This is a genomic window from Bosea sp. (in: a-proteobacteria), from assembly GCF_023953965.1.
Taxonomy (GTDB): domain Bacteria; phylum Pseudomonadota; class Alphaproteobacteria; order Rhizobiales; family Beijerinckiaceae; genus Allobosea.
In genome coordinates this window covers 1,242,970-1,295,000 of sequence record NZ_JAMLIX010000001.1, presented here as the reverse complement: position 1 = coordinate 1,295,000, position 52,031 = coordinate 1,242,970, and the positions used below count along the sequence as shown (strand labels likewise).

The 52,031-nt window shown below is 69.4% G+C and carries 56 protein-coding genes (2 of these 56 only partly in view); 35 read left to right on the top strand and 21 right to left on the bottom strand.

Annotated elements, in window-relative coordinates; translation table 11 throughout:
• Together M9917_RS06135 and M9917_RS06130 are read left to right on the top strand one after the other, a co-directional pair.
• Positions 1-1,734, top strand: partial view of a M23 family metallopeptidase gene (locus tag M9917_RS06135; RefSeq protein ID WP_297251839.1) — the 3' portion only. Its footprint begins 294 nt before the window's first position; 1,734 of the gene's 2,028 nt are visible here — the last part of the coding sequence; its start codon lies beyond the left edge, outside the window; its stop codon occupies positions 1,732-1,734.
• A gap of 115 nt (positions 1,735-1,849) precedes the next feature.
• Positions 1,850-2,767 carry an AEC family transporter gene (locus M9917_RS06130; protein WP_297251831.1) on the top strand — a complete coding sequence of 306 codons (918 nt, stop codon included), beginning with the start codon at positions 1,850-1,852 and terminating at the stop codon, positions 2,765-2,767.
• Here the strand turns inward: M9917_RS06130 and gluQRS are convergent.
• A complete protein-coding gene (gene gluQRS / locus M9917_RS06125) occupies positions 2,764-3,660 on the bottom strand; it encodes a tRNA glutamyl-Q(34) synthetase GluQRS (RefSeq protein WP_465246332.1) in 897 nt (298 codons plus the stop codon). The genes M9917_RS06130 and gluQRS overlap by 4 nt on opposite strands.
• Positions 3,661-3,794: 134 nt before the next feature.
• Between gluQRS and M9917_RS06120 the strand changes: the two genes are divergently transcribed.
• Positions 3,795-4,436, top strand: a complete 642-nt coding sequence (locus M9917_RS06120) for a DNA-3-methyladenine glycosylase family protein (protein ID WP_465246367.1) — start codon at positions 3,795-3,797, stop codon at positions 4,434-4,436.
• A 6-nt stretch (positions 4,437-4,442) separates the two neighbouring features.
• On the opposite strand, the gene M9917_RS06115 is transcribed toward M9917_RS06120, so the two are convergent.
• Together M9917_RS06115 and M9917_RS06110 are read right to left on the bottom strand one after the other, a co-directional pair.
• Positions 4,443-5,222 carry an HpcH/HpaI aldolase family protein gene (locus M9917_RS06115; RefSeq protein WP_297251826.1) on the bottom strand — a complete coding sequence of 260 codons (780 nt, stop codon included), beginning with the start codon at positions 5,220-5,222 and terminating at the stop codon, positions 4,443-4,445.
• 9 nt (positions 5,223-5,231) lie between these two features.
• Positions 5,232-5,555, bottom strand: a complete 324-nt coding sequence (locus M9917_RS06110) for a DUF1476 domain-containing protein (protein WP_297251824.1) — start codon at positions 5,553-5,555, stop codon at positions 5,232-5,234.
• Between the two features lie 262 nt (positions 5,556-5,817).
• Here M9917_RS06110 and purC point away from each other — a divergent pair, with 262 nt between their 5' ends.
• The 4 genes from purC to purQ all read left to right on the top strand — a co-directional run bounded on the left by purC (position 5,818) and on the right by purQ (position 8,259).
• Positions 5,818-6,612, top strand: a complete 795-nt coding sequence (gene purC / locus M9917_RS06105; RefSeq protein WP_297251822.1) for a phosphoribosylaminoimidazolesuccinocarboxamide synthase — start codon at positions 5,818-5,820, stop codon at positions 6,610-6,612.
• A gap of 41 nt (positions 6,613-6,653) precedes the next feature.
• Positions 6,654-7,238 carry a hypothetical protein gene (locus M9917_RS06100; protein WP_297251820.1) on the top strand — a complete coding sequence of 195 codons (585 nt, stop codon included), beginning with the start codon at positions 6,654-6,656 and terminating at the stop codon, positions 7,236-7,238.
• 82 nt (positions 7,239-7,320) lie between these two features.
• Positions 7,321-7,563 carry a phosphoribosylformylglycinamidine synthase subunit PurS gene (purS, locus tag M9917_RS06095; protein WP_297251818.1) on the top strand — a complete coding sequence of 81 codons (243 nt, stop codon included), beginning with the start codon at positions 7,321-7,323 and terminating at the stop codon, positions 7,561-7,563.
• Between the two features lie 3 nt (positions 7,564-7,566).
• Positions 7,567-8,259, top strand: coding sequence for a phosphoribosylformylglycinamidine synthase subunit PurQ (purQ, locus tag M9917_RS06090; protein WP_297251817.1), 693 nt, complete (start codon positions 7,567-7,569; stop codon positions 8,257-8,259).
• A gap of 7 nt (positions 8,260-8,266) precedes the next feature.
• Here purQ and M9917_RS06085 read toward each other — a convergent pair whose 3' ends face one another.
• From M9917_RS06085 to ccmA, 5 genes are all read right to left on the bottom strand, one after another.
• Positions 8,267-8,860: a DsbE family thiol:disulfide interchange protein gene (locus M9917_RS06085; protein ID WP_297251815.1), complete on the bottom strand. Its 594-nt coding sequence runs from the start codon at positions 8,858-8,860 to the stop codon at positions 8,267-8,269.
• Complete coding sequence (ccmD, locus tag M9917_RS06080) at positions 8,857-9,030, bottom strand: heme exporter protein CcmD (RefSeq protein ID WP_297251813.1); 174 nt, start codon at positions 9,028-9,030, stop codon at positions 8,857-8,859. The genes M9917_RS06085 and ccmD overlap by 4 nt, the downstream gene beginning before the upstream one ends.
• Positions 9,027-9,788, bottom strand: a complete 762-nt coding sequence (locus tag M9917_RS06075) for a heme ABC transporter permease (RefSeq protein WP_297251811.1) — start codon at positions 9,786-9,788, stop codon at positions 9,027-9,029. Before M9917_RS06075 ends, ccmD begins: the two co-directional genes overlap by 4 nt.
• A gap of 114 nt (positions 9,789-9,902) precedes the next feature.
• Positions 9,903-10,571 (bottom strand): heme exporter protein CcmB, encoded by a 669-nt coding sequence (ccmB, locus tag M9917_RS06070; RefSeq protein WP_297251809.1) that lies wholly within the window; start codon positions 10,569-10,571, stop codon positions 9,903-9,905.
• The gene (ccmA, locus tag M9917_RS06065) at positions 10,568-11,182 is read right to left on the bottom strand and encodes a heme ABC exporter ATP-binding protein CcmA (RefSeq protein WP_297254743.1); all 615 of its coding nucleotides are present in this window, start codon (positions 11,180-11,182) and stop codon (positions 10,568-10,570) included. The genes ccmB and ccmA overlap by 4 nt, the downstream gene beginning before the upstream one ends.
• A 225-nt stretch (positions 11,183-11,407) precedes the next feature.
• Here ccmA and acnA point away from each other — a divergent pair, with 225 nt between their 5' ends.
• The 11 genes from acnA to M9917_RS06010 all read left to right on the top strand — a co-directional run bounded on the left by acnA (position 11,408) and on the right by M9917_RS06010 (position 21,924).
• Positions 11,408-14,107, top strand: a complete 2,700-nt coding sequence (gene acnA, locus M9917_RS06060) for an aconitate hydratase AcnA (protein ID WP_297251807.1) — start codon at positions 11,408-11,410, stop codon at positions 14,105-14,107.
• Positions 14,108-14,312: 205 nt separating this feature from the next.
• A complete protein-coding gene (locus tag M9917_RS06055; protein WP_114831854.1) occupies positions 14,313-14,594 on the top strand; it encodes an acyl carrier protein in 282 nt (93 codons plus the stop codon).
• A gap of 126 nt (positions 14,595-14,720) precedes the next feature.
• On the top strand, positions 14,721-15,185 hold the full coding sequence (locus M9917_RS06050) for a 3-hydroxyacyl-ACP dehydratase FabZ family protein (protein WP_297251803.1): 465 nt from the start codon (positions 14,721-14,723) through the stop codon (positions 15,183-15,185).
• Positions 15,182-16,330, top strand: a complete 1,149-nt coding sequence (locus M9917_RS06045) for a beta-ketoacyl-ACP synthase (RefSeq protein WP_465246331.1) — start codon at positions 15,182-15,184, stop codon at positions 16,328-16,330. The genes M9917_RS06050 and M9917_RS06045 overlap by 4 nt, the downstream gene beginning before the upstream one ends.
• Before the next feature lie 11 nt (positions 16,331-16,341).
• Complete coding sequence (locus M9917_RS06040) at positions 16,342-17,622, top strand: beta-ketoacyl-ACP synthase (RefSeq protein ID WP_297251802.1); 1,281 nt, start codon at positions 16,342-16,344, stop codon at positions 17,620-17,622.
• Positions 17,619-18,365, top strand: coding sequence for an SDR family oxidoreductase (locus M9917_RS06035; RefSeq protein ID WP_297251799.1), 747 nt, complete (start codon positions 17,619-17,621; stop codon positions 18,363-18,365). The genes M9917_RS06040 and M9917_RS06035 overlap by 4 nt, the downstream gene beginning before the upstream one ends.
• Positions 18,366-18,420: 55 nt before the next feature.
• Entirely contained in the window at positions 18,421-18,663 is a 243-nt protein-coding gene (locus M9917_RS06030) for a CopG family ribbon-helix-helix protein (RefSeq protein WP_297251797.1), read from the top strand.
• Positions 18,660-18,944, top strand: coding sequence for a type II toxin-antitoxin system RelE/ParE family toxin (locus M9917_RS06025; protein ID WP_297251796.1), 285 nt, complete (start codon positions 18,660-18,662; stop codon positions 18,942-18,944). Before M9917_RS06030 ends, M9917_RS06025 begins: the two co-directional genes overlap by 4 nt.
• Before the next feature lie 16 nt (positions 18,945-18,960).
• Entirely contained in the window at positions 18,961-19,983 is a 1,023-nt protein-coding gene (locus M9917_RS06020) for a zinc-binding dehydrogenase (protein WP_297251795.1), read from the top strand.
• A gap of 157 nt (positions 19,984-20,140) precedes the next feature.
• A complete protein-coding gene (locus M9917_RS06015; protein WP_297254739.1) occupies positions 20,141-21,076 on the top strand; it encodes a lipid A biosynthesis lauroyl acyltransferase in 936 nt (311 codons plus the stop codon).
• Positions 21,077-21,144: 68 nt separating this feature from the next.
• The gene (locus M9917_RS06010; RefSeq protein WP_297251794.1) at positions 21,145-21,924 is read left to right on the top strand and encodes a DUF1223 domain-containing protein; all 780 of its coding nucleotides are present in this window, start codon (positions 21,145-21,147) and stop codon (positions 21,922-21,924) included.
• Between the two features lie 13 nt (positions 21,925-21,937).
• Here M9917_RS06010 and M9917_RS06005 read toward each other — a convergent pair whose 3' ends face one another.
• The 3 genes from M9917_RS06005 to M9917_RS05995 are packed head-to-tail and all read right to left on the bottom strand — an operon-like array spanning position 21,938 to position 23,991.
• Positions 21,938-22,543 (bottom strand): TPM domain-containing protein, encoded by a 606-nt coding sequence (locus M9917_RS06005; RefSeq protein WP_297251793.1) that lies wholly within the window; start codon positions 22,541-22,543, stop codon positions 21,938-21,940.
• Positions 22,543-23,367: a TPM domain-containing protein gene (locus M9917_RS06000; protein ID WP_465246330.1), complete on the bottom strand. Its 825-nt coding sequence runs from the start codon at positions 23,365-23,367 to the stop codon at positions 22,543-22,545. Before M9917_RS06000 ends, M9917_RS06005 begins: the two co-directional genes overlap by 1 nt.
• A gap of 21 nt (positions 23,368-23,388) precedes the next feature.
• Complete coding sequence (locus tag M9917_RS05995) at positions 23,389-23,991, bottom strand: LemA family protein (protein WP_297251792.1); 603 nt, start codon at positions 23,989-23,991, stop codon at positions 23,389-23,391.
• A gap of 124 nt (positions 23,992-24,115) precedes the next feature.
• On the opposite strand from M9917_RS05995, the gene ggt reads away from it, so the two are divergent.
• Positions 24,116-25,849 carry a gamma-glutamyltransferase gene (ggt, locus tag M9917_RS05990; protein WP_297251791.1) on the top strand — a complete coding sequence of 578 codons (1,734 nt, stop codon included), beginning with the start codon at positions 24,116-24,118 and terminating at the stop codon, positions 25,847-25,849.
• A 9-nt stretch (positions 25,850-25,858) separates the two neighbouring features.
• On the opposite strand, the gene M9917_RS05985 is transcribed toward ggt, so the two are convergent.
• From M9917_RS05985 to rlmN, 3 genes are all read right to left on the bottom strand, one after another.
• Complete coding sequence (locus tag M9917_RS05985; protein ID WP_297251790.1) at positions 25,859-26,494, bottom strand: hypothetical protein; 636 nt, start codon at positions 26,492-26,494, stop codon at positions 25,859-25,861.
• 73 nt (positions 26,495-26,567) lie between these two features.
• Positions 26,568-27,065 carry a hypothetical protein gene (locus tag M9917_RS05980; RefSeq protein WP_297251788.1) on the bottom strand — a complete coding sequence of 166 codons (498 nt, stop codon included), beginning with the start codon at positions 27,063-27,065 and terminating at the stop codon, positions 26,568-26,570.
• 3 nt (positions 27,066-27,068) lie between these two features.
• Positions 27,069-28,295 (bottom strand): dual-specificity RNA methyltransferase RlmN, encoded by a 1,227-nt coding sequence (gene rlmN / locus M9917_RS05975; protein ID WP_297251786.1) that lies wholly within the window; start codon positions 28,293-28,295, stop codon positions 27,069-27,071.
• Positions 28,296-28,440: 145 nt separating this feature from the next.
• On the opposite strand from rlmN, the gene thpR reads away from it, so the two are divergent.
• Positions 28,441-29,013 (top strand): RNA 2',3'-cyclic phosphodiesterase, encoded by a 573-nt coding sequence (gene thpR, locus M9917_RS05970; protein ID WP_297251784.1) that lies wholly within the window; start codon positions 28,441-28,443, stop codon positions 29,011-29,013.
• Entirely contained in the window at positions 29,010-29,306 is a 297-nt protein-coding gene (locus M9917_RS05965) for a 4a-hydroxytetrahydrobiopterin dehydratase (protein WP_297251782.1), read from the top strand. Before thpR ends, M9917_RS05965 begins: the two co-directional genes overlap by 4 nt.
• Positions 29,307-29,311: 5 nt before the next feature.
• On the opposite strand, the gene M9917_RS05960 is transcribed toward M9917_RS05965, so the two are convergent.
• Positions 29,312-29,971: an RluA family pseudouridine synthase gene (locus M9917_RS05960; RefSeq protein WP_297254735.1), complete on the bottom strand. Its 660-nt coding sequence runs from the start codon at positions 29,969-29,971 to the stop codon at positions 29,312-29,314.
• 157 nt (positions 29,972-30,128) lie between these two features.
• On the opposite strand from M9917_RS05960, the gene ftsY reads away from it, so the two are divergent.
• The 4 genes from ftsY to M9917_RS05940 are packed head-to-tail and all read left to right on the top strand — an operon-like array spanning position 30,129 to position 33,066.
• Positions 30,129-31,250, top strand: a complete 1,122-nt coding sequence (ftsY, locus tag M9917_RS05955; RefSeq protein WP_297251781.1) for a signal recognition particle-docking protein FtsY — start codon at positions 30,129-30,131, stop codon at positions 31,248-31,250.
• 8 nt (positions 31,251-31,258) lie between these two features.
• Positions 31,259-31,885, top strand: a complete 627-nt coding sequence (locus M9917_RS05950) for a septation protein A (RefSeq protein ID WP_297254732.1) — start codon at positions 31,259-31,261, stop codon at positions 31,883-31,885.
• Between the two features lie 57 nt (positions 31,886-31,942).
• On the top strand, positions 31,943-32,356 hold the full coding sequence (locus M9917_RS05945; protein ID WP_297251779.1) for an MbcA/ParS/Xre antitoxin family protein: 414 nt from the start codon (positions 31,943-31,945) through the stop codon (positions 32,354-32,356).
• Positions 32,353-33,066: an RES family NAD+ phosphorylase gene (locus M9917_RS05940; RefSeq protein WP_297251777.1), complete on the top strand. Its 714-nt coding sequence runs from the start codon at positions 32,353-32,355 to the stop codon at positions 33,064-33,066. Before M9917_RS05945 ends, M9917_RS05940 begins: the two co-directional genes overlap by 4 nt.
• Before the next feature lie 3 nt (positions 33,067-33,069).
• On the opposite strand, the gene M9917_RS05935 is transcribed toward M9917_RS05940, so the two are convergent.
• On the bottom strand, positions 33,070-33,855 hold the full coding sequence (locus M9917_RS05935; RefSeq protein ID WP_297251775.1) for an SDR family NAD(P)-dependent oxidoreductase: 786 nt from the start codon (positions 33,853-33,855) through the stop codon (positions 33,070-33,072).
• 179 nt (positions 33,856-34,034) lie between these two features.
• On the opposite strand from M9917_RS05935, the gene M9917_RS05930 reads away from it, so the two are divergent.
• Together M9917_RS05930 and M9917_RS05925 are read left to right on the top strand one after the other, a co-directional pair.
• Positions 34,035-34,409, top strand: a complete 375-nt coding sequence (locus M9917_RS05930; RefSeq protein WP_465246329.1) for a YkvA family protein — start codon at positions 34,035-34,037, stop codon at positions 34,407-34,409.
• Positions 34,410-34,568: 159 nt separating this feature from the next.
• Entirely contained in the window at positions 34,569-35,168 is a 600-nt protein-coding gene (locus tag M9917_RS05925; protein ID WP_297251773.1) for a hypothetical protein, read from the top strand.
• Positions 35,169-35,195: 27 nt separating this feature from the next.
• Here the strand turns inward: M9917_RS05925 and M9917_RS05920 are convergent, their stop codons facing one another.
• Together M9917_RS05920 and M9917_RS05915 are read right to left on the bottom strand one after the other, a co-directional pair.
• The gene (locus tag M9917_RS05920) at positions 35,196-36,251 is read right to left on the bottom strand and encodes an NADP(H)-dependent aldo-keto reductase (protein WP_297251770.1); all 1,056 of its coding nucleotides are present in this window, start codon (positions 36,249-36,251) and stop codon (positions 35,196-35,198) included.
• A gap of 77 nt (positions 36,252-36,328) precedes the next feature.
• The gene (locus M9917_RS05915) at positions 36,329-36,916 is read right to left on the bottom strand and encodes an arylesterase (protein ID WP_297251768.1); all 588 of its coding nucleotides are present in this window, start codon (positions 36,914-36,916) and stop codon (positions 36,329-36,331) included.
• A 168-nt stretch (positions 36,917-37,084) separates the two neighbouring features.
• Between M9917_RS05915 and M9917_RS05910 the strand changes: the two genes are divergently transcribed.
• The 3 genes from M9917_RS05910 (at position 37,085) to M9917_RS05900 (ending at position 41,360) form a co-directional block, all read left to right on the top strand.
• Positions 37,085-37,786, top strand: coding sequence for an ABC transporter ATP-binding protein (locus M9917_RS05910; RefSeq protein WP_297251766.1), 702 nt, complete (start codon positions 37,085-37,087; stop codon positions 37,784-37,786).
• Between the two features lie 2 nt (positions 37,787-37,788).
• Positions 37,789-40,365: an ABC transporter permease gene (locus M9917_RS05905; protein ID WP_297251765.1), complete on the top strand. Its 2,577-nt coding sequence runs from the start codon at positions 37,789-37,791 to the stop codon at positions 40,363-40,365.
• Between the two features lie 221 nt (positions 40,366-40,586).
• Complete coding sequence (locus M9917_RS05900) at positions 40,587-41,360, top strand: Bax inhibitor-1/YccA family protein (protein WP_297251763.1); 774 nt, start codon at positions 40,587-40,589, stop codon at positions 41,358-41,360.
• Positions 41,361-41,428: 68 nt separating this feature from the next.
• Here the strand turns inward: M9917_RS05900 and M9917_RS05895 are convergent, their stop codons facing one another.
• Together M9917_RS05895 and M9917_RS05890 are read right to left on the bottom strand one after the other, a co-directional pair.
• Positions 41,429-41,797, bottom strand: coding sequence for a DUF2794 domain-containing protein (locus tag M9917_RS05895; RefSeq protein ID WP_297251761.1), 369 nt, complete (start codon positions 41,795-41,797; stop codon positions 41,429-41,431).
• A gap of 317 nt (positions 41,798-42,114) precedes the next feature.
• Positions 42,115-42,741 (bottom strand): peroxidase-related enzyme, encoded by a 627-nt coding sequence (locus M9917_RS05890; RefSeq protein WP_297251759.1) that lies wholly within the window; start codon positions 42,739-42,741, stop codon positions 42,115-42,117.
• A gap of 112 nt (positions 42,742-42,853) precedes the next feature.
• Here M9917_RS05890 and M9917_RS05885 point away from each other — a divergent pair, with 112 nt between their 5' ends.
• The gene (locus M9917_RS05885) at positions 42,854-47,686 is read left to right on the top strand and encodes an NAD-glutamate dehydrogenase (protein WP_465246328.1); all 4,833 of its coding nucleotides are present in this window, start codon (positions 42,854-42,856) and stop codon (positions 47,684-47,686) included.
• 12 nt (positions 47,687-47,698) lie between these two features.
• Entirely contained in the window at positions 47,699-47,896 is a 198-nt protein-coding gene (locus tag M9917_RS05880) for a Trm112 family protein (RefSeq protein ID WP_297251755.1), read from the top strand.
• An 87-nt stretch (positions 47,897-47,983) separates the two neighbouring features.
• On the opposite strand, the gene M9917_RS05875 is transcribed toward M9917_RS05880, so the two are convergent.
• Positions 47,984-49,237 carry a ubiquinone biosynthesis hydroxylase gene (locus M9917_RS05875; protein ID WP_297251753.1) on the bottom strand — a complete coding sequence of 418 codons (1,254 nt, stop codon included), beginning with the start codon at positions 49,235-49,237 and terminating at the stop codon, positions 47,984-47,986.
• Positions 49,238-49,360: 123 nt separating this feature from the next.
• Here M9917_RS05875 and M9917_RS05870 point away from each other — a divergent pair, with 123 nt between their 5' ends.
• The 3 genes from M9917_RS05870 to M9917_RS05860 form a co-directional block, all read left to right on the top strand.
• A complete protein-coding gene (locus M9917_RS05870) occupies positions 49,361-50,227 on the top strand; it encodes an acyl-CoA thioesterase (RefSeq protein ID WP_297251751.1) in 867 nt (288 codons plus the stop codon).
• A gap of 253 nt (positions 50,228-50,480) precedes the next feature.
• A complete protein-coding gene (locus M9917_RS05865; RefSeq protein ID WP_297251749.1) occupies positions 50,481-50,819 on the top strand; it encodes a P-II family nitrogen regulator in 339 nt (112 codons plus the stop codon).
• 28 nt (positions 50,820-50,847) lie between these two features.
• Positions 50,848-52,031, top strand: partial view of an ammonium transporter gene (locus tag M9917_RS05860; protein WP_297251747.1) — the 5' portion only. The gene runs 148 nt beyond the window's last position; the window shows 1,184 of its 1,332 coding nt (coding positions 1-1,184); it begins with the start codon at positions 50,848-50,850; its stop codon lies off the right edge, out of view.

Here is a 52,031-nt window from a genome sequence, read left to right as displayed (position 1 = left end):
GGCGCGCGCAAGGCCGACAAGCTGGTGAGCGACCAGCCTGTCATGGCGGCGCGCCACACCCTGCGCGCGCCGATGTCGCAGCGCAGCGGCGAGCGCGAGGTCATCCGCGTGCGCCCCTTCGTGCGCCTGGCCTCCAACCTGTCGCTGACCACCGGCGTCTATGCCTCAAACATTCCGCCCTTCAACCCGCTGCGCCTTTTCGCCGAGGGCGGGCAGCCCGACGAGCGCTATGCCGAGCCGGCCCAGGACATGCCGGACGCCGACGTCACCATCGTCAAGCGCGATCTCGGCGATCTCACCCTGCCCCCCGGCAAGCCGCAGCTCGGCGACGCCGAGGTGATCGCCCAGATCGAGGAGGAGCGCGCCAACATGGCAAGCTCCGGCCGCCAGCGCGCCCTGCCGATCCCGCCGCAGCTGATGCTCAGCCGCACGCTGACCGGCACGGCGACGCCGGGCACCGACCTTCTCGCCTATGCGCCGGCGACCGACACCCGCTTCTCCGGCATCGAGGTGCGCGTCGTGCCGGAGAACGTCACCAACGCGCCGAAGACCCCGATCGCCGCCTCGCGCGAGCCGCTCGTCGAGGACAAGCTCGTGATGGCCAAGCGCGGCGAGAATTTCGAGCAGGTCATGCGCGGCGCGGGCGCCGCCCCCGAGCAGATCCGCGCGATGATCGCCGCCTTCGGCGGCAGGATCCGCACCGCCGCCCTGCCCGATGGCCAGGTCCTGCAGGTGCTCTATGCGCCCGGCCCGCGCCTCGGCGACCCGAGGCAGGTCATGCGCGTCTCGCTGTTGAGCAACGGCCGGCCCGACGCGACGATCGCGATGAACGACAAGGGCGCCTTCGCGCAGGTCGATCTGCCGCGCCAGGATCAGGCCGGCCCGCAGCGCCCACAGCGGCGCAATGCCGAGGACGAGGATGACGAGAACGAGGGCACCGGCGGCGCGAGGCTCTATGAGAGCCTCTACGAGACCGGCGCCCGGCACGACCTGCCGCGCCCGCTGGTCGACGAGCTCGTGCGCATCTTCTCCTACGATCTCGATTTCCAGCAGCGCGTCCATGGCGGCGACAATCTGGAGGTGATCTTCACCGAGGAGGACGAGGGCGAGCGCGCCGAGATCCTCTCCGCGACGCTGACCGTCAACGGCGAGGCCCGGCGGGTCTATCGCTACCAGGCGCCCGATGACGGGCTGATCGAGTATTTCGACGACGAGGGCAAGTCGCTGAAGAAGTTCCTGCTGCGCAAGCCGATCGCCGACGGCGAGCTGCGCTCCGGCTTCGGCATGCGCTACCACCCGATCATGCGCTATTCGAAGATGCACACCGGCGTCGACTGGTCGAACCGGATCGGCACGCCGATCCTCGCCGCCGGCAACGGCACCGTGCTCAAGGCCGGCTGGTCCTCCGGCTATGGCAAGCACACCGAGATCCAGCACGCCAACGGCTACGTCACCACCTATTCGCACCAGTCCAACTTCGCGGCCGGCATCGTGCCGGGCGCCAAGGTGCGGCAGGGCCAGATCATCGGCTATCTCGGCTCGACCGGCCTCTCCACGGGCCCGCATCTGCATTACGAGGTGCTGGTCAACGGCAATTTCGTCAACCCGATGAAGATCCGCGTGCCGCGCGGGCGCGAGTTGCAGGGCACGACGCTGGCCGAGTTCAAGCGCCAGCGCGACGAGATCCGCAGCCTGATCGAGAAGGCCGGCGGCACGCTGGCCCAGCTGCGCTGAGCTTGAGGCCGGCGCGACGCCGGAAAGCCCCGGCCCGGCTTGACAGAGCGCGCCGGAGCGGACACCGCGGCAGGCTCGCGTGTCCCGTCCCCCCACCGCATGAGCTTCAAAAGCCATGGCCGCTTCCCTTCTCGTCGTCCTGCCCGTCTTCGGGCTGATCGGGCTTGGCTATCTCGCGCGCTGGGCGCGGCTCCTGCGCGAATCGACCGGCGAGGGCCTGTCCGATTTCGTCTTCGTCCTCGCCGTGCCCTGCCTGCTGTTCCGCACGCTCGCCACGGCCGATATCCCCGCGACCCAGCCCTGGGGCTACTGGATCGCCTATTTCGCCGGGCTCGCCGTGGTCTGGGGCCTGGCGATGCTGATCGCCTCGCGGGTCTTCGCGCGCAAGGGGCCGGAGCTGGTCGTCTGCGGCTTCGCGGCGGCGCAGTCGAACACCATCTTCGTCGGCATCCCGATGATCCTCAAGGCTTACGGCGATGCCGGCGCCGTGCCGCTCGGCCTGCTGCTCGCCGTCCACCTGCCGGTCACGATGACGGCGGCGACCCTGCTGGCCGAGGGCCGCTCGGCCTCGATTCCGCTGCTGCTCAAGCGCCTCTTCACCCATCCGATCATCGTCGGCATCATCCTCGGCATGGCGGCGCGCCCCGTGGCCGGGCTGATCCCGGCGCCGGTCTGGACGCTGGTCGACCTGCTGTCGAAGGCGGCCGTGCCCTGCGCGCTGATCGGGCTCGGCATCGCCATGCGCCGCTACGGGCTCGAATCGGGCCTCGCCCTGCCGGCGGTGCTGAGCGGGCTGAAGCTCGGGCTGCACCCGCTGCTGGTCTATTGGCTGGCGCGGCATGTCTTCGAGATGCCGGCCCACTGGTCCGGGGTCGCGGTGCTGTTCGCCGCCTGCCCCTGCGGCATCAACGCCTATCTCTTCGCCGAGCGCTACCGCCAGGGCGTGGCCGACGCATCGAGCGCGATCACGCTCTCGACCCTGCTGTCGCTGTTCTCGACCGCCGCCTGGCTCGCCTTCCTCGGCCTCGGCTAGAAGGCGAAGCCGAGCCGCCGGCGGATCGCCTGCGCGGTGACGCCGCCCTCCCGCAACGCCGACAGGCTTTCCGATCCGCGGCTCTTGGCGAGCTTGTGCCCCTCCCCGTCGCGCAGCAGCGGGTGGAAGTGATAGAGCGGCGTCGGCAGGTCGAGGAGGTTCTGCAGCAGGACATGCACATCCGTCGCCGCCTCCAGGTCGCGGCCGCGCACGACATGGCTCACGCCCTGCAGCGCGTCGTCGACCACGACGGACAGATGATAGCTCGTCGGCACCTCCTTGCGGGCGAGCACGACATCGCCCCAGCGCCCGGGCGCGGACGTCACGGCCTGCCGGGCGCCCCGCGCATCGAAGACGCCATAGCCGAGCGGGCGCCCTGCGGCGGCGAGCGCCGCCGCCATGTCGAGCCGCAGCACATGCGGCTCCCCGGCGCCGATGCGCCGCGCCGCCTCATCGGAATCGAGCCCCTTGCAGAGGCCGGGATAAAGCGGCGCGCCGTCCGGATCGGCCGGCCATGGCGCGCCGGCCGCTTCCCGGATCGCGACCGCCTCGCGGATCTCCGCGCGCGAGCAGAAGCAGGGATAGACGAGCCCGCGCCGGCGCAAGGCGGCGAGCGCCCGTCCGTAATCGTCGAAATGCTCGGATTGCCGGCGCGGGCCAGGCTCGAACGCAATACCGAGCCAGGCGAGCTCTTCCACGATTCCCCGCTCGAATTCCGGCCGGCACCGGGTCCGGTCGATATCCTCGATCCGCAGCAGCAGGCGCCCGCCGAATCGGCGCGCCAGCGCCTCGTTGGTCAGCGCCGACAGCGCATGGCCGAGATGCAGGCGCCCGTTCGGACTCGGCGCGAAGCGGAAGACGGGTTTGCCGGAAACGGGTGGAGCGGGCACCATCCGTCCTGTCTAGAACCGAATCCGATCCGACTGAACCGGCATTGCTCCTCGCCATGACGGCATAAGCCGATCGGGAAACCCGCCCCCCTGCTGACGCAAGCCGTCGTCCCTGCCATCGATGCTTAAAGCCCATGATCGCGCGAATCACCTGCAATGCCGATCTCGAGGAAGGCATGGCCGCGCTCGCCGCGCTCGACCCGGCCTGGCGGCCGGTCGTCGCGCGCACCGGCCTGCCGCCGCTCAGGCTGCGCGAGGGCGGCTTTCCAGGCCTGGCGGCGATCGTCGTCGCGCAGCAATTGTCGGTCGCCAGCGCGAGCGCCGTCTGGAACCGCTTCGCCGGCGTGCTCACGCCGCTGACGCCGCAGCGCATCCTCACGGCGAGCGACGAGGAGATGCGGCTCACGGGCCTGTCGCGGCCGAAGCAGCGCACGTTGCGCGCCCTCGCCGCCGCGCTGGTCGAAGGCCGGTTCGCCTTCGAGGCGCTCGAGCACGCCTCCCCCGAGGAGGTCCACGCCCGGATGACCGCGCTCCCCGGCATCGGCCCGTGGAGCGCCGATATCTATCTGATGTTCTGCCTCGGCCATCGCGACGGCTTCGCCGCCGGCGACCTCGCGATCCAGGAAGCCGCCCGCCATGCCTTCGGCCTTTCCGCGCGGCCGAAGCCCGCCGCGCTTCAGGCCATGGCGGAAGCCTGGCGGCCCTGGCGCGGCGTCGCCGCCCGCCTGCTCTGGGCCGACTACGCCCTCACGAAGCGCCGCGAGGGCATCGGCGGCTGAAGCCGCTCAGCCGCGCGTGATCTCGAGCGCGCTGCGGGCCGCCGCGCGCAGCATCGAGGAATCGCTCATCACGGTGACGAAGCGGGCGCCCATCGCCAGGCCCTCCCTGGCGCGCTCGGCCGTCGCGCAATAGAGCGCGACGGGCTTGTTCACCGCCGAGGCGCGGGCGACGACATGCTTGAACGCCTCGTCGACCTCTCGCGCCGCCGCATCGACCCTCGCCCCATTGGAGAGCGCGATCGACAGATCCGACGGCCCGACGAACAGGGCATCGATCCCCGGCAGCGCCAGGATGTCGTCGACGATCGCCAACGCCTCGCGCGTCTCGATCATCGCGAAGGTGAGCGAGAAGCGATTCGCTTGCCCGAGATAGCCGTTCTGGTCGAGGCCGGAGGCGCCGAGGCCCCCGTAGCTGCCCCAGCTGCGCTCGCCCATCGGCGGATATTTGGCGTAGGCCGCGAAGCGGCGGGCATCCTCCATCGTGTTGATCATCGGCGCGATGACGCCGGAGACGCCGCTGTCGAACAGCTTCGAGACGTTCTGGAACTCCCCTACGGGCACGCGCGCCACCGCCGGCTTGCCGGCGGCGTTGATCAGCGGAACGGCGCGGATCACCTCGGAAAGCGTGATCGGCCCGTGCTGCATGTCGAGCGTGATCGCGTCGAAATCCTCCTGGGCGAGCGTCGCCGAGACGGAAGGGTCGGGCAGGCCGCACCAGGCCGAGACGATGCTGTCGCCCCTGGCGAAGCGGTCGGCGAGGGAGGACAGGACGGTGGGCGCGGCCATGGCTTCCACTCAGCGTCCGGCCTGGATCTCGTCGGCCGCCCTGATCAGCAGCTCGGTCATCACGGCGCGGATCTCGGCATCGGCGAGCGCGACGCCGGCGGCGGCGAAGTCGTTCCTGACCTTGCGCACCACGTCCTCGTCGCCGGCCTCCTCGAAGTCGGCCACGACGACCGCCTTGGCATAGGCATCCGCCTCCGCCCCGCTCTTGCCGAGCTTCTCGGCGGCCCAGAGCCCGAGCAGCTTGTTGCGCCTTGCCGTCGCCTTGAAGCGCAGCTCCTCGTCATGGGCGAACTTGTTCTCGTAGGCGTCCTTGCGCTGGTCGAAGGTCGTCATGCGGCGTCCATGTCCTCTTTGGGCGATACGGGTTTCCGCTCAACCATATAGGCCGATGGCGGGAGGAGGGCCAGCCCGGGTTTGTTGCGTTTGTGGCTGAGACGCTCCATATAGCAGGCGCGAGCGCGCCTCCGGCGCTCCCGCATGCGCGCCGGCGCCGTTGCCGCCGCTGGATTTTCGTCCAGCAGGCCGGCGGCGCGGGCGCGACCAGATCAGGGGCCAGTTCCCGCGCGAGCCCATCGCGTCCAGAGAGGGCCGACCTTTGGATTTCCTCAAGCCACGGTACATACCCATGAATCGCCGCCGTCGCATCTACGAAGGCAAGGCGAAGGTCCTCTATGAAGGACCCGAGCCCGGTACGCTGATCCAGCATTTCAAGGACGACGCCACCGCCTTCAACGCCAAGAAGCACGAGGTGATCGACGGCAAGGGCGTGCTCAACAACCGCATCTGCGAGCACATCTTCTCGAATCTCAACGATATCGGCGTGCCGACGCATTTCATCCGCCGGCTCAACATGCGCGAGCAGCTGATCCGCGAGGTCGAGATCATCCCGCTCGAGGTCGTGGTGCGCAACGTCGCCGCCGGCTCCCTGGCGACGCGGCTCGGCCTCGAGGAGGGCACGCAGCTGCCGCGCTCGATCATCGAGTTCTACTACAAGAACGACGCGCTCAGCGATCCGATGGTCTCCGAGGAGCACATCACCGCCTTCGGCTGGGCGACGCCGCAGGAGATCGACGACATCATGGCGCTGGCGATCCGCGTCAACGACTTCCTCTCCGGCCTGTTCCTGGGCGCCGGCATCCGCCTCGTCGACTTCAAGATGGAGACCGGGCGGCTGTGGGAAGGCGAGATGATGCGCATCGTCGTCGCCGACGAGATCAGCCCCGATTCCTGCCGCCTCTGGGACATCCGCTCCAAGGACAAGATGGACAAGGACCGCTTCCGCCGCGACATGGGCGGGCTGATCGAGGCCTATTCGGAAGTCGCCCGCCGCCTCGGCATCCTGGGCGAGCACGAGAATCCCGGCCCGACCGGCCCGCGCCTGGTGCAGTGAGCGCCATCGCGCAGCCATCATCGTCTATGAGACGGGAGCGCATGCGCTCCCGTTTTCATGTCGCGGCCCTGGTTCTCGCCGGTGGCCTCCTGCTCGGCGCCTGCTCGCATCATTTCGGGCCGGGCATCGCCGGCCTGCCGGCCACGGAGGGCTGGCAGCCCCTGCCGATCGGCTCCTGGGTGCTGAACGAAGGGCTTCAAGCGCGCGCGATGACGTTCTGCCCGCGCGAAGCCTGCGCCCGCCAGGGTTTCGCCGCCGTCATCGCGCTGGAAGGCGAGCGGGCCCGGGAGATGGAGCGCGCCCTGTCGCAAAGCCCGGCGCGCCTCGGGCGGGCTTTCGCCCGGCTCGCCGCGGACAAGGCCGCCGAGCGCCGCAAGGCGCAGCGGAAACAGCAGAAGAAGGCCGAACCGAAGCCGGCGCGCAGCGCAACCGAGGTCATCCGGATCGATTCAGATCAGGCGAAGGGCGTGCTCGTCACCATCCGCTCGCTCGATGCCGGCGGCCGCCGGGCCGTCGCCGCGATCCTCTACGGGCGCGAGGACGACCGGCTCGTCGTGGCGCTGGCCGTGAGCGAGACGGCAGAAGCCGCCCGCCGGGAAGCCGAGGCCGCCTGGCAGAGCCGCTGATTCACGTGAAACGGCGGGAAACGGTTGAGCCCGCCCCGATTCGCCGGTAAGGCAGCGGCACCAAGCGCCTCCGGAGATCGCCATGAAAGCCCGCGTCACCGTCACCCTGAAGAACGGCGTGCTCGATCCGCAGGGCAAGGCGATCGAGGGCGCGCTGAAGTCGCTCGGCATCGACGGCATCGGCTCGGTGCGCCAGGGCAAGGTCTTCGACATCGAGCTTGCGACCGCCGACAAGGTCGCCGCCGAGGCGGCGCTGAAGGCGGCCTGCGAGAAGCTGCTCGCCAACACCGTGATCGAGAACTACCGCGTCGAGATCGGAGCCTGAGCGATGAAGGCCGCCGTCATCACCTTTCCGGGCTCCAATCGCGACGGTGACGTCGCCAGGGCGCTGAGGCAGGCCGGCGCCGAGGTCGTGCCCGTCTGGCACGCCGATACCGGGCTGCCGAAGGGCACCGACCTCGTCGTGTTGCCGGGCGGCTTCTCCTATGGCGATTATCTGCGCACCGGCGCCATCGCCGGGCGCGCCCGCATCATGGACGCGACCCGCGCGCACGCGGTGCGGGGCGGCTATGTGCTCGGCATCTGCAACGGCTTCCAGATCGCCTGCGAGGCGGGGCTTCTGCCCGGCATCCTCGTGCGCAACGCCCATCTCAAATTCGTCTGCCGGCGCCAGCATCTGACCGTCGAGCGCAACGACACCGCCTTCACCCGCGCCTATGCCAAGGGGCAGGTCATCGATGTCTGCATCGCCCATGGCGAGGGCAATTACATCGCCGATCCCGAGACGCTCGCCCGCCTCGAAGGCGAGGGCCTCGTCGCCTTCCGCTATGCGGATGCGCAAGGCACCGTCACGCCCGAGGCGAACCCGAACGGCTCGCTGAATAATATCGCCGGCATCTATTCGCCCGGCCTCAACGTGCTCGGGCTGATGCCGCACCCGGAAAACCTGATCGATTCCCTGGTCGGCGGCACCGACGGGCGCGGCCTGTTCGACAGCCTGATGCAGGGCAAGGCGGCCTGAAAGGCCGTCACCGCCCCTTCAGCGCCCGCGTGAGCAGGCGCCCGGCGCTCGCCTGGTCGAGCGGGCCGACATGCTTGTCGAGGATATGCCCGTCCGGCCCGATGACGAAGGTCTCGGGCACGCCATAGACGCCCCATTCGATCGCCGCGCGCCCGGCCCGGTCCGTCCCGACCGCCGAGAACGGATTGCCCAGCGCGCCGAGGAAACGGCGCGCATTCTCCGCCTCGTCCTTGTAGTTCATCCCGACCAGCGCGACCTTGCCCTGCCTGACCGCATCGGTCTCGGCCAGGCCCATCAGCACGGGATGCTCGACCCGGCAGGGCGCGCACCAGCTCGCCCAGACATTGACCAGCGTCGCCCGCCCCTGGGCGAGATCGGCGTTGCCGAAGGCCGGCACCGGCTCGCCGTCCCGCTGGAGCCCCTCCAGCGGGGCAAGCGCGATCGCCGGCGCGACGCGTCCGATCAGGGCGGAGGGAACCTTGCTCTTGTCGCCCGAGAACAGCCCGATGGCGAAGACGATCGCGAGCCCGCCGAAGACGATCAGCGGCGCGAGGAAGATCAGCGGCGAACGCCGCCGCGGCGGGGTTTCGGTCCGGCTCATCGCCGCTCCCGGCCGGGGCGGCGGCGCTCCAGCGCCTCGAGCGTCCGCTTCTGGACGGCATGGTCGCGCAGGATCGCGAGCGTCAGCCCGCCCAGGACCAGCCCCGCCGCGCCATAGGAGGCGAGGATGAAGCCGGCATGCGGCCCGAGCGCGTCGAGAAGCCCGGTCATGCCGGCACCCCTTGCGCCGCCAGCCGGTCGAGCCGCTCGGCCTCGAGGATCGTCAGCGTCCTGACCCGCCGGCGCATGATCTCGGCGCGCATCGCCACCATGTGCAGGCAAAGCGCGAACAGGGTGAAGCCGGCCGCGAGGATCATGAGCGGCCAGAGCATCGAGCCGTCGATGGCAGGCCCGCCCATGCGGAAGACCGAGGCCGGCTGGTGCAGCGTGTTCCACCAGTCGACCGAGAACTTGATGATCGGCACGTTGACGAAGCCGGTGAGCGTCAGGATGGCGACGGCGCGCGCCGCGCGCGAGGGCTCGTCGAGCACCCGCCAGAGCGCGATGATGCCGAGATAGATCAAAAGCAGCACGAGCACCGAGGTCAGCCGCGCGTCCCAGACCCAGTAGGTGCCCCACATCGGCTTGCCCCAGAGCGCGCCGGTGATCAGGCAGATGAGCGCGAAGGAGGCTCCGATCGGCGCCGCCGCCTTCTGCGCGACGTCAGCGAGCGGATGGCGCCAGACCAGCGTGCCCAGCGCCGAGACCGCCATCATCGAATAGAACATCATCGCGAGCCAGGCGGCCGGGACATGGATGAACATGATCCGGATGGTCTCGCCCTGCTGGTAGTCGGCGGGCGCCTTGAACCAGGCGAGATAGAGCCCGGCGACGACGAGCAGCGCCGCCACGGCGGCGAGCCACGGCAGCAGCTTCGCCGAGAAGCGCATGAAGCGCGTCGGGTTGGCGAGGTCGATCAGGCTGGCCATGCTGCCGGCGATGTCATCTCAGGGGGCGGAAGCGCCATGGCGCTGCTTTAGCAATCTCGACCCGTTCCAAGCAATGCGCAGCCTTGAGATGCGACATCACGAACCGGACAGCCATCAATCGGCCTGCCTGAGCGCCGCCGCCGCCGCGATGGTCCCGACCACGATGGCCGCCAGCGAGATCGCGCAGAGGATCAGAAACGGCGTCAGGAACGGCACGGTGCCGCCAAGCGCCGCATTCGCCGCCGAGACGCCGAAGATCAGCACCGGCACCGTCAGCGGCGCGACCAGCACCGGCACGATCAGCCCGCCGCGCCGCAGGCCCGCCGCCAGCGCCGCCCCGGCCGCGCCGATGAAGCTCAAAGCCGGCGTGCCGACCAGGAGCGTCGCGATGAGCGGCAGCACGCCCTCGCCCGGCAGCGCCACCAGAAGGCCGAGCAACGGCGAGGCCAATGCCAGCGGCAGCCCTGTCGTCAGCCAATGCGCCAGCCCCTTGGCCAGCACGGCAAGCTCGAGCGGCAGGGCCGAGGCCCGGATCAGGTCGAGCGAGCCGTCCTCCTCGTCGCTCTGGAACAGCCGGTCGAGCCCGATCAGCACGGAGAGCAGGGCGCCGAGCCAGAGGATCGCCGGGCCGATCCGCGACAACAGGTTGAGGTCCGGCCCGAGCGCGAAGGGCACGAGCACGGTGATCGTCAGGAAGAAGACGAGCGCGAGCTCGCCGCCGCCGCCCGCGCGCGCCGCGACGGTGAGGTCGCGGCTCAGGATGGCGAGGAAGGCGCGGCTCACGGCCCGATCCTGACGTCGCGCGCGCCGTCGAGCCCGAGCGGGCCGTGGGTCGCGGCCAGGATCGCCCCGCCCTGCGCGAGATGGTCGCGCATCAGCCCGGCGACCATCGCCTGCGAGGCGGCATCGAGCGCCGAGAGCGGCTCGTCGAGCAGCCAGTAGGGCCGGCGCGAGACGAGGAGGCGCGCCAGCGCCACCCGCCGCCGCTGCCCGGCCGAGAGATAGCCGGCCGGCAACTGCGCCGCGTGCCCGAGCCCGACGAGGCTGAGCGCCTCCTCCGGCGTCGCGGCGGCATCGCCCAGCACATCCTGCGCGAAGGCGAGGTTCTCGCGGGCCGTCAGCGCGGTCTTCAGCCCGTCGCGATGGCCGACGAGATGGGCAAGCCCCGCGAGATCGGCCTCGTCCTGCCCGCCTTCCAGCCGGATCGCGCCGCGCTCCGGCCGCAGGCGCCCGCAGAGCATGGCGATCAGGCTTGACTTGCCGGCGCCGTTGCGCCCCGTCAGCGCGATCGCCTCGCCCGGACGCAAGGTCAAGCTCACGCCCTCGAAGATCAGCCTGCCGCCGCGGCGGCAGGCGAGATCCTCGGCATGAAGGCTGGTGGGAGAAAAGCAAATCCGTCTCAAGAGGCGGCCGCAGGTGCGTTCGAGCTCATTTCGTTCATCTAGCGCGCTTCTTGGAATTGCTCTATAGAACCCGCGGCTACGCCGCACGCCGATCCGGCGCGGGGCTCGGGCACTCCCGGGGCGGCGCGCGCGTCATGCGCATTAGGCCCTCGAACGGCTGTGCCCGCAAGGGCGCGCCGGTCGCGACCGCAACCCCTTGATCAGGATCAAGCCGAAATGGCCTCGCTCGACTCCTTCAAAGCCCGCAAGACGCTCACCGCCGCCGGCAGGACCTACACCTATTATTCCCTTCCCGACGCCGAGAAGAACGGCCTTCCCGGCATCTCGAAGCTGCCCTTCTCGATGAAGGTGCTGCTCGAGAACCTGCTGCGCTTCGAGGATGGCCGCTCCGTCACCAAGGCCGATATCGAGGCTTTCGTCGCCTGGCTCGACGACAGGGGCACGGCTGGCAAGGAGATCGGCTTCCGCCCGGCGCGCGTGCTGATGCAGGATTTCACCGGCGTTCCCGCGGTGGTCGACCTCGCGGCGATGCGCGACGGCGTCAAGGCGCTCGGCGGCGACGCCCAGAAGATCAACCCGCTCGTCCCCGTCGATCTCGTCATCGACCATTCGGTCATCGTCGACGAGTTCGGCACGCCCAAGGCGCTCGCCCAGAACGTCGAGCTCGAATACGAGCGCAACGCCGAGCGCTACAAGTTCCTGAAATGGGGGCAGGGCGCCTTCGACAATTTCCGCGTCGTCCCGCCCGGCACCGGCATCTGCCACCAGGTCAATCTCGAATACCTCGCCCAGACCGTCTGGACCCGTAACGAGACGGTCGACGGCGTCGAGGTCGAGCTCGCCTATCCCGACACCGTCGTCGGCACCGATTCGCACACCACCATGGTCAATGGTCTCGCCGTGCTCGGCTGGGGCGTCGGCGGCATCGAGGCCGAGGCCGCGATGCTCGGCCAGCCGCAGTCGATGCTGCTGCCGGAGGTGATCGGCTTCAAGCTGACCGGCGCGCTCAAGGAAGGCATCACCGCGACCGACCTCGTGCTCACCGTCACGCAGATGCTGCGCAAGAAGGGCGTCGTCGGCAAGTTCGTCGAGTTCTTCGGGCCGGGCCTCTACAATCTGACGCTGGCCGACCGCGCGACGATCGCCAATATGGGCCCGGAATACGGAGCGACCTGCGGCTTCTTCCCGGTCGATGCCGAGACGCTGGACTATCTCACCGTGACCGGCCGCAAGGCGGAGCGCATCGCGCTGGTCGAAGCCTACAGCAAGGCGCAAGGCCTGTTCGCCACGCGCGAGACGCCCGACCCGGTGTTCACCGACACGCTCGCGCTCGACCTCTCGACGGTGACGACCTCGATGGCCGGTCCCAAGCGCCCCGAGGGCCGCGTCAACCTCGCCGACGTCAAGGCCGGCTTCGCCGCCGCGATGGAGAGCGACTACAAGAAGGGCGGCGAGCTGTCCCGCCGCGTGGCCGTCGAGGGCGAGGATTTCGACCTCGGCCATGGCGACGTCGTCATCGCGGCGATCACCTCCTGCACCAACACCTCCAACCCCTCGGTGCTGATGGCGGCGGGCCTGCTCGCCCGCAACGCGGTGGCCAAGGGCCTCAAGGTCAAGCCCTGGGTCAAGACCTCGCTGGCGCCGGGCTCGCAGGTCGTGGCGGAGTATCTCGCCAAGTCCGGCCTGCAGGCCGATCTCGACAAGCTCGGCTTCAACCTGGTCGGCTTCGGCTGCACCACCTGCATCGGCAATTCCGGCCCGCTGCCGGCGCCGATCTCGAAGGCGATCAACGAGAAGAGCCTGATCGCCGGCGCCGTCATCTCCGGCAACCGCAATTTCGAGGGCCGCGTCTCGCCCGACGTGCAGGCGAACTACCTCGCCTCGCCGCCGCTGGTCGTCGCCTATGCGCTCGCGGGCTCCGTGCAGATGGACCTGACCACGCAACCCATCGGGCAGGGCTCGGACGGCAAGGACGTCTATCTCAAGGACATCTGGCCCTCCAACAAGGAGATTCAGAGCTTCATCCAGCAGAACGTCACCCGCGCGATGTTCGAGGAGAAATACGCCGACGTCTTCAAGGGCGATGCCCATTGGCGGGCGGTCGACGCGCCCAGGAGCGAGACCTATGCCTGGGACGACGCCTCGACCTATGTGCAGAACCCGCCCTATTTCCAGGGCATGGGCAAGAAGCCCGCGCCGATCGGCGATATCAAGGGCGCGCGCATCCTGGGTCTCTTCGGCGACAAGATCACCACCGACCACATCTCGCCGGCCGGCTCGATCAAGGCGGCCTCGCCCGCCGGGCACTACCTGACCGAGCATGGCGTCGCGGTCGCCGACTTCAACCAGTACGGCACGCGCCGCGGCAACCATGAGGTGATGATGCGCGGCACCTTCGCCAATATCCGCATCCGCAACCACATGCTCGGCCCCAACGGCCGCGAGGGCGGCTACACCATCCACTATCCCTCCAAGGAGGAGATGCCGATCTACGACGCGGCGATGCGCTACCAGCAGGAGAAGGTGCCGCTGGTGATCTTCGCCGGTGTCGAATACGGCAACGGCTCCTCGCGCGACTGGGCGGCGAAGGGCACGAACCTGCTCGGCGTCAAGGCGGTGATCGCCCAGAGCTTCGAGCGCATCCACCGCTCGAACCTGGTCGGCATGGGCGTCGTGCCCTTCACGCTGGCCGAGGGCACGAGCTGGGCCTCGCTCGACCTGAAGGGCGACGAGACCGTCACCATCCACGGCCTCGCCGACGTCAAGCCGCGCCAGATGATGGAGGCCGAGATCACCTATGCCGACGGCTCGGTGAAGAAGGTGCCGATCCTGTGCCGCATCGATACGCTGGACGAGATCGACTACTTCCGCAACGCCGGCATCCTGCATTACGTGCTGCGCGGGCTGGCCGCCTGAGCCGGAACGCGGGGATTAAGACGGGTCATGGCCGGCGCAAGCCGGCCATGATGCATTGAGGGCCCGCCCCGGTTGTCCTCGCGCCCGCCGCAGTGTAAGGGGGCGGTTCAGTCATCCTCGGCGGGGCGTTGGGGTAGGCGCTGGACGATATCCCGCGCTCGGATGTCGCCCGCCATCACCGACACCAGACGGGAGCACCCGCAGCATGTCCGCCACGTTCGAGACGGTCGCCGGCATCATCTCCGAGACCTGCGATATCCCGCGTGAGAAGATCACGCCGCAGAGCCACGCCATCGACGATCTCGGCATCGACTCGCTCGCCTTTCTCGACATCGCCTTCGCGATCGACAAGGCGTTCGGCATCAAGCTGCCGCTCGAGCAGTGGACGCAGGAGGTCAACGAGGGCAAGGCCCCGGCCGAGCAGTATTTCGTGCTCGAGAACCTGTGCCAGCGCATCGACGACCTCGTCGCCGCCAAGAAGGCGTGAACGCCTGCCGCCGCCGGGCTTGAGCCGGCGCGCAGCTCCCGATAGAGCATAGGGGTCGCCCGCGCGGATCGTCCGGTCCGTGCCGCGGCCTTACGCCGTTGCGGCGCCCATCAGGCCAAGGATCGCATGCGCCTCGAATATTTCGACATGATCGACAGGGTCGTGACCTTCGATCCGTCGCTGAAGCGCATCGTCACGCGCTCCACGGTTCCCGCCGAGAGCCCGGTCTTCGAGGGCCATTTCCCCGGCCACCCGCTGGTGCCCGGCGTGCTTTTGACCGAGACCATGGCGCAGGCCTCCGGCTATCTCCTGCTCGGCCTCAACGGGCTTTCCCAGATGCCCTTCCTGATGACGGTTGACAAGGCGCGCTTCCGCAGCTTCGTCGAGCCCCGCGCCGAGCTCGAAACCAGCGCCGAACTGGTGATCGAGGGTTCGGGCTATGCCGCGACCAGGGCGAAGCTGACGAGCGACGGCAAGCCGATCGGCGACGCCGAGTTGCGCTTCCGCCTGATGCCCTTCCCCGCCGATATGCGCGCGCTGATGCAAAGCCGCATCGACGCCATCGGCCTGACGCCGGAGCCTGCCCCATGAACCACCGCGACATGAGCCGCCGCGACGTGGTCATCACCGGCATCGGCATCGCCTCCAGCCTCGGCGAGGGCATCGAGACACACGCCGCCGCGCTCGCGGCGGGCGGCCCGCCGGTCGTCGACACCGAAAGCTTCAAGCCCTATCCGCTGCACCCGCTGGCGGCGCTGGAGCTGGACCGGCAGATCCCGAAGAAATCCGACCAGCGCCAGATGGAGCCCTGGCAGCGGCTCGGCGTCTATGCGGCGGGCCTCGCGCTCGATTCCGCCGGGCTGAAGAACGACGCCGAGGCCAAGAGCGCCTTGCAGGTCATCGTCGCCGCCGGCGGCGGCGAGCGCGACCATGCCGTCGACGCGGCGATCCTCGAAGGCCTGCGCGGCGCGAACGAGCCCGGCGCCTTCCTCAACGAGCGCCTGATGAGCGATCTCAGGCCGACGCTCTTCCTGGCGCAGCTTTCCAACCTGCTCGCCGGCAACATCGCCATCGTCCACGGCGTCACCGGCCCCTCGCGCACCTTCATGGGCGAGGAGCAGGCCGGCGTCGACGCGATCCGCACCGCCCATGCCCGCATCGCCGCGGGCCAGTCCGATCTGATGCTGGTCGGCGGCGCCTATAATGCCGAGCGCCGCGACATGCTGCTGCTCTTCGAGCTCGGCGGCTATCTGCGCCGCGACGGCTTCGCCCCCGTCTTCGAGCGCGAGGCGGCGCCCGGCCTGATCACCGGCAGCGCCGGCGCCTTCCTCGTGCTGGAATCGGCCGAGCGGGCCGCCGCCCGCGGCGCGCGGGCTTATGCCAAGCTCGCCCACACCGGCGCCGCCCGCAGCCGCCGCGCGGCCGGCACGGTCCGGTCCGCCCTGGCGAAGCTCGTCGCCGGCTTCGGCCCGGTCGCCACCGGCGCGCTCGCGATCTCCGCCGCCACCGGCTGCGCCCGCATCACGGCCGAGGAAGCGGCGGCCATCGCCGCGGCGGTTCCTTCGGCCCGGCGCATCGCCACCGGCGATCTCGTCGGCCACGGCGTCGAGGCCGCCTTCCCCGTCTCGGTCGCGCTCGCCGCGATCGCGCTCTCGGCCGGGCAGGCGAAGGAGGCGATCGTCACCGGCGCCGGCCACTGGCGCGGCGAGGGCGCCGCGCATCTCGTTCTAGCGTGAGGTTTGAGGCCATGACCACGCATCGCGACGCCAAGGGTCGTCCGCTCGTCGCCGTCACCGGGCTCGGCGTCGTCACCTCGCTCGGCCAGGGCAAGGACGCCAACTGGCAGGCGCTGACGGCCGGCAGATCCGGCATCCACCGCATCGGGCGCTTCCCGACCGAGGGGCTGAAAACCTCGATCGGCGGCACCGTCGACTTCCTGTTCGACGAGCCTTTCACCGCCCCCCAGCTCTCCGAGAAGCTCGCCACGCTCGCGGCCGAGGAAGCGATCGGCCAGAGCGGCATCGGCGCGGCCGGCGATTTCCCCGGCGAGCTTTTCATGGCCGTCCCCCCGGTCGAGATGGAATGGCCGCAGAAGCAGGAGATGGCCCGCGCCACTGCGGGCGAGGCCGATTATGACGGCCTGCTGCGCACCGCCGCGACGGGCAAGTTCCGGGCGATGCACGAGCTCTTCGTCTTCGGCGGCGTCGCCGACCACATCGCCGATCGCTTCGGCACCAGGGGCTCGCCGATCTCGCTTTCGACCGCCTGCTCCTCGGGCGCGACCGCGATCCAGATGGGCGTCGAGGCGATCCGCAGGGGCGATACGCAAGCCGCGCTGTGCATCGGCACCGACGGCTCGATCCATGCCGAGGCATTGATCCGCTTCTCGCTGCTCTCAGCGCTGTCGACCCAGAACGATCCGCCGGAAGGCGCGGCCAAGCCGTTCTCGAAGAACCGCGACGGCTTCGTCATGGGCGAGGGCGCAGGCGCCTTGGTGCTGGAGGATTACGACCATGCGCTCGCCCGCGGCGCGACGATCCTCGGCATCGTCGCCGGCTGCGGCGAGCGCGGCGACGGCTTCCACCGCACCCGCTCCAGCCCCGACGGCAAGCCCGCCATCCTCGCCATGCAGGATGCGCTCGCCGATGCCGGGCTCACCCCCGACGATGTCGACTACATCAACGCCCACGGCACCTCGACGCCCGAGAACGACAAGATGGAGGCGATGAGCTGCGCCGCCGTCTTCGGCGCGCGCATGGCAAGCCTGCCGATCTCCTCGAACAAGTCGATGATCGGCCATACCCTGACGGCGGCCGGCGCGGTCGAGGCGGTGATCTCCTTCCTGACCATCGCCAACGGCTTGATCCCGCCGACGATCAACTACGCCAATCCCGATCCGGCGATCGCGCTCGACGTGGTGCCCAACCAAGCCCGCAAGGCGAAGGTGAAGACGGTCCTGTCCAACTCCTTCGGCTTCGGCGGCCAGAACACCTGCCTCGTGCTGACGGCGCCCCCGGAGGCCGCATGACCAGGATTCTCGTCACCGGCGGCGCCAAGGGTGTCGGCGCCGCGATCGTGCGCGCGCTCGCGGCCGCCGGCCACGACGTCGATTTCACCTTCCGCTCCTCCGCCGAACAGGCGCTGGCGCTGGCCGACGAGATAGCCGCCGCCCATCCCGGCAGCAGCATCACGGCGCTGCCGCTCGACCTTTCCGACAGGGCCGCGCTCGCCGCCTTCTGCGAGGCGCGCGAGGGCGAGAGCTGGTTCGGCCTCGTCCACAATGCCGGCCAGCCCTATGATGCGCTCGCCGCGATGCTGGACCAGGACAGGGCCGAAGCGGCGATGCAGGTCAATTTCTGGGCCTTCACCCGCCTCGCCAAGAGCCTGATGCGGGGCATGATCCGCGCCCGCGCCGGCCGCATCGTCGCGATCGGCTCCGTCGCGGCGCTGCGCGGCAACCCCGGAAACGCGGCCTATGCCGCCTCGAAGGGGGCGCTGATCTCCTATGCCAAGACGCTGGCCGTCGAGACGGGCAAGCGCGGCATCACCGTCAACGTGATCGCGCCGGGCTTCGTCGACACCGACATGATGGCGCCCTACGCCGCCTATCGCGAGAGGATGCAGGGGCAGATCCCGGCCGGGCGCTTCGCCAGGCCGGAGGAGGTCGCAGGGCTTGCCGCCTTCCTGATGAGCGAGCCCGCGGCTTACATCAGCGGGACCGTGCTGCCGGTCGACGGCGGGCTGACGGCCCAGCTCGGCGTGCATCGCTGAATCGACAGGGGCGAAGATCTGTCGTATGGTTCACTTCGAACCGGAGTGAACCGACATGACGGCAGCCTTCACCATTCGCCTCGACGACGAGATGCTGGCCAAGCTCGACGCTCTCGCCGCCGACACCGACCGCTCGCGCAACTGGATCGCGGCGAAGGCGATCCAGGACTATGTCGAGCTCAACGCCTGGCAGATTCAGCGGATCAAGGCAGGCATCGCCGAAGCTGATCGCGGCGAGTTCGCGACGGACGAGGAAGTCGAGGCCGTGTTCCGTAAATACAAGGCCATGGCCGAGTGAAACTCATCTGGACGAAACGTGCGCTGCGCGAGCTCGATCAGATATTCGCGTTCATCGCGAAAGATAGCGGATCTGCCGCTGCGGCGCTGGTCGATCTGGTCGAGACGCGATCCGCCGTACTCGTCAGCCATCCAGAAATCGGGCGGCCGGGACGCAGCGACGGGACCCGCGAATTCGTCCTGACTGGAACGCCCTACATCCTGCCTTACCGGGTCCGCGACGGCCGCGTCGAAATCCTCGCTGTTTTCCATACCTCCCGGCAATGGCCGGACCAGCCCTGAAAGTCTCTGAACCCTCATGCGTTCCCTCCAGCTCCATGGCGACCGTGACCTCCGTCTCGAGGAGATCGCGCCGCCGCCGCCGCCCGCTCCGGGCGAGGTGCAGATCCGCATCAGGGCGGTGGCGCTGAACTATCTCGACCTCTGGGGTTTTCGCGGCATGGCCTTCGCCAAGCGCAAGATGCCCCAGGCGGCGGGCGTCGAGGCCGCGGGCGAGATCGTCTGCGTCGGCGAGGGCGTCGAGGGCTTCGCGCCGGGCGACACCGTCACCGCCTATGGCGCCGATACCTGCGGCGCGTGCAAGGCCTGCCGCGAAGGCCGCGACAATCTCTGCGAGAACGTCGCCGGCATCATGGGCTTCCATATCGACGGTTTCGCCCGCGAACTTTTGAACCGCCCGGCGCGGCTGACGATCAAGGCGCCGAAGGGCGTCTCCTTCGAGGAAGCCGCCTGCGCGCCGATCGGCTTCGGCACGGTCCAGCACATGCTGTTCGACAATGCGAAGCTACAACCCGGCGAATCGGTGCTCGTCCATGCCGGCGGCTCGGGCATCGGCACGGCGGCGATCCTGATGGCCAAGGCGATCGGCTGCACGGTCTACACCACCGTCGGCGACGACGAGAAGGGCGCCAAGGCCAAGGCGCTCGGCGCCGACCACGTCATCAACTACCGCGAGGACCGCTTCGAGGGCGTGGTGCGCAAGCTCACCGGGCGCAAGGGCGTCGACGTCGTCTTCGAGCATGTCGGCGCCGACACCTGGAACGGCTCGCTGCTTAGCCTGAAGCGCGGCGGAAGGCTCGTCACCTGCGGCGCCACCTCCGGCCCCTCGGCCTCGATCAACCTGATGCAGCTCTTCCAGCAGCAATACCGCATCACCGGCTCCTTCGGCTGCCGCATCGAGAACATCGCCCAGTCGCTGGAGAAGATGGCCGGCGGCATGAAGCCGGTGATCGATTCGGTCTTCCCGCTGGCCGAATTCGAGAAGGGCCTCGCCCGGATCGAGGGCCGGCAGGTCTTCGGCAAGGTCGTCGTCGCCTTCTGAGCCTCGCGGCTCTGCCCGGCCGGCACTTGACGCGGGCGCCGTTCCTGCCCCAGATCGCGCCCTTTGAGGCCCGGTCTTGCTCTCGGCACGGGCGATTGAGGCTGGACCGACCTTGAGACGATTGAAGGCGATCGCCGCGCGCGCCGGTGCTGCGGTGATGATCGGCGTGATCCGCGCCCTGTTCGGCTTCCTGCGCCTGCTGGGACCCGACCGCGCCAGCGATCTCGGCGGCTGGCTCCTGCGCACGGCAAGCCCGCTGATCCCGGTCAACCGCGTCGCGCTCGCCAATATCCGGGCCGCCTTCCCCGAGAAGGACGAGGCCGAGGTCAGGCGCATCGCGCGCGGCGCCTGGGAAAACCTCGGCCGCGTCGCCGGCGAATACGCCAATCTCGGCGCCCTCTTCGACTACGACTACCACAACCCCGACAAGCCCTCGCGCGTCGAGGTCAAGGGCATCGAGCATTTCATCGCGCTCAAGGATGACGGCAAGCCCGGCCTGATCTTCTCGACCCATCTCGCCAATTGGGAGCTGCCGGCGATCTGCGCGGCGGCCTACGATCTCGAGACCACCGCCGTCTTCCGCGCCCCCAACGACCCGGCGATCGCGGCCGTGGTCCACGAGATCCGCTCCGGCGCCATGGGCGGGCTCGCGGCGGCCAAGCAGGGAGCCGCCTTCGCCATGCAGGGCGTGCTGGAGAAGGGCGGCCATCTCGGCATGCTGATCGACCAGCATTTCACCCGCGGCGTGGTCGTGCCCTTCTTCGGCCGCCCGGCGCTGACCAACCCGATCATGGGCAAGTTCGCCCGCCGCTTCGAATGCCCGGTCCATGGCGTGCGGGTGGTGCGCCTGCCGGACCACCGCTTCCGGCTGGAGCTGACGCCGCCGCTCGACCTGCCGCGCGACGCCGGGGGTGAGATCGACGTCGAGGGCGCGATGGCGATGATGACGGCCGTGGTCGAGGGCTGGGTGCGCGAGCATCCCGAGCAATGGCTCTGGATGCATCGCCGCTGGCGCCCCAACATGATTCCGGCCGCCGCGCGCGCCGAATTCGATCACGCCCGCGCGACGGTGCCGGTTTTCAAGGCAACGTGATTTCCCTCGCCGGCGGATTGCGGGCTTTGCTAACCTCCGCAAGATCCGTCGCCCAAAGAGCCCTGACCATGTCCCCTCGCCCGCGCCATCTCGCAGCGACTGCCGCGGCCCTTGCGCTGGGCCTGGCGGCGGCGCGGGCCGAGGCGCCGGCAAAGCCGCTCAAGGCGGTGATCGAGCTCTTCACCAGCCAGGGCTGCTCCTCCTGCCCACCGGCCGACGCGCTGGTGATGGAGCTCGCCAGGGACCCCGGGCTGATCGCGCTCACCCTGCCGGTGACGTATTGGGACTATCTCGGCTGGAAGGACACGCTCGGCAAGGATTCCTTCGCCCGTCGCCAGAAGTTCTACGCCAAGGCCCGCGGCGACGGGCAGGTCTACACCCCCCAGGCCGTCGTCAACGGCACCGCCCATGCGATCGGCTCGGAGCGGGCGGATATCGAGAAGGCGGTGAGCCAGTTCGCCGCGACCGGCTTTGCAGCGAGCGTCACGCTGAAGGAGGAGGGCGGCGCGCTCCGGATCCGGGTCGCGCCGGCCGCAGGCGGGGCCGCGACGAGCGCCGGCGTCTGGGTGCTGCCGACCACGCATCAGGCGGCCGTGCCGGTCACCCGCGGCGAGAACCAGGGCCGCACGCTCTCCTATGCCAATGTCGTGCGCGGCATGGTCCGCGTCGGCGACTGGACCGGCGGGGAGACGACCTTGACCGCGCCGCTCTCGGCGACCGAGGCCCCGGAGGCCGACGGCTATGTCGTCATCGTCCAGGCCGAGCGCACCGGCAAGCACGGCTTGACGATGCCGGGCGCAATCCTCGGTGCGGCCAGGGGACCGGCCGGGGGACCGGCGCGCCGCTGAGCCTGCCGGGGGCTCAGAGCAGGATCACCTTGTTCGGCAGCTCGTCGACATCGTCGGGAACCGGCGGCGCATGCTGCGCCAGAACCGTGCCGACCGCACCGACGGCCGCGATCAACCCTTCCGTCAGCCGGTCCTCGCGCGCGGCGGCGAGCAGCGGCTCGATGATGGCGCCCCAGGCATCCTCCCCGGCCAGCCCGTCGATACCGGTGTCGGTGAGGATTTCGGCATAGCGCTCCTGCAGCGCGATATAGATGAGGACGCCGGTGCGTCCCTTCGTCCGCGTCAGCCCGCGCGCCGTGAACTCCCGCAGCGCCACGTCATGCGCGCGCCGACGCTTGACGAAGCCGGGCACGAAGCGCCCGCCGCGGCCGTACCAGAGCAGCGTCGCCAGGAGCGCCGCCGCGCAGAGAAGCTGGATCAGGAAGATCTTCTGCGCGCTGATCGTGGTCAGCGAGATCAGCGGCCAGGGCACGAACAGCGCCAGGGTGAGCGCCATCATAACCGGGACGTTGCGATAGCTCGACGCCGCCCGGTCGATCACCACGACGATCTCGCCGGCCGTCAGGCTCTCGGCCCGGCGCACCGCTTCCGCGATCGCATCCCTGTCGGCTGCATCCATCACCAGTCTCCCGAGGCCCCGCCGCCGCCGGATGAGCCGCCGCCGCCCGAAAACCCGCCCCCGCCCGAGCTCCAGCCGCCTCCGCCGCTGCTCCAGCCCGAGCTGGAGCTCGAACCCGTGCTCCAGCTCGTGCTCTGCGGCAGGCTCACCCATCGCCCGTTGCGCAGGCGATGCCGCCGCGCCCCGCCCTGCTGCCTCAGGCCCCGCAGGAAGGCGACGACGAACAGGAAGATCAGGACCATCGCGATAATGACGGCGATATCCTCGCCGAGCGCGCTCTCGTCCGAGCGGACCTCGGCCCGGCGCTGCCATTCCTCGGCGTCGCCCGCCAGGATGGTCAGGATGGCGTCGACGCCGGCCTCGATCCCCCCGGTGAAATCCCCGGTCTTGAACTTCGGCGCGATCGCCGTGGTGACGATGACCTTCGAGAGTGCGTCGGTCAGCGCCCCTTCGAGCCCATAGCCGACCTCGATGCGGACCTTGCGCTCCTTCGGCGCGACGATCAGCAGGGCGCCGTTGTTCTTTCCGTTCTGGCCGAGCTGCCAGTGGCGGAACAGGCCGTTGGCGAAATCCTCGATCGTCACGTCCTGCAGCGACGGCACGGTCGCGACCACGACCTGGTCGGAGGTCTTGTCCTCATGCGCCTTGAGCTTGTCCTCGATCCGCTGGCGGACGTCGGGGGCGATGAGGTTCGCACCGTCGACGACCCGCCCGGTCAGGGCCGGCCAGGACGGCTCCGCGGCGAGCGCGAGCCCGGTCCAGACGAGGGCGAGGCAGGCGGCCGCCGCACGCAGCACCGTCAGTCGCGGGCGAAGCGATGCCACGGGCGTCCGCCCTCGGTCCCTTTAGAACTTCACCGCGGGCGGGCGCTCGGCCCCGGCGGTCGCCGTGAAGGTCTCCATCGGCTTGGCGCCCCAGAACAATTTCGCCCAGATCACGCCGGGAAAGGTGCGGATCTCGGTGTTGAAGGCCTGCACCGCCTGGATGTAGTCGCGCCTTGCCACGGCGACGCGGTTCTCGGTGCCCTCGAGCTGCGACTGCAGGGCGAGGAAGTTCTGGTTCGACTTCAGCTCCGGATAGCGCTCGACCGTGACGAGCAGCCGCCCGAGCGCGCCGGTGAGCTGGTTCTGCGCGTCCTGGAATTCCTTGAACTTCGCCGGATCGTTGATGGTCGAGGCGTCGACCTTGACCTGGGTCGCCCTGGCGCGGGCCTCGACCACGGCGGTCAGCACCTCGCGCTCCTGCGCGGCATAGCCCTTCACCGCCTCGACGAGGTTCGGGATCAGGTCGGCGCGGCGCTGATACTGGTTCTGCACCTCCGACCAGGCGGCCTTCGCCTTCTCTTCCAGCGTCGGCACGTTGTTGTAGCCGCAGCCGGCGAGCACGGTCCCGAACAGGCCGAGCACGAGCCAGACGAGCGGCCGGCTGAAGCGGATAGGAAACGGCATGCCGGGAACCCCTTCTGGCGACATCAGGATGGTCGATTCGTGACTTTACCCGCCAGCGTGCGCGTCTCCAAGCTGTCAGGCCGCGACGAATGGCCTATTCTGCCGCCGTCACCGGAGCTTTGCCATGCGCCTGTCTCTCATCCTGCCCTTGGCCCCCCTGCTGGCCGCCCAGATCGCCGTCGCGCAGCCGCTCGCCCCCGCCCCCGAAGCCGCGACCGGGCGCAGCGTCGGAAGGCTCGGCACCGCCCAGCGCTTCATGGCCGCCGCCGCCAATCCGCTGGCCGCGGCGGCCGGGCGCGAGATCCTGCGCGCCGGCGGCAGCGCGGCCGATGCCGCCATCACGATCCAGCTCGTGCTCAATCTGGTCGAGCCGCAGAGCTCCGGCATCGGCGGCGGCGCCTTCCTCGTCCATTGGGACGAGGCGGCCCGCAAGGCGACGACGCTGGACGGGCGCGAGACGGCGCCCGCGGCCGCAAAACCCGACCGCTTCATGAAGGACGGCAGGCCGATGCCGTTCCGGGAGGCCGTGGTCGGCGGCCGCTCGGTCGGCGTGCCGGGAACGCTGAAGCTGCTGGAAGAGGCGCACCACCGCTGGGGCAAGCTGCCCTGGGTCGATCTGATCGCTCCGGCGCTGAAGCTGGCCGAGGAGGGCTTCACGATCTCGCCGCGCCTGGCGGGGCTGCTGGCCGGCGAAAAGGAGCTGCCGAAGAACCCGCTGGCCGCGGCCTATTTCTACGAGCCGGACGGCAAGCCCAAAGCCGCCGGCATGCTGCTGAAGAACCCGGCCTTCGCGACGACGCTGCGCGCCATCGCGGCGCGGGGTGCGGGGGCCCTCTACACGGGGCCGCTCGCCGCGGACATCGTCGCGACCGTCACCGGCCACCCGACCAATCCCGGCGACATCACGCTAGCCGATCTTGCCGCCTACCGCGTCGAGGAGCGCGAGCCGGTCTGCGGCGCCTACCGGATCTGGCGCCTCTGCGGCATGGGTCCGCCGAGCTCGGGCGCCGTCGCCATCCAGCAGATGCTCGGCATGCTCGAAGGGCGGGATCTGCGCCGGATGGGGCCGGGCGCCGAGGCCGCGCACTGGTTCAGCGAGGCCGGCCGGCTCGCCTTCGCCGACCGGGCGCTCTATCTCGCCGATCCGGCCTTCGCCGCCGTGCCTCTGCGCGGCCTGATCGACCGCGACTATATCCGCTCGCGCGGCGCCCTGATCGGCCCCGAGCGCTCGATGGGCCGGGCCAAGCCTGGCGATCCGCCGCATCGGCGCGCCGAATTGCTCGCCCCTTCGGAGGGCGTCGAGAACGGCACCAGCCACATCTCGGTGGTGGATGCTGAGGGCAATGCCGTCGCCATGACCACGACGATCGAGGACGGTTTCGGCGCGCGCCTCATGACTCAAGGCGGCTTCCTGCTCAACAACGAATTGACCGATTTCAATTTCGCGCCGGAGGAGGACGGCAAGCCCGTCGCCAACCGGGTCGAGCCGGGCAAGCGGCCCCGCTCCTCGATGGCGCCGACGCTGGTCTTCGACGCTTTCGGCAGGCTTTATGCCGTGGTCGGCTCGCCGGGCGGCAGCCAGATCATCGGCTATGTCGGCAAGACGCTGATCGCGCTGCTCGACTGGCGGATGGACCCGCAAGCCGCGGTCGATTTCGGTAATTTCGGCAGCCGCAACGGCCCGACCGAGCTGGAGAAGGGCACGGAAGCCGAAGCCTGGAAGGCCGCGCTCGAAGCCAGGGGCCACGAGGTCCGCCTCTTGGAGATGACCTCGGGCACGCAGGCCATCGTCAAGACGCCGGAGGGCTTTTCGGGCGGCGCCGACGGAAGGCGCGAGGGCGTCGCGATCGGGGATTGAGCGGCACCGTCAGCGCGCGCTGCGCGCGAACTGGATGATCGCGCCGGCCGCGGCCTGCTGCCGGCCCTCGAAGGTATGGGGCGTATTCGGGCGGCAGGGCGGCCCGAAGCCGCCGCCGCCGCTGATCCAGCTCGCCCGCGCGCGGCCGCGCGACCAGCGGACGAATTCCGGCACCGCCTCGGGCGGCGTGAGGAAGCACTGGTCGCCGCGATGATGCAGCACGAGCGTTCGCGGCAGCCGGGAGGGATCGCCGAGCGTTCCCACGACCGAGCCGTTCGGCGTGCCCGGCGGTAGAAGCCCGCCGGAGGCAAAGACGACACCGTCGGGCTGCGCCCCGTTCGCCACGGCCTGCGCCGCCGTGACCGCACCGAGGCTCATGCCCACCAGGACGACGCGCATGCCCCGGCCCTTGAACTGGGAGATCAGCGAACCCGCCTGCCCCGCACTCGTGGTCAACACGGTTTCCAGCCCGGCGGATTGAAAGATCGGCTCGCTCCTCACCAGGAAATCCCGCGGATCGATACCACCGGCACCGGGGATCAGGACGAGCGCGACCGGCTGCCGCGCCGATTGGGCTAAGGTTGACGCCGCAGCGACACCGAAAGCAAGCAGGGCGAGCAATCGCAGAAACGGCAGCGTGCGCATGGTCGGGACTCCGTCAGAGCGGACTTGGCACTATGGGCGCGTGCGCCAACTGACGCAACGGCAGATGCCGGGCTCAATCGGCCCGCTGGATTCCGCGCGCGGATGCACCTTCGCCGCCGGCACCGCGCCCGGCGATCAGCCAGTAGACGAAGCCCGTCGCCGCTCCGACCAGGAAGAGGCCGGAGACGATCTGGATCTCGGCCGCGCTCGGCGCGCGCGACAGCCGCAGCATGGCGAGCGGCAAGAGCGCGGCGAGGAAGCCGGTCATCCCGCTCTGGACGAGCCCGCCGCGCAGCCTGAACAGCTCCGAGCCGATCGCGACGAGCACCACCGGCGCGACGATGATCGCACGCCCGAGCCGGGCGACCAGGGCAAAGGCCGCCTGCGCCGCCGGCGCAGGATCCATGCCGCTCTCGGCGAAACCGAGCAGGATGTCGACGAGCCGCTCGATGCCGCCGCCGATCATCAGCGCCAGCGCCGGCGAGGCGACGCTCGCCATGGCGAGCGCGAACAGCCCCGCCCCCATCGCGACGAGGCAGGCGAAGGGGATGAGCACGAGCCAGCGCAGCAAGGCTTATTCCGCCGCGACAGCGGGAGCAGCGGCCTGCGCCTCGTCCAGCATCAGCCTGGCGCGGGCGGAAAGCTTTTCGGTCTCGCTCTTGAGCTGGCCGCAGGCGGCGAGGATGTCGCGCCCGCGCGGGGTGCGCACCGGCGAGGCGTAGCCGGCGCGGAAGACGATCTCGGAGAAGCGCTCGATCCGGTCCCAGTCCGAGCATTCGTATGTCGTGCCGGGCCAGGGATTGAACGGGATCAGGTTGATCTTGGCCGGGATGCCCTTGAGCAGCCGCACCAGCTCGCGCGCCTCGGCGTCGGAATCGTTCACGCCCTTGAGCATGACATACTCAAAGGTGATGCGTTTCGCGTTCGACAGGCCCGGATAGTTCCGGCAGGCCTCGAGCAGCTCCCTGATCGGGTATTTCCTGTTGAGCGGCACCAGCTCGTTGCGCAGCTCGTCGCGCACCGCATGCAGCGAGATCGCCAGCATCGTGCCCATCTCGGCTCCCAGCGGGCCGATCTGCGGCACCACGCCCGAGGTCGAGACGGTGATGCGCCGGCGCCCGAGCGACAGGCCCTGGTCGTCCGACATCACGGCGATGGCGTCGCGCACGCTCTCGAAATTGTAGAGCGGCTCGCCCATGCCCATGAAGACGATGTTGGAGACGAAGCGCCCGCCGTCATTCGGCACGAAGGCGCCTTCCGGCGCCTTGCGGTTCGGGAAATCGCCGAGCCGCTCGCGCGCGACCATCATCTGCGCGACGATCTCCTCGGTCCTGAGGTTGCGCACCAGCCGCTGCGTGCCGGTGTGGCAGAAGGTGCAGGTCAGCGTGCAGCCGACCTGGCTGGAGACGCACAGCGTGCCGCGGTCGACCTCGGGGATATAGACGCATTCGATCTCGGCGCCGCGGTCGTGCGGGCCGGTCGAGGGCATCCGCATCAGCCATTTGCGCGTGCCGTCGGTCGAGACCTGCTCGGCGGTGACGGTGGGCAGATCGAGCGAGAAACGCTCCGCGAGCGCGGCCCGCAAACCCTTGCCGATCGTCGTCATCGCGTCGAACTCGCGCACGCCGTAATGGTAGATCCAGTTCCAGAGCTGGCCGACGCGCATGCGCCGCTCCTTCTCGGGCACGCCGATCTCGGCCAGCGCCTGGCTGAGGCCGGCGCGGGTGCGCCCGACCAGCGAGGGGCGCCGCAAAGCGGATTCGGCCGCCGGAGCGGGGGGAGCGGAAACGGATACGGTCATCGGAGCTCTGTCGTCGCCCATCGGGAAGGCGCGGGTTTATCGCCGCTCCCTAGCACGATCCGGGAAAAAGCGAAAACGGTTCCCTCGGGCCGGCTTCCTGCCTACCGTCTCGCCGGAGTCACATTCGCCTGACTAGGATAGGCTCATGCCGAGACTGTTCATCGCCCTCGAGATCCCCGCGGACATCGCCTCCGGCCTCGCCTTGCATCGCGGCGGGCTTACCGGCGCGCGCTGGATCGAGCCGGCCGACTACCACGTCACCCTGCGCTTCCTCGGCGAGGTCGACCGCCATCGGGCGAACGATGTCGACGACATCCTCTCCGATCTTTCCGCTTATCCGTTCGAGGTCACGCTCGACGCGCTCGGCAGCTTCGGCGGCGACAAGCCGCGCGCCGTCTTCGCGCGGGTGCAGCCGGGCAAGGCGCTCACCGATCTCCAGTCCGATCTGGAGCGGCAGATGCGCCGGCTCGGCCTGCCGGCGGAGGGACGCAAATTCGTGCCCCATGTCACGCTGGCCAGGCTGCGCGACACCTCGGCCGCCGAGGTCGCGCATTATCTCAGCCTGCATCCGATCGTCCGGCCGCTCGGCTTCACGGCGCGCCGCATCGCGCTGATGTCGTCGCGGGAATCGACCGGCGGCGGGCCCTATGTGCTGGAGGCGGCCTATCCGCTCGGCCCCGCCTATCCGAACCGCCGGCCGCGGGAGATACGCCGATGACGCGGCCGAAACGGCTCTCGCCCGAGGCACAGGCCGAGGCGCTCACGACGCTCACCGGCTGGAAGCCGGCCGGGGCGCGCGAGGCGATCGTCAAGCGCTTCGCCTTCCGCGATTTCAGCGAAGCCTTCGGCTGGATGACGCGCGTCGCCCTGCTGGCCGAGGCGATGAACCATCACCCGGAATGGTCGAACGTCTACCGGACCGTCGACGTCACGCTGACGACCCATGACGCCGGCGGGCTGACCGAGCTCGACGTGAGGCTGGCGCGGGCGATCGACGCGCTGGGGACTTGATCCCGCTATCCGTCCCAGCCGCAGGTCCTCAGCGCCAGCAGCATGTGCTGCGGCGGCGGCGCCTCGACATGGATCGGCTCGCGCTTCTTGTAGAGCGGCACGGTGACGGAGCGGGCATGGAGCTGGAGGCCCGGGCCGCCCTCGCGCGGGGCATCGCCATAGATCTCGTCGCCGAGCATCGGCCAGCCGCTCTCCGCGCAATGGACGCGCAGCTGGTGCGTGCGTCCCGTCAGCGGCTCGAGCGCAAGCCAGGCGAGCGGGCCATGCTCGCTCTCGCCCCGGCCGAGGACGCGATAGCGGGTCCGCGAGGGCAGGCCGTGGGAAGCGACCTTCATCCACCAGCCGCGCTCGGGCGAGCGGCGCGCCAGGGGAAGATCGATCAGCCCCTCCTCCTCCGCGGGACCGCCCTGCACGATCGCCCAGTAGGTCTTGCCGATCCGGCCGTCGCGGAACATCTGGTTGAGCTCGGCCATCGCGCGGGGATGCCGTCCGAGGATGAGGCAGCCGGAGGTGTCCTTGTCGAGGCGGTGCGCGGCTTCCGGCCGGCGCGGCAGGCCGAAGCGCAGCGCGTCGAGATGATCGGTGAGCACGGGGATCGACCGGCGCTGCGCCGGGGGCCCGCTATGGACGGGCAGGCCGGCGGGCTTGTCGATGACGAGCATCATGGCGTCGCGGTAGATGAGCGGCACCGGCGGGGCGGCGTCAACTTGTCCCGCTGCTTGCGAATTTTCTGGTCGGTCCGGCTGCGCCATGGCATTGCGCTAGCGAAGCCGGACCGCGGGCGCAACCCAGGCGGCGCGCCCGGCTGAAGACAGGATGGCGATGAGCGAGACCGACCCGAAGAAACGCGGCTTCTTTTCGAGGCTGTTCGGACGCGACGAGGAGCCGAAGCCGGAAACCGGTGAGGCCGCTCCGGCGCCGGTCGTCGAATCCGTTGCGCCACCCGCACCCGTCGAGATCATCGCGCCGCCGGCGGAACCCGAGCCCTTGGCTGCTCCCACCCCCGCGCCGCAGCCGAAGCGGAGCTGGTGGCGGCGGCTGACGGAGGGGCTGTCGCGCACCTCCTCGGCGCTGACGACGGGGATCACCGACCTCTTCACCAAGCGCAGGCTCGATGCCGGCACGCTCGAGGATCTGGAGGACATCCTGATCCAGGCCGATCTCGGGCTCGCCACCTCGGCCCGGATCGCCAAGGCGGTCGGCGAGGGCCGCTACGACAAGCTCATAGAGCCCGACGAGGTGAAGGCGATCCTGGCCCGCGAGATCGAGACGATCCTTTCGCCCGTCGCGCAGCCGCTTTCCGTCGACGCCACGAAAAAGCCGTTCGTGCTGCTGATGGTCGGGGTCAATGGCTCCGGCAAGACCACCACGATCGGCAAGCTCGCCGCGAAATTCCGCGCCGAGGGCAAATCGGTGATGCTGGCGGCCGGCGACACGTTTCGCGCCGCGGCGATCGAGCAGCTGCGCGTCTGGGGCGAGCGCACCGGGGCCGAGGTCGTCTTCGGCCGGCAGGGCGCGGATGCGGCAGGCCTCGCCTTCGAGGCGCTGCAGAAGGCCAAGGCGAACAATACCGACGTGCTGATGATCGACACCGCCGGCAGGCTGCAGAACAAGCAAGGGCTGATGGACGAGCTCGCCAAGGTGGTGCGCGTCATCCGCAAGCAGGACGAAAGCGCCCCGCATGCGGCGCTCCTGGTGCTCGACGCCACCGTCGGCCAGAACGCGATCAGCCAGGTCGAGGCTTTCCGCGAGACGGCGGGCGTCACCGGGCTCGTCATGACCAAGCTCGACGGCACGGCGCGCGGCGGCATCCTGGTGGCGCTGGCGGCTGAGTTCGGCCTGCCGGTGCATTTCATCGGCGTCGGCGAGAGCGTCGAGGATCTGGAGCCGTTCTCGGCGCGCGATTTCGCCCGCGCCGTGGCGGGTTTGGGAGAAGCGGCGTGAGCGGGACGATGCGGCAGCCGGCCGGCGGCACGGCTGAGAAGGGCAGGGCGGTCCATCCGCTCCTGAAGCTCGCGCTGGAATTCGGGCCGCTGGCGATCTTCTTCTTCGCCAATTCCTATGGCGACCGGCTGTTCGGCGTGGCCGAGGATCGGCGCATCTTCGTCGCGACCGGCGTCTTCATCGTGGCCTCGCTCGTGGCGCTGGCGCTGTCGCGGGCGCTGATGGGCTATCTGCCGCGCATGGCGATCGTCAACGCCGTCGTCGTCACCGTCTTCGGCGGGCTGACGCTGGCGCTGGACGACGCCTTCTTCATCAAGGTCAAGCCCACCATCGTCAACGCGCTGTTCGGCGCGGTGCTGCTCGGCGGGCTTCTCTTCGGGCGTTCGCTGCTGGCGCTGGTGCTGGAGACGGTGCTGCAGCTCGACGCCGAGGGCTGGCGCAAGCTGACCTTCCGCTGGGGACTGTTCTTCTTCGTGCTGGCGGCCTTGAACGAGGTCGTCTGGCGCACGCAGACCCAGGATTTCTGGGTCGCCTTCAAGGTCTGGGGCGTGATGCCGCTGACCATGGCCTTCGCGCTGGCGCAGACGCCGCTGATCCTGAAGCACGAGATCAAGCCGGCGAAGATCGAGGAATAGGGCCTCTTGCCATTTGGCATGATAGCCTCCATTTTATGCCAAATGGAGAGCCATGCCATGACGGCCCTGCTGCGCATCGAGACGGCTCCGCGCGATTTCGTCCCAGATCCGATCACGGAGGCGGAAGCGGCGGCGATGTTCCGCGCCGCCGTCAACCTGTTCCGGCTCTGGCGGATCACCGACGAGGAAGCGGCGGTGCTCGTCGACCTGCCGCTCAGGAGCTACCGGCGCTGGAAGGCCGGCGAGATCGGCCGTATCTCACGCGACGGCAAGGCCAGGCTCTCCAACCTGATGGGCATCCACAAGGCGCTGCGGCTGATCTTCACCGAGCCGCAGCGCGGCTATGACTGGATCAAGCGTCCGAACCGCGATCTCGGCGGCCGGACCGCGCTCGACATCATGCTCGGCGGCGAGCTGACCGACCTGATGCGGGTGCGCCGCCTGCTCGATGCCGAGCGGGGCGCCTGGTGATCGATCCGGCCGGGTTGCCGGTCGCGCGTGTGGAATGGCATGGCGCGGTCCGGATCATCCGCAGCGTCTTCCCGCCGATCGACCTGTTCGAGGATATCGCCGACCCCGCCGACTGGCCGCTGCTGATCGCGGCCGAGCAGAAGACCGATCCGCGGCTGATGGAGACGATCGGCAATCTCGATCTGGTGCCGCCGGAGCGGCGCGTCTCGGGGCCGGGATCGAGCTGGCTGATGGCGCCCTTCACCCATGTCAGCCCGGACAGGCAAAGCCGCTTCAGCGACGGCGGCTTCGGCGTGCTCTATGCTGGCGATCGTTTCGAGGTCGCGCTGCTGGAGACGATCCACCACCATGCCCGCTTCATGCTGGCGACGGCCCAGCCACCGGGCTGGACCTCGCAGTTTCGCGAGATCGTGCTGGACATCGACGCAAAGCTTCACGATCTCAGGCCGTTGGGAGCCGAAGCCGCAGCCGTGCTCGACCCTGTCGACTATGCCGCAAGCCAGGCGCTCGGCATCGGCTTGCGGGCGCTGGGCTCGGCCGGCGTGGTTTACCCGAGCGTCCGCTGCGACGGCGGCGGCTGCGTCGGGTTGTTCTATCCGGACGGCGCGCGCGCTTCGCTGCAGGGGCGCCATCTCGACTACCACTGGAACGGCGAGCGCGTGGACCTCTATCGCGATCGCAACGCCGGCGAGATCTACCGCATCGTCTGAAGCCTATTTCGGCGCCATCCGGATCGCGCCGTCGAGGCGGATCGTGGTGCCGTTCAGCATGTCGTTCTCGACGATGCTGCGGACGAGCGCGGCATATTCCGCCGGCCGGCCGAGGCGGGAAGGATGCGGCACCGAGACCGCGAGCGACGCCCTGGCCTCCTCCGGCAGGCCGGCGAACATCGGCGTCTCGAACAGGCCGGGCATGATCGTGACGACGCGGATGCCGAACCCGGCGAGATCGCGCGCGACCGGCAGCGTCAGGCCGGCGACCCCGGCCTTGGAGGCGGCATAGGCCGCCTGGCCGATCTGGCCGTCCTCGGCGGCGATCGAGGCCGTGCAGACGATGACGCCGCGCCCGCCATCGGCGGTCACGGGGTCGAGCCCGGCCAGCGCCGCGGCGGATTTCGCGATGACGCGGAAGGTGCCGGTGAGGTTGACCGCGACCGCCTTCTCGAAGGTGGCGAGATCGTGGGCGACGAGCTCGCCCGTATCGCGCTTCTTCGAGACGACGCGGCGGCCGGGCGCAATTCCCGCGCAGTTGACGACGATCCGCGCCACGCCATGGGCCGCACGGGCTTCCGCCAGCGCCGCGTCGACGGAGGCGTCGCCGGTGACGTCGCATGGGACGAAGAGACCGCCGATCTCCCGTGCGATCGCCGTGCCGCGCGCGGCGTCGAGATCGAGCAGCGCGACCTTGACGCCCTGCCCGGCCAGCATCCGGGCGGTGGCCTCGCCGAGGCCGGAGGCGCCGCCGGTGACGATCGCGGCGAGGGAAGAATCGAGTTTCATGGCGCGTTTCCCGGATATCCTGCTCCAAAGCCGGTTTAGTGGGCCTTTCGCGCCGCTCCAAGCGGGTTTTCCGGCCGGCCTCTTGCGCAGGATCAAGCCGGGGCCATCTTTCGGCATGGCGCTTCGATTCGGAAGCGCGCCATCATGGGCGTCACCGAACGCCGGGGAGCAAGAGCAGGATGAGCGAGGGGTTCAGCGCGACCTTTACCCGCGAGGAGATGGAGGCGATCCGCAAGAGCCTGCGCGACGAGGCGAGGTTCGGCGCCGATTTCATGGCGCGGCTCAAGCGGGTCGCGAAGCGGATTCCCTTCGCCGAGGATTTGCTGGCCGCGTGGTTCTGCGCGCGCGACCCGGCGACGCCGCGGCGCGTGCGGATGACGCTGCTCGCCGCGCTCGGCTATTTCGTGCTGCCGGTGGACGCCATTCCCGACATCATGCCGATGCTCGGCTTCACCGACGACGCGGCCGTGATCGCGGCGGCCATCGCGGCCGTCGCCGGCTCGATCACGGCGGAGCACCGCGCACGGGCGAAAGAGGCGCTGGCGAAGCTTTAGGTGATGTGGACACTTGCCGTACGGGTGCCTTGCGGCTCCGCTCCGCGGCATTCGCATTTTCGCCAGGATCGTGACACTCTATGCCGCCGTCCCGCCTGCTCCGCCCGGCTAACCGGTGGTAAACGCGGTATTAAGATTTTTAGTGACTGATGGCGGTCCATGATCAGCTCGTTCTTCCGCACCCGCGACGCCGCCCTGTTCCGCTTTGCCGCCGCGCTTGGCCTGATGGCCGGTGCCCTCGGCACCGCGGCGCTGCCGGCGCAGGCGGCGCCCGCCAAGCCGAAGCCCGCGGCGGCGGCCGCCGCCAGCTCCGGCCAGGGTCAGGCCATGCTGCTCGAGACCGCCGGCAAATGGCAGGCTTTCTCCTCGCAGCAGGGCCGTTCCAAGGTCTGCTACGCATTGTCCAAGGCGGAAAGCCGTTCTCCGGCCAATCTCAAGGATGTCGAGGGGATGATCTTCGTCTCCACCCGGCCGGGCGAGGGCGTGCGCAACGAGATCAGCTTCGTGATGAACTTCGACCTCAAGGAAAACGTCGAGCATCAGGCGATCATCGGCAACGAGCGCTTCTCCCTGGCGGCCAAGGGCCAGAACATGTGGCTGACGAACCCGGCCGAGGAACCGCGCATGCTCGAGGCGATGCGCCGCGGCTCCGGGATCGAGATCAAGGGCACCTCCAAACGCGGCAACCCGACCAGCGACAAATACTCGCTCGCCGGCATCAGCCAGATCGTCAAGCGGGCCGAGGACGCCTGCAAGTAAGACTGGTCGTTCGCCGGCGAGGTTTTCTTACGGGCAGGGGTTGCCGACACTCTGGTGGATCGCGTCGATTCCCGCCTCGACCTCGGGCGCAAGCCTGACGTCGATCGAGGCGATGTCGGTTCTGAGCTGCTCCATCGTGGTCGCGCCGATGATGGTGGCGGTGACGAAGGGCCGGCTGTCGACGAAGGCGAGCGCCATCTGCGCCGGATCGAGCCCCGATTCGCGGGCGAGCGCGACATAGCGCCGGACCGCCTCGTCGGTGCCGGGCGTCTCATAGCGCTGGGCCCGGTTGAACAGGGTCGTACGCGCTCCCGCCGGGCGGGCGCCGTCGAGGTATTTGCCGGTGAGGTAGCCCTGCGCCAGCGGCGAATAGGCGATGAGCCCGACATCCTCGTTCAGCGCGACCTCGCCCAGCGCCGTCTCGAAGCTGCGGTTGACGAGGTTGTAGGCGTTCTGGATCGACTGGACCCGCGGCGTGCCGCGCGCTTCCGAGTCCGCGACGAAGCGCATCGTGCCCCAGGCGCTCTCGTTGGAGAGGCCGAGATGGCGGATCTTGCCGGCCTTGACCACGTCCGCGAAGGCGTCGAGCTGCTCGGCGATCGGCGTCTCGTCCGCCGGCCGCGCGTAAGCCCCCTTCGAGAAGCGCGTCGGATTCGAGCCCCAGGGCATCGGCCGCTCGGGGAAATGGATCTGGTAGAGGTCGATATAATCGGTCTTGAGCCGCCTCAGGCTCTTGTCGACCGCCTCGAAGATCTGCTTGCGCGTCAGCCGCGTCGGGCTCCCGTCATCGCGGAACCAGGTGTTGGGGCCGCGCCCGCAGATCTTCGAGGCCAGGATGATCCTGTCGCGGTTGCCGCGCGCCTTGAACCAGCTGCCGATGATCCGCTCGGTCGCACCTTGCGTCTCGGGGCTGGGCGGAATCGCATAGAGCTCGGCCGTATCGAGGAAATTGATGCCCTGCGCGACGGCGTAGTCCATCTGGGCGTGGCCTTCGGCCTCGCTGTTCTGCTGGCCGAAGGTCATGGTTCCCAGGCAGAGCGACGAGACCTTGAGATCGGTGCGCCCGAGGCGGCGGTATTCCATGGCAAGGCAACTCCGGGAGAGGCCGGCGGGCGGCGAGGCTGACAAAGGGGGGTCGCCGCGGAGAACCCGCGGGCGGATCAGGACCGGGGCGGCAGGGAGGCGATGAAGCGCTCGACCGTCGGCAGGATGGCGCGGACGATGACGGCGACGCCCTCGGCCGTGGGATGCAGCCCATCCGCCTGGTTCAGAGCGCGCTCGCCCGCGATGCCTTCCAGGAAGAACGGGTAAAGCACCAGCCCGTGCTTTTCCGCAAGCTCGCGATAGATCGGATCGAAGCGTTTCGCATAATCCGCGCCGAGATTGCGCGGCGCCAGCATCCCGGCGAGCAGCACCGGGATCCCGCGCTCCTTCAGCCGCAGGATCATCGCTTCGAGCGCCTGGCGCGTCTGCGCCGGATCGACGCCGCGCAGCGCGTCGTTGGCGCCGAGCTCGAGGACGACGCCGTCGGTCCCCTCCGGCACCGACCAGTCGAGCCGCTCCAGCCCGCCCTGCGTCGTGTCGCCGGAAACGCCGGCGTTCACGATCTCGACAGCGATGCCCCTGGCGCGCAGCGCCGCCTCCAGCACGGCCGGAAAGGCCGAGGCTGCCGGCAGGTTGTAGCCCGCGGTCAGCGAATCGCCGAAGGCGACGAGCTTCAGCGGCCTTGCGGAATTCGGGTTTGCCATGGCGGGGAAACCGGGGAGAAGCAGCAGGAGGGCGATGAAAAACGCCGCGGCCGATTGGACAAGCGCCGCCCCGAGCCCATATGGCCGCAGATGGCGTCGTGCCGCGATCGCGCCCCGCCGGGGGCGTAAGGAGTTGGCGATGGGTGACGAAATCAGGATCATGGCGTGATGAGCGAGAAGGCCGGCCCGGCGATCGAGTTGCAGGATGTCCATCTGAGTTTGGGGCGAGGTGCTGCCCGCGTCCATATCCTCAAGGGCGTCTCGGTGTCGCTGGCCGAAGGCGAGGCGACCGGCCTCGTCGGCCCTTCGGGCTCCGGCAAATCGACCCTGCTGATGACCATGGCCGGGCTGGAGCGGCCCGATTCCGGCCTCGTCAGGGTGGCGGGGCAGGATCTTGGCGCCCTCGACGAGGACGGGCTCGCCATTTTCCGCGGCCGGCATATCGGCATCGTCTTCCAGTCCTTCCACCTCGTCCCGACCATGACGGCGCGCGAGAACGTGGCGCTGCCGCTGGAGCTCGCCGGTAATCCCGACGCCTTCGCCCGCGCCGAAGCGGAGCTGCGCAATGTCGGCCTCGGCGACCGCATGGACCACTACCCGGCCCAGCTCTCCGGCGGCGAGCAGCAGCGCGTCGCCATCGCGCGGGCCGTGGCGCCCGACCCGGCGATCCTCGTCGCCGACGAGCCCACCGGCAACCTCGACGAAGCGACCGGCCGCGCCATCGTCGACCTGATCTTCGCGCTGAAGCGCGAGCGCGGCGCGACGCTGGTGCTCGTCACCCACGATCTCGCTCTCGCCGCCTTGTGCGAGCGCACGGTCCGGTTGCGCTCCGGCGTGATCGAGCCCGAGCCCGAGACGGCGGCCGCCTGACCATGCACGCGCCCGTCAAGCCGCCCCTCGCCCGCTCGCCCGGCATCGGCCTCGTCTTGCGCCTCGCCATCCGCGACCTGCGCGCGGGGCTTGCCGGCTTCGGCATCTTCATCGCCTGCCTCGCGCTCGGCGTCATGACCATCGCCGCCGTCGCCTCGGCCTCGCGCGGCCTGACCGAAGGGCTTGCGCGCGAAGGCCGGCGCATCCTCGGAGGCGATGCCGCCTTCAGCCTGATCCACCGCGAGGCGACGGCGCCCGAGCTCGCCTTCCTGACGGCGCGCGGCACGCTCTCCAGCATCGCGACGCTGCGCGGCATGGCCAATGCCGGGGAGAAGGGCGCGGCGCTGGTCGAGATCAAGGCGGTCGATTCCGCCTATCCCGGCATCGGCGCGGTCGAGACCGAGCCGCAGGCCCCGCTGCCCGGCCTGCTCGCGCAGCGCGACGGCGTCTTCGGCGCGATCGCGGACCCGGTTCTGTTCGGCCGGCTCGAGCTGAAGCCCGGCGATATCGTCTCGGTCGGCGACGCGAAGCTGCAATTGCGCGCCAATCTCACCTCCGAACCCGACAAGATCGCCGCCGGCGTCGGCTTCGGCCCGCGCCTCATGATCTCGCAGGAGGCGCTCAGGGCGACCGGCCTGATCCAGCCCGGCAGCCTGATCCGCTGGACCTATCGCCTCAGGCTGCCGCCCGACGCCGCGAGCGATGCCGATCTCGACAAGGTTATCGCGGATGCCGGTACGCAGCAGCACGAGGCCGGCTGGGAGATCCGCTCGCGCGCCAATGCCGCGCCGAGCTTCCAGCGCAATCTCGAGCGCTTCACCCAGTTCCTGACGCTGGTCGGCCTCACCGCCCTCCTGGTCGGCGGCGTCGGCGTCGCCAATGCGGTGCGCCGCTTCGTCGAGGCCAAGAAGCTCGATTTCGCCACGATGAAGGCGCTCGGCGCCACCGGCGGGCGCGTCGTCGCGATCCATTTGACCGAAGTCATGCTCGTGGCCGCCATCGGGACGGCGATCGGCCTCGTGCTCGGCGCCGCCGCCCCCTTCGGCCTCGGCGCCGTCGTCCAGAGCATCCTGCCCGTGCCCTTCGAGCCGACGCTCGCGCCGGGCGAGCTTGCCATCGCCGCGCTCTACGGGCTCCTGACCGCGCTCGTCTTCGCCATCATCCCGCTCGGCCGCGCCCATGACGTCTCCGTCTCGGCCCTGTTCCGCGACCGCGTCGAGCCCGATCCGCGCCGCCCGCGCGCGATCTATCTCGCCTTCTGCGCGCTGGCGTTGGCCGGGCTTGCCGGCACCGCCATCGGCTTCGCCTACGAGCGCCGGATCGCGCTGATCTATATCGGCGTGATGTTTTGCATCTTCCTGCTGCTGCGCGCGGTCTCCTCCGGGCTGATGGCGCTCGCCCGCCGCATCCCGCGCCCGCGCCGCCCGGCCTTGCGCATGGCGCTCGCCAACAGCCACCGGCCGGGCGCGCTGACGCCCTCGCTCGTGCTCTCTCTGGGGCTCGGCGTCGCGCTTCTCACCGCGCTCTCCTTCATCGACGTGAGTCTCACCCGGCAGCTCACCGGCGCCCTGCCCGAGCAGGCGCCGAGCTTCTTCTTCCTCGACGTGCCCAGCCGCGACGCCGCCCGCTTCGACGCCTTCCTCGCCGCGGAGCGCCCGGGCGCCAGGACCGAGCGCGTGCCGATGATGCGCGGACGCATCGTCGCCGTGAACGGGACCCGCGCCGAGGAGATCCGGGCGAGCGAGCAATCCGCCTGGGTGCTCGACGGCGACCGCGGCATCACCTATGCGGCGACGCTCCCCGAAGGCTCGCGCCTCGCGGCAGGCGAATGGTGGCCGGCGGATTATCGCGGCGAGCCCCTGGTCTCCTTCGACGCGCAGAACGCCGCCGGCATCGGCCTGAAGATCGGCGACAGGCTCACCGTCAACGTGCTCGGCCGCGCCATCACCGCCCGCGTCGCCAATCTGCGCACCGTCGACTGGCGCTCCTTCGGCATCAACTTCGTCATGGTGTTCTCGCCCAACAGCTTCGCGGGTGCCCCGCACACCAACCTCGCCACGGTCGCAGCAAGCCCTGACGGCCAGGGAGCGACCGACGCCGCCCTGATGCGCCGCCTCGCGCTCGACTTCCCGGCCGTCACCGCGGTCCGGGTCAAGGATGCGCTCGAGGCGGTCAACACCATCGTCGCCCAGCTCGCCATGGCGATTCGCGGTGCGTCGGGGCTTGCGATCGCGGCGAGCCTCCTGGTGCTGGGCGGAGCGCTCGCGGCTGGCCAGCGGGCGCGGCTCTATGACGCGATGATCCTGAAGACGCTGGGCGCGACCCGCCGCTTCATACTTTCGTCGTACGCCCTCGAATACGCCGCCATCGGCCTCGTCGCCGCCGTCTTCGGGGTCGTCGCGGGTACAGCGGCAGGCTGGGGAATCGTCACGCAAGTGATGCGGATCGCATTTGTCAGTGATCCGACCGGGGCGATACTGGCTGCGACTGCCGCCATCAGTGTCACTGTCCTGTTCGGCCTCGTCGGTACGATAAAAATACTCGCAAAGGCGCCAGCTTCTCATCTCAGGAATTTATGACGACTGTCTGAAGCGAGTTCGCGATAGACATTACGATCCTGTCATTCAGCATGGTGGCTCAGCCGGATTTCTATAGCCTGAGCGGCCTTAACCATGACGGGCTCTTGTAAGAACCGGCAAACCCCCTCATATTCCCGTCATCGCGCTTAAGGATGCGCGAGGATGGCTGGCGCCCGCGTGCCTTCCGTCGTCCGAAACATATCTCAGGGGAAACTCGCTTAATGAGCAACTTCGACCGCAATGCTCCAGTCTGGGGTGCCGGCCGCGCACAGCAGACCAGCGCCGTCGAGATGGATCAGGGCCTGCGCTCGTTCATGCTCGGCGTCTACAACAACATGGCGATCGGCTTGGGCATCACCGGCCTTGCCGCGCTCGCCATCTCGATGCTGGCGATCGCCGGCTTCACGCCCGAGGGCCAGATCACGGGGCTGACGGCCCTTGGCCAGGCGATCTATCTGAGCCCGCTGAAATGGGTGGTGATGCTCGCGCCCCTCGCCTTCATCATGCTGTTCTCGTTCAAGGCCGAGAGCATGAGCGCCGCTTCGGCGCGCACCATGTTCTTCGTCTTCGCGGCGGTGATGGGCGTCTCGATGTCGTCGATCCTGGTGGTCTTCACCGGCGCCTCGGTGACGCGCGTCTTCTTCATCACGGCGGCCGCCTTCGGCGCGCTGAGCCTCGTCGGCTACACCACGAAGAAGTCGCTCTCCGGCATGGGCTCCTTCCTGATCATGGGGCTGATCGGCCTGATCATCGCCTCGGTGGTCAACCTGTTCCTGGGGTCGAGCGCGCTGTCCTTCGGCATCTCGGTGCTCGGCGTGCTGATCTTCGCCGGCCTCACCGCCTGGGACACCCAGCGCCTGAAGGAGATGTATCTCCATTCCGACCTGGACCCGGAAGCGGCGGCGAAGCTCTCGGTGAACGGCGCGCTGTCGCTCTACCTGAACTTCATCAACATGTTCCAGATGCTGATCAGCCTGCTCGGCGACCGCCGCTGAGCCGCGCTTCCGCGAACGGATCTCATCTTCGAGACGAGCCCCGGCCCCGCGGCCGGGGCTTTTCCTTTTCAGCTCACCACGCTGAGCTTTTTGTCGAGCACCTCGAGCACGCGCGACAATTCCGAGCCGCGCTTCAGGATCAGCCCCGTGGCGGCGACGACCGAATAGGCGCCCTGCCGGCGTGCCAGCGCCGGGTCCTTGACGATCCGGTAGAGCGGCATTTCCGAGGAACGCCGGAACACCGAGAACTGCGCCTTGTCCTTGAGGAAATCGATGGCGTAGTCGCGCCATTCGCCGGCCGAGACCATGCGGCCGTAGAGATTGAGCAATTCGTTCAGTTCACGGCGGTCGAAGGTGACGCTGGTCGGCCGGGCGGGCGCCGGAAACGGAACGACCGCTCCGGCGGCCCGCGATTGCGGCGTTTCGCTTTCGCTCATGGCGCCTCCCTGGCCAAGGCTTCACCGGGCATGGGCTTCACCGGACATCGCCGCGATGATGCGCCCGCGCTTCCGTGCTGGCAAGGGAGCGTTCTCGGGAGCGTTCTCCGCGGAGCGTTCTCTCCGCAAATGCCGCATTTTCGCCGCGAACGCGTCAAGCGGCGGCCAAGTTGCACCGATCTATTGTGCTCTCGTTGCCTCGACGGCCCGGTTTCGCTGAACGCCGGTTTGTCAGCCCCCAGCCCCCCGGAGTTCGGGTGGAGCCGGGCCACCGAGTCGAGGCCAACTCGCGGCTGGCGTTTCGCCGGCCGTTTTTCTTATGGAAGCGACCTAGCCTGCCCGTGATAGTCGGCGTTGGGCCGCATATCGACCGCCGAGGCCATCCGGTTCGACATGGCGTAGAAGGACGCGACCGCGCCGATGTCCCAGATGTCGCGTTCGGCAAAGCCGGCCTTGCGCAGGGCTTCCCGGTCCCCCTCCTCGATCAGATGCGGGGTCTCGCTCAGCTTGACCGCGAAATCGAGCATGGCGCGGTGCCGCACCGAGAGTTCGGCTGCCCGGTAGTTCATCGCCATGAGCTCGCCCAGCACGGGATCGCCCGAAAGCTGGCGCACCGCCGCGCCATGGGCGGTGAGGCAATAATAGCAGCGGTTCACGCTGGAGACCGCGACCGCGATCATCTCGCGTTCGAGCTTCGACAGGCCCGACGGCGCCAGCATCAGCTCGTTGTAGAAGGCGGCGAAGGCCGTGAGCTTGGCGTCGTCATGCGCATAGGCCTGAAGCACGTTCGGCACGAAGCCGAGCTTCTCCCGGCATTTGGCGAAATAGGCCTCGTTCTCGGCCGAGAGCGGGCCGGGCTCCAGCGCGAGCGCCGTCACGCCAGGCGGAGCGTCCTGGCGCGCCGGCGCCTCGCCCACCTTGGGTTTGTCATGCTTTGTTGCCATGCTGCATCCTGCCTTGAGTCGGGGGGCGTCGCTTTGCCGCTTCTTTGGGCACGACAAGTTGATAGGCTAGGCAGCCTATGCCAACGCTACGGCAAGACAACTGGGGTGAGCCATGGGCAAACGGGTGACGAACGCGACCGCCGGCGCGATCGCAGCGATCGAGGCCGCAGCCACCGGACTGAAGAGTTCGATGCCCGCCGAGTTCCCCCGCCTGCTGTTCGGCCGCTCCGTCGCCGAGGATCTCGAGGCGGTGCCGCCTGAGATGCTCGCCCGCACCGGCGCCGCCGCCTTCGAGCACCTCTCCCAGCCACGCAAGCCCGAGACGATCAACCTTCGCTTCCGCGACGAGGAATTCGGCGAGGGCGAGCGCCGGCACCAGCGCACCGTCCTCGAGGTGGTCAACGACAACAAGCCGTTCCTGCTCGATTCGACGCTGGCCGAGCTGCAGGAGCAGGGCCACGAGCCGCAGCTCGTCGCCCATCCGATCCTGGCGGTCGCGCGCGACGCCAAGGGCGAGTTCGTCTCGCTCGCCGGCGAGGCGGCCGGGCGCGCGCCCGAGGGCACGCGCCGCGAGAGCCTGCTCCACATCCACGTCCCGCGCATCGATTCGGACGAGGCGCGCGAGAAGCTGCGCGCGGGGCTCACGCACGTCTATGCCGACGTCGCGCTCGCCGTCGACGACTGGGCCGCGATGCGCGGCCGCATCACCGAGGTGATCCAGGCCTACCGCGCCAATCCGCCGCCGCTGCCGGAGGACGAGATCGCCGAGGCGCTGCAATTCCTCGAATGGATCGCCGGCGACAATTTCACCCTGCTCGGCGTCCGGGCCTATCGCTTCCCCGGCGGCGACGTCGCCGCCGACCCGATCGAGGGCTCGGGGCTCGGCATCCTGCGCGACCCGACGGTCAGGGTCCTGCGCAAGGGCCGCGAGCTCGTCACCGTCACGCCGGAGCTGCGCTCCTTCCTGGCCAAGCCGCAGGCGCTCATCATCACCAAGGCCAACGTCAAGAGCCGCGTCCACCGGCGCGTCCATCTCGACTATGTCGGCGTCAAGCTGTTCACGCCGGACGGAAGGCTCGACGGCGAATTGCGCATCGTCGGCCTGCTCACCTCGAACGCCTATACCGGCTCGGCCCGCGCCATTCCCTATCTGCGGCTGAAGGTCGCGCGCGTCGCCAAGAGTATCGGCTTCGATCCGGCGAGCTATTCCGGCCGGGCGCTGATGAACGTGCTCGACGCCTATCCGCGCGACGAGCTCTTCCAGATCGACGTGGCGACGCTGGAGCAGTTCGCGCTCGACATCCTGCAATTGACCGAGCGGCCGCGCATCCGCGCGCTCGCCCGCCTCGACGAGTTCGACCGCTTCGTCTCGATCCTCGTCTTCATCCCGAAGGACCGCTACGACAGCGCGGTGCGCCAGCGCGTCGGCGAATTCCTGGCGCGGATCTATGGCGGGCGGCTTTCGGCCGCCTATCCCGCCTATCCCGAGGGGCCGCTGTCGCGCACCCATTTCATCATCGGCCGCGACGAGGGCAAGACCCCGCGCATCGACCGCGCCACGCTGGAAGCCGGCATCGCGGCAATCGTCCGCACCTGGAGCGACGGGCTCAAGGACGCGCTCGACCGGGAGAAGGCCGGCCCCGCCGCCCGCGCGCTGGCCGAGCGCTATGCGGATGCCTTCGGCGCCGCCTATCGCGAGCGCTTCTCGGCCACCGACGCGATCGCCGATATCGCGCTCATCCAGGAGCTCACGCCGGAGCGCGCGCGCGCCGTCAATCTCTATCGCCGCGAGGGCGACGACGCCCGGCGCGCCAACCTCAAGGTCTTTTCGCGCGGGGCGCCGATCTCGCTCTCTGCCCGCGTGCCGGTGCTGGAGAACATGGGCTTCCGCGTCGTCAACGAGCGCACCTACAACGTGATGCCGCAGGGCGCGGGCGAGTCCCGCATCTGGCTGCACGACATGACGCTGGAGCGCGCCGACGACGGCGAGATCGACATCGCGCATCTCGATCCGACGATCGAGGCGGCGCTGATGGCGCAGTTCCGGGGGCTCGCCGAATCCGACCGCTTCGACCAGCTCGTGCTCGCCGCCGGCCTCGGCTGGCGGGAGGCCGCGCTGCTGCGCGCCTTCGGCCGCTATCTCAGGCAGGCCGGCGCGCCCTATGCCCAGGGCTACATCGCCGACGCGCTGACCCGCCATCCCGACATCGCCGCCGGCCTCGTCGCCTATTTCACGGCCAGGTTCGACCCGGGCATCAAGGCTTCCGGACGCGAGCAGCGCATGGCCTCAAGCCGCGCCGAAATCGAGCAGGCGCTCGACGCCGTCACCAGCCTCGACGAGGACCGCATCCTGCGCCGCCTCGTCAATCTGGTCGACGCGGGCGTGCGCACCAATTTCTTCCAGGCCGGCCCGGATGGCGGGCCGCGCCAGACCATCACCTTCAAGTTCGACTGCGCCAGGGTCGAAGGGCTGCCGCTGCCGCGCCCGCTCTACGAGATCTTCGTCTATTCGCCGCGCGTCGAGGGCGTGCATATGCGCTTCGGCAAGGTCGCGCGCGGCGGCCTGCGCTGGTCCGACCGGCCGCAGGACTTCCGCACCGAGGTTCTGGGCCTGGTCAAGGCGCAGCAGGTCAAGAACGCGGTGATCGTGCCGGTCGGCGCCAAGGGCGGCTTCGTCCCGAAGCAGTTGCCCCCGGCCTCCGACCGCGCCGCCTGGCTCGCCGAGGGCACCGAGAGCTATCGTATCTTCATCCGCAACCTGCTCGAGCTCACCGACAATCTCGACGGCGAGACGGTGATCCCCCCCGCCGGCACCGTGCGCCATGACGGCGACGATCCCTATCTCGTCGTCGCCGCCGACAAGGGCACCGCGACCTTCTCCGACACCGCCAACGCGATCTCGCTGGAGAAGCACCACTGGCTCGGCGACGCCTTCGCCTCCGGCGGCTCGCAGGGCTATGACCACAAGGGCATGGGCATCACCGCGCGCGGCGCCTGGGAAGCGGTGAAGCGCCATTTCCGCGAGGTCGACATCGACGTCCAGACGACGCCCTTCACCGTCGCCGGCGTCGGCGACATGTCGGGCGACGTCTTCGGCAACGGCATGCTGCGCTCGGCCGAGATCAAGCTCGTCGCCGCCTTCGACCACCGCGACATCTTCCTCGATCCCGATCCGGACCCGGCGAAGTCGCTCACCGAGCGCCGGCGCCTGTTCGAGCTGCCGCGCTCCTCCTGGGCCGATTACGACAAGGGCCTGATCTCGAAGGGCGGCGGCGTCTTCTCGCGCCAGGCCAAGAGCATCCCGCTCTCGCCCGAGATGCGCGCCCTGCTCGATCTCGACAAGGCCGAGGCCTCGCCGCCCGAGCTGATGACCGCGATCCTGAAAGCCCGCGTCGACCTGCTCTGGTTCGGCGGCATCGGCACCTATATCCGCGCCGCCGACGAGAGCGACGCCCAGGTCGGCGACCGCGCCAATGACGCGATCCGCATCGCCGGCGCCGATGTCCGCGCCCGCGTCGTCGGGGAAGGCGCCAATCTCGGCGTCACCCAGCGCGGCCGCATCGAGGCGGCGCGCAAGGGCATCAGGATCAACACCGACGCGATCGACAACTCCGCCGGCGTCAACACCTCCGACGTCGAGGTCAACATCAAGATCGCGCTCGCAGCCCCCGTGAAGGCCGGCCGCCTGAAGGAGGACAAGCGCAACGCGCTGCTGGCCGCGATGACCGACGAGGTCGGCGCGCTCGTGCTGCGCAACAACTATCTCCAGACGCTGGCGCTCTCGCTGACCGAGGCGCAAGGGGCCGCCGCGACGCCTGGCCTGCGCTTCCTGATGCAGAAGCTGGAGCAGGACGGAAGGCTCGACCGCACGGTCGAGTTCCTGCCGAGCGACGCGCTTCTCGCCGAGCGCGAGAAGCGCGGCGAGGCGCTGACCCGGCCCGAGCTCGCGGTGCTGCTGGCCTATGCCAAGCTCTCGCTGCACGACGCGCTGCTCGAATCCCCGGTGCCGGACGATCCCTATCTCGCCGGCGAGCTCATGCGCTATTTCCCCAAGGCGCTGCGCGAGGCCTATCCCGATGCGATCGCCGGCCACAAGCTCCGGCGCGAGATCGTGGCGACGCAGCTCGCCAATGCCATCGTCAACCGCGGCGGCCCGGCGCTGGTGCCGGTGCTGGCGGCGCTGACCCGCTCGGACGCCCCGGCCATCGCCGCGGCCTATGCCATCGCGCGCGATTCCTTCGATCTCATCGCCCTCAACGGCGAGATCGACGCGCTCGACGCCAGGATCCCCGGCAAGATCCAGCTCGGCCTCTACGCCGCGGCGCAGGAGCTCGTCACCAACCGGATGGGCTGGTTCCTGCGCCGCGGCGTCGCCAGGCCCGGCACGATCGAGCAAACCATCGCCCGCTACGCCAGGGGCGTGACGGAGCTCGCCGGCGAGCTCGGCGCCCTGCTGCCGGAGGCCGCTTCCCAGGCACGGCTCGCGCGCATCGCCGTGCTGACCTCGGAAGGCGTGCCGGAGGCGCTCGCCGCCCGGATCGCGAGCCTGCCGGCGCTCGCCGAGTCGACCGACATCGTCGACATCGCCGAGCGCGCCAAGCGCAGGATCGGCGACGTCGCCCGCATCCATTTCGGCATCGACGCGCTGTTTGGCCTGTCGGGCCTGAAGGCGGCGGCCGCGGCCGTGCCGGCGACCGACGATTACGAGCGCCTCGCCCGCGAGCGGGCGATCGAGACCCTCGACGACGCCCATTCCGCCCTGACGCAGGAGGTTTCCACCTCGGCGAAGGGGCAGGGCACGCTGGAGAGCTGGCTCACCGAGCGCGGCGAGGACGCCGAGCGCACCCGCGCCACCGTCGCCGCGATCGCGGGCTCGGGCCTGACCTTGCCGAAACTGATGGTGGCGGCCGGCATGCTGGCCGACCTGCCGCGCAAGCACAGCTAGATGGACAAAGCGATGACCGGCGAAGCCGAAACCACCACCCGCATCGACCCGAAGCTCCTGGAGATCCTGGTCTGCCCGCTGACCAAGGCGACGCTGGAATACGATGCGGCCAGGCAGGAGCTGATCAGCCGGGCGGCGAAGCTCGCCTATCCGATCCGCGACGGCATCCCGATCATGCTGCCGGAAGAGGCCCGGCCGCTGGAGGAGTGAGGCTCGGCGTCATTCTCGGGCGCGCGAACCCCTCTCCCTCCGGGAGAGGGTTCCCTACGCCTCTATTGTCACCGGTCCAGCCGGACCCTACAGCGCCTCGCCCCGAAGCAGCCTCGGCGGCGCGCCGGCGAGGCCGGCCGCCTCGCGGATGAAGAAGCGCTTCAGCCCCGGCATCCGGTCGACGAGGCCGAGGCCCAGATCGCGCGCGAGCCTGAGCGGCGTCGCATCGTTCGAGAACAGGCGGTTGAGCCCGTCCGTCACCGCCCCCATCGCCACCGTGTCGAAGCGGCGCGCCTTCTCGTAATCCTCCAGCACGTCGGGCGCACCGGGATCGAGCCCCAGCCGCGCCGCGTCGACGATGACCTCCGCCAGCGCCGCGACGTCCTTCAGGCCGAGATTGAGCCCCTGCCCGGCGATTGGGTGGATCAGATGCGCCGCATCACCCAGGAGCGCGAGCCGCTCGCCGACGAAGCGCCGGGCCACGCCGAAGCCGAGCGGATGCGCGCTGACCGGGCTTTCGAGCGTAATCCCGCCGAGTTCGAGCCCGAAGCGCCGCTCGATCTCGGCCAGCATGTCGTCGGCATCGAGCGAGAGCAGGGCCGGCACGTTCCGCGTCCGCTCCGTCCAGACGATCGAGGAGCGGTGGCGAAGCCCGCCGCCATCGGCCAGCGGCAGGATGGCGAAGGGCCCGGACGGCAGGAAATGCTCGACCGCCCGGCCGTGATGGGGCCGCTCATGCCCGATCGTGGCGACGATGCCGGACTGGCCGTAATCCCAGCCGACCCAGCCGATGCCGGCCTGCTCGCGCAGCTTCGAGCGCGCCCCGTCGGCGGCGACCAGGAGCGTGGCCCCGCAGCGCCCGCCATCGCCGAAGACGACCTCGACCGCCGCATCCGCGGCCATGAAACGCCGCACGCCGGTCGCGCGCAGCACGACGCCGGCCTCGGTGCAGGCTGCCCTCAGCGCTGCGACGAGCCCCGCATTCTCGACCATATGGGCAAAGGGCTCGCCGGGTTCGACCTCGCCGTCGAAGGTCAGGAAAACCGGGCGCACCGCATCCCCGGTCCGGCTGTCCGAGACGATCATTTCCGTCATCGGCTGCGCCGTCGCGGCGATTCCCGCCCAGATCCCGAGCGTTTGCAGCATCGCGCGGCCGCCGGCGGCGACCGCATAGGCCCGGTTGTCGGCGCGGTGAGGGACCGCCGGCGCCGGATCGGCCAGGACGACGGCGAAATCCGCGCCCAGCCCCTGTTTCAGCGCCAGTGCCAGCGTGAGCCCGGCGATCCCGCCGCCCGCGATGACGATGCGCTTGAGGCTGCCGCCGTCCCGCTCGCTTGCCATACCATCCCTCTCCTCGCGCCGACTTGACGCCACGGGACACCTCGGTGCTGATGCACGATGAAACCGGCCGTGCCCATGCGGGCCGCCGGCCGCTCCGTCAACCCGCCCGCGATGCCGCCGACCATGTCACAGATCAGCGCCTCCCTGTTGGCGATTCTCGACCTCGAAAGGCTCGAGCGCAACCTGTTCCGCGGTCGCAGCCCGCAATCGACCTGGCCGCGCGTCTTCGGCGGGCAGGTGATCGCGCAATCGCTCTATGCCGCCAGCCAAACGGTCGAGGGCCGCCAGGCGCATTCGCTGCAGGCCTATTTCCTGCTGCCGGGCGATCCCGAGGTGCCGATCGTCTACGAGGTCGAGCGCCTGCGCGACGGGCGCTCCTTCACGACGCGCCGCGTGCTCGCCATCCAGAAGGGCGAGGCGATCTTCGCCATGTCGGCCTCGTTCCATATCGACGAGCCCGGCTACGAGCACCAGATGCCGATGCCGGAGGTGCCGATGCCGGAAGAGCTGCCGGATCGCGCGGCACTGGCGAAGCTCATCGACAGGTCGCAGCACGACCCGCTCCAGGGCTTCTACCAGCGCAAGCGCCCGATCGAGATCCGCCCCGTCGAAATCGAGCGCTATCGCGCCGCCACCGGCCTGGAGCCGAAGTTCAACGTCTGGATGCGCGCGGTCGAGCCCCTGCCCGACGAACCGGCCTTCCACCGCAGCGTGCTCGCCTATGCCTCCGACCTGCTGCTGCTCGATGCGAGCCTGATCGCTCATGGCGCCACGGTCTTCGACGGGAAGATCCAGGCCGCCAGCCTCGACCATGCGCTGTGGTTCCACCGGCCCTTCCGGGCGGATGACTGGCTGCTCTACGCGCAGGACAGCCCCTCCACCGCGGGCGCGCGCGGTTTTTCGCGTGGCCTCGTCTTCGACCGCCACGGCCGCCTCGTCGCCTCGGTCGCGCAGGAGGGTCTGATCCGGCCCCGCCCCGATCTCACCTGACGGGCGTGTTTCGCACCGCTCGTCGTCGCTGCGATCGGAAGTGAGCTGAAATCAGGCAACTGCACAGCAGCCTGAAATCTGCCCGGTAATTAGGCAGAGCCTGCGGCCTTTTTCGCTTTTCCCACATGATTTTGCCTCCGGTAGCCGCCTTTCCCAGGCCCGGAGCGGGTTGGCACGTCCCTTGAATTGCCGGTTGCGGCGCAACAGGCCGCCGGGCCGCCAGCCCGGCGGCGCAGACGGGAAAACCCAGCACATGAAAATCGTGATGGCGATCATCAAGCCGTTCAAGCTGGAGGAGGCCCGCGACGGGCTCACCGGTATCGGCGTCCACGGCCTGACCGTGACCGAGGTGAAGGGCTATGGCCGGCAGAAGGGCCATACCGAGATCTACCGCGGCGCCGAATACGCCGTGAGCTTCCTGCCGAAGATCAAGATCGAGGTCGCGGTATCCGACGATCGCGTCGCCGCGGTGATCGAGACGATCACGGCCGCCGCCCGCACCGGCCAGATCGGCGACGGCAAGATCTTCGTCTCCTCGATCGAGAAGGCCGTGCGCATCCGCACCGGCGAGACCGATGCCGACGCGCTCTGAAGCCCGCACCCTCCAGGAGTTTTCGACGATGGTTTTCAGGACTTCGCTGCGGGCCGGACCGGCCGCTCTCGCTCTCGCCGCCCTCTCGGCCGGCGCCGCGCTGGCGCAGGAACCGGCGGCCGTTCCGAACAAGGGCGATACCGCCTGGATGCTGGTCTCGACCCTGCTCGTGCTGTTCATGACGCTGCCGGGGCTCGCCTTGTTCTATGGCGGGCTTGCCCGCTCGAAGAACATGCTCTCGGTGATGAGCCAGGTCACCGCCACCGCCGCCGTGATGTGCATCGTCTGGGTGGTCTACGGCTACAGCCTCGCCTTCACCGGCGGCGGCGCGCTGACGAGCTTCATCGGCTCCTTCTCCAAGGCCTTCCTCGCCGGCGTCAGCGTCGAGACCACCACGGACACCTTCACCAAGGGCGTGGTGATCCCCGAATACGTCTTCGTCTGCTTCCAGATGACCTTCGCGATGATCACGCCGGCGCTGATCGTCGGCGGCTTCGTCGAGCGGATGAAGTTCTCGGCGCTCATGCTCTTCGTCCTGCTGTGGTCGACCTTCGTCTATTTCCCGATGGCGCATATGGTCTGGTTCTCGGAAGGCTATCTCTTCACCCTCGGCGCGCTCGATTTCGCCGGCGGCACGGTCGTCCACATCAATGCCGGCATCGCCGCCCTCGTCGGCGCGCTGGTGATCGGCAAGCGCATCGGCTACGGCCGCGAGCTGATGTCGCCGCATTCGCTGACCATGACCTTCATCGGCACCGCCGTGCTCTGGGTCGGCTGGTTCGGCTTCAATGCCGGCTCGAATCTCGAGGCCACGGCCGGCGCCGCGCTCGCCATGATCAACACCTTCACCGCCACCGCCGCCGCGGCGCTGGGCTGGCTCTTCATCGAATGGGCCGTCAAGGGCAAGCCCTCGCTGCTCGGCATGCTGTCGGGCATCGTCGCCGGCCTCGTCGCCGTGACGCCCGCCGCCGGCCTCGTCGGGCCGATGGGCGCGATCGTGCTCGGCGCGATCGCCGGCGTCGTCTGCTTCTTCTTCTGCACCACGGTCAAGAACGCGCTCGGCTACGACGATTCGCTCGACGTCTTCGGCGTCCACGGCGTCGGCGGCATCATCGGCTCGCTCGGCACCGGCATCTTCGTCGCTCCGGCATTGGGCGGCGTCGGCGTCGCCGACTACGCCATGGGCGCGCAGCTCTGGAAGCAGTTCGTCGC

Excerpts from the sequence above, each read along its gene's own strand:
- M9917_RS06020 (WP_297251795.1), top strand. The coding sequence starts at position 18,961 with ATGCGTTCCCTCCAGCTCCATGGCGACCGTGACCTCCGTCTCGAGGAG.
- M9917_RS05870 (WP_297251751.1), top strand. The coding sequence starts at position 49,361 with ATGTCACAGATCAGCGCCTCCCTGTTGGCGATTCTCGACCTCGAAAGG.
- rlmN (WP_297251786.1), bottom strand. The coding sequence starts at position 28,295 with ATGACCGTATCCGTTTCCGCTCCCCCCGCTCCGGCGGCCGAATCCGCT.
- acnA (WP_297251807.1), top strand. The coding sequence starts at position 11,408 with ATGGCCTCGCTCGACTCCTTCAAAGCCCGCAAGACGCTCACCGCCGCC.
- M9917_RS06115 (WP_297251826.1), bottom strand. The coding sequence starts at position 5,222 with ATGGCCGCGCCCACCGTCCTGTCCTCCCTCGCCGACCGCTTCGCCAGG.
- M9917_RS05915 (WP_297251768.1), bottom strand. The coding sequence starts at position 36,916 with ATGGCAAACCCGAATTCCGCAAGGCCGCTGAAGCTCGTCGCCTTCGGC.
- M9917_RS05880 (WP_297251755.1), top strand. The coding sequence starts at position 47,699 with ATGACCGGCGAAGCCGAAACCACCACCCGCATCGACCCGAAGCTCCTG.
- M9917_RS06015 (WP_297254739.1), top strand. The coding sequence starts at position 20,141 with ATGATCGGCGTGATCCGCGCCCTGTTCGGCTTCCTGCGCCTGCTGGGA.
- M9917_RS06035 (WP_297251799.1), top strand. The coding sequence starts at position 17,619 with ATGACCAGGATTCTCGTCACCGGCGGCGCCAAGGGTGTCGGCGCCGCG.
- M9917_RS05890 (WP_297251759.1), bottom strand. The coding sequence starts at position 42,741 with ATGGCAACAAAGCATGACAAACCCAAGGTGGGCGAGGCGCCGGCGCGC.
- thpR (WP_297251784.1), top strand. The coding sequence starts at position 28,441 with ATGCCGAGACTGTTCATCGCCCTCGAGATCCCCGCGGACATCGCCTCC.
- M9917_RS05930 (WP_465246329.1), top strand. The coding sequence starts at position 34,035 with ATGAGCGAGGGGTTCAGCGCGACCTTTACCCGCGAGGAGATGGAGGCG.
- M9917_RS06010 (WP_297251794.1), top strand. The coding sequence starts at position 21,145 with ATGTCCCCTCGCCCGCGCCATCTCGCAGCGACTGCCGCGGCCCTTGCG.
- M9917_RS05965 (WP_297251782.1), top strand. The coding sequence starts at position 29,010 with ATGACGCGGCCGAAACGGCTCTCGCCCGAGGCACAGGCCGAGGCGCTC.
- M9917_RS05910 (WP_297251766.1), top strand. The coding sequence starts at position 37,085 with ATGAGCGAGAAGGCCGGCCCGGCGATCGAGTTGCAGGATGTCCATCTG.
- M9917_RS05900 (WP_297251763.1), top strand. The coding sequence starts at position 40,587 with ATGAGCAACTTCGACCGCAATGCTCCAGTCTGGGGTGCCGGCCGCGCA.
- M9917_RS05995 (WP_297251792.1), bottom strand. The coding sequence starts at position 23,991 with ATGCCGTTTCCTATCCGCTTCAGCCGGCCGCTCGTCTGGCTCGTGCTC.
- M9917_RS05865 (WP_297251749.1), top strand. The coding sequence starts at position 50,481 with ATGAAAATCGTGATGGCGATCATCAAGCCGTTCAAGCTGGAGGAGGCC.
- M9917_RS05905 (WP_297251765.1), top strand. The coding sequence starts at position 37,789 with ATGCACGCGCCCGTCAAGCCGCCCCTCGCCCGCTCGCCCGGCATCGGC.
- M9917_RS06110 (WP_297251824.1), bottom strand. The coding sequence starts at position 5,555 with ATGACGACCTTCGACCAGCGCAAGGACGCCTACGAGAACAAGTTCGCC.
- M9917_RS05960 (WP_297254735.1), bottom strand. The coding sequence starts at position 29,971 with ATGATGCTCGTCATCGACAAGCCCGCCGGCCTGCCCGTCCATAGCGGG.
- M9917_RS06085 (WP_297251815.1), bottom strand. The coding sequence starts at position 8,860 with ATGAGCCGGACCGAAACCCCGCCGCGGCGGCGTTCGCCGCTGATCTTC.
- M9917_RS06040 (WP_297251802.1), top strand. The coding sequence starts at position 16,342 with ATGACCACGCATCGCGACGCCAAGGGTCGTCCGCTCGTCGCCGTCACC.
- M9917_RS06100 (WP_297251820.1), top strand. The coding sequence starts at position 6,654 with ATGCGCTCCCGTTTTCATGTCGCGGCCCTGGTTCTCGCCGGTGGCCTC.
- gluQRS (WP_465246332.1), bottom strand. The coding sequence starts at position 3,660 with ATGGTGCCCGCTCCACCCGTTTCCGGCAAACCCGTCTTCCGCTTCGCG.
- M9917_RS06030 (WP_297251797.1), top strand. The coding sequence starts at position 18,421 with ATGACGGCAGCCTTCACCATTCGCCTCGACGACGAGATGCTGGCCAAG.
- M9917_RS05920 (WP_297251770.1), bottom strand. The coding sequence starts at position 36,251 with ATGGAATACCGCCGCCTCGGGCGCACCGATCTCAAGGTCTCGTCGCTC.
- M9917_RS06050 (WP_297251803.1), top strand. The coding sequence starts at position 14,721 with ATGCGCCTCGAATATTTCGACATGATCGACAGGGTCGTGACCTTCGAT.
- M9917_RS05895 (WP_297251761.1), bottom strand. The coding sequence starts at position 41,797 with ATGAGCGAAAGCGAAACGCCGCAATCGCGGGCCGCCGGAGCGGTCGTT.
- M9917_RS06055 (WP_114831854.1), top strand. The coding sequence starts at position 14,313 with ATGTCCGCCACGTTCGAGACGGTCGCCGGCATCATCTCCGAGACCTGC.
- ggt (WP_297251791.1), top strand. The coding sequence starts at position 24,116 with ATGCGCCTGTCTCTCATCCTGCCCTTGGCCCCCCTGCTGGCCGCCCAG.
- M9917_RS05885 (WP_465246328.1), top strand. The coding sequence starts at position 42,854 with ATGGGCAAACGGGTGACGAACGCGACCGCCGGCGCGATCGCAGCGATC.
- M9917_RS05875 (WP_297251753.1), bottom strand. The coding sequence starts at position 49,237 with ATGGCAAGCGAGCGGGACGGCGGCAGCCTCAAGCGCATCGTCATCGCG.
- M9917_RS05945 (WP_297251779.1), top strand. The coding sequence starts at position 31,943 with ATGACGGCCCTGCTGCGCATCGAGACGGCTCCGCGCGATTTCGTCCCA.
- ccmD (WP_297251813.1), bottom strand. The coding sequence starts at position 9,030 with ATGACCGGGCTTCTCGACGCGCTCGGGCCGCATGCCGGCTTCATCCTC.
- M9917_RS05935 (WP_297251775.1), bottom strand. The coding sequence starts at position 33,855 with ATGAAACTCGATTCTTCCCTCGCCGCGATCGTCACCGGCGGCGCCTCC.
- M9917_RS05925 (WP_297251773.1), top strand. The coding sequence starts at position 34,569 with ATGATCAGCTCGTTCTTCCGCACCCGCGACGCCGCCCTGTTCCGCTTT.
- M9917_RS06075 (WP_297251811.1), bottom strand. The coding sequence starts at position 9,788 with ATGGCCAGCCTGATCGACCTCGCCAACCCGACGCGCTTCATGCGCTTC.
- purS (WP_297251818.1), top strand. The coding sequence starts at position 7,321 with ATGAAAGCCCGCGTCACCGTCACCCTGAAGAACGGCGTGCTCGATCCG.
- M9917_RS06045 (WP_465246331.1), top strand. The coding sequence starts at position 15,182 with ATGAACCACCGCGACATGAGCCGCCGCGACGTGGTCATCACCGGCATC.
- M9917_RS05950 (WP_297254732.1), top strand. The coding sequence starts at position 31,259 with ATGCGGCAGCCGGCCGGCGGCACGGCTGAGAAGGGCAGGGCGGTCCAT.
- purQ (WP_297251817.1), top strand. The coding sequence starts at position 7,567 with ATGAAGGCCGCCGTCATCACCTTTCCGGGCTCCAATCGCGACGGTGAC.
- M9917_RS06005 (WP_297251793.1), bottom strand. The coding sequence starts at position 22,543 with ATGGATGCAGCCGACAGGGATGCGATCGCGGAAGCGGTGCGCCGGGCC.
- M9917_RS06130 (WP_297251831.1), top strand. The coding sequence starts at position 1,850 with ATGGCCGCTTCCCTTCTCGTCGTCCTGCCCGTCTTCGGGCTGATCGGG.
- ftsY (WP_297251781.1), top strand. The coding sequence starts at position 30,129 with ATGAGCGAGACCGACCCGAAGAAACGCGGCTTCTTTTCGAGGCTGTTC.
- M9917_RS05985 (WP_297251790.1), bottom strand. The coding sequence starts at position 26,494 with ATGCGCACGCTGCCGTTTCTGCGATTGCTCGCCCTGCTTGCTTTCGGT.